28 protein-coding genes and 4 pseudogenes (1 of these 32 cut by a window edge) are annotated in these 47670 nt (G+C 48.7%); 27 read left to right on the top strand and 5 right to left on the bottom strand.

The window, feature by feature from the left end:
- Positions 1 to 851 (top strand): IS3 family transposase (locus ABEA66_RS05425; RefSeq protein ID WP_345586762.1); only part of this gene is annotated, 851 nt, incomplete at its 5' end.
- A 50-nt stretch (positions 852 to 901) separates the two neighbouring features.
- Here ABEA66_RS05425 and ABEA66_RS05420 read toward each other — a convergent pair.
- Together ABEA66_RS05420 and ABEA66_RS05415 are read right to left on the bottom strand one after the other, a co-directional pair.
- Complete coding sequence (locus tag ABEA66_RS05420; protein ID WP_345586760.1) at positions 902 to 1714, bottom strand: AraC family transcriptional regulator; 813 nt, start codon at positions 1712 to 1714, stop codon at positions 902 to 904.
- 74 nt (positions 1715 to 1788) lie between these two features.
- Positions 1789 to 2565, bottom strand: coding sequence for a helix-turn-helix domain-containing protein (locus ABEA66_RS05415; RefSeq protein ID WP_345586768.1), 777 nt, complete (start codon positions 2563 to 2565; stop codon positions 1789 to 1791).
- Between the two features lie 409 nt (positions 2566 to 2974).
- Between ABEA66_RS05415 and ABEA66_RS05410 the strand changes: the two genes are divergently transcribed.
- The 21 genes and pseudogenes from ABEA66_RS05410 to ABEA66_RS05310 all read left to right on the top strand — a co-directional run.
- Positions 2975 to 3142, top strand: coding sequence for a hypothetical protein (locus tag ABEA66_RS05410; RefSeq protein ID WP_345586758.1), 168 nt, complete (start codon positions 2975 to 2977; stop codon positions 3140 to 3142).
- A gap of 49 nt (positions 3143 to 3191) precedes the next feature.
- On the top strand, positions 3192 to 3440 hold the full coding sequence (locus ABEA66_RS05405) for a hypothetical protein (protein ID WP_345586756.1): 249 nt from the start codon (positions 3192 to 3194) through the stop codon (positions 3438 to 3440).
- Between the two features lie 138 nt (positions 3441 to 3578).
- Complete coding sequence (locus ABEA66_RS05400) at positions 3579 to 5393, top strand: sensor histidine kinase (RefSeq protein ID WP_345586754.1); 1815 nt, start codon at positions 3579 to 3581, stop codon at positions 5391 to 5393.
- Complete coding sequence (locus tag ABEA66_RS05395; RefSeq protein WP_345586752.1) at positions 5368 to 6903, top strand: response regulator; 1536 nt, start codon at positions 5368 to 5370, stop codon at positions 6901 to 6903. Before ABEA66_RS05400 ends, ABEA66_RS05395 begins: the two co-directional genes overlap by 26 nt.
- A gap of 22 nt (positions 6904 to 6925) precedes the next feature.
- Positions 6926 to 7900, top strand: coding sequence for a sugar ABC transporter substrate-binding protein (locus ABEA66_RS05390; RefSeq protein ID WP_345586750.1), 975 nt, complete (start codon positions 6926 to 6928; stop codon positions 7898 to 7900).
- A 39-nt stretch (positions 7901 to 7939) separates the two neighbouring features.
- On the top strand, positions 7940 to 8971 hold the full coding sequence (locus ABEA66_RS05385; RefSeq protein WP_345586748.1) for an ABC transporter substrate-binding protein: 1032 nt from the start codon (positions 7940 to 7942) through the stop codon (positions 8969 to 8971).
- Between the two features lie 243 nt (positions 8972 to 9214).
- Positions 9215 to 10246 (top strand): ABC transporter substrate-binding protein, encoded by a 1032-nt coding sequence (locus ABEA66_RS05380; RefSeq protein ID WP_345586746.1) that lies wholly within the window; start codon positions 9215 to 9217, stop codon positions 10244 to 10246.
- Positions 10247 to 10368: 122 nt separating this feature from the next.
- On the top strand, positions 10369 to 11889 hold the full coding sequence (locus ABEA66_RS05375; RefSeq protein ID WP_345586745.1) for a sugar ABC transporter ATP-binding protein: 1521 nt from the start codon (positions 10369 to 10371) through the stop codon (positions 11887 to 11889).
- Complete coding sequence (locus ABEA66_RS05370) at positions 11886 to 12902, top strand: ABC transporter permease (protein WP_079908800.1); 1017 nt, start codon at positions 11886 to 11888, stop codon at positions 12900 to 12902. The genes ABEA66_RS05375 and ABEA66_RS05370 overlap by 4 nt, the downstream gene beginning before the upstream one ends.
- Entirely contained in the window at positions 12899 to 13882 is a 984-nt protein-coding gene (gene yjfF, locus ABEA66_RS05365; RefSeq protein ID WP_192700828.1) for a galactofuranose ABC transporter, permease protein YjfF, read from the top strand. Before ABEA66_RS05370 ends, yjfF begins: the two co-directional genes overlap by 4 nt.
- Before the next feature lies 1 nt (position 13883).
- A complete protein-coding gene (locus tag ABEA66_RS05360) occupies positions 13884 to 14123 on the top strand; it encodes an HPr family phosphocarrier protein (RefSeq protein WP_079908802.1) in 240 nt (79 codons plus the stop codon).
- 775 nt (positions 14124 to 14898) lie between these two features.
- On the top strand, positions 14899 to 18132 hold the full coding sequence (locus ABEA66_RS05355) for a family 43 glycosylhydrolase (RefSeq protein ID WP_345586742.1): 3234 nt from the start codon (positions 14899 to 14901) through the stop codon (positions 18130 to 18132).
- A 72-nt stretch (positions 18133 to 18204) separates the two neighbouring features.
- Positions 18205 to 18591 (top strand): annotated as a pseudogene (locus ABEA66_RS36495) (hypothetical protein); the annotation flags it as partial.
- Positions 18577 to 18972: pseudogene (locus ABEA66_RS36490) on the top strand (carbohydrate-binding protein); the annotation flags it as partial. The pseudogenes ABEA66_RS36495 and ABEA66_RS36490, both read left to right, overlap by 15 nt.
- 33 nt (positions 18973 to 19005) lie before the next feature.
- A pseudogene (locus tag ABEA66_RS05340) lies at positions 19006 to 19878 on the top strand (glycoside hydrolase); the annotation flags it as partial.
- Between the two features lie 48 nt (positions 19879 to 19926).
- Positions 19927 to 20727: a cohesin domain-containing protein gene (locus ABEA66_RS05335; RefSeq protein WP_425571477.1), complete on the top strand. Its 801-nt coding sequence runs from the start codon at positions 19927 to 19929 to the stop codon at positions 20725 to 20727.
- Between the two features lie 380 nt (positions 20728 to 21107).
- Entirely contained in the window at positions 21108 to 22100 is a 993-nt protein-coding gene (locus ABEA66_RS05330; protein WP_345586740.1) for an S-layer homology domain-containing protein, read from the top strand.
- A 109-nt stretch (positions 22101 to 22209) separates the two neighbouring features.
- Positions 22210 to 25668, top strand: a complete 3459-nt coding sequence (locus ABEA66_RS05325; RefSeq protein ID WP_425571476.1) for a carbohydrate-binding protein — start codon at positions 22210 to 22212, stop codon at positions 25666 to 25668.
- Between the two features lie 65 nt (positions 25669 to 25733).
- Positions 25734 to 27467, top strand: coding sequence for an S-layer homology domain-containing protein (locus ABEA66_RS05320; RefSeq protein ID WP_345586738.1), 1734 nt, complete (start codon positions 25734 to 25736; stop codon positions 27465 to 27467).
- A gap of 30 nt (positions 27468 to 27497) precedes the next feature.
- A complete protein-coding gene (locus ABEA66_RS05315) occupies positions 27498 to 31973 on the top strand; it encodes a beta-L-arabinofuranosidase domain-containing protein (RefSeq protein WP_345586736.1) in 4476 nt (1491 codons plus the stop codon).
- Between the two features lie 99 nt (positions 31974 to 32072).
- A pseudogene (locus ABEA66_RS05310) lies at positions 32073 to 32219 on the top strand (glucuronoxylanase); the annotation flags it as partial.
- 104 nt (positions 32220 to 32323) lie between these two features.
- Here the strand turns inward: ABEA66_RS05310 and ABEA66_RS05305 are convergent.
- Together ABEA66_RS05305 and ABEA66_RS05300 are read right to left on the bottom strand one after the other, a co-directional pair.
- A complete protein-coding gene (locus tag ABEA66_RS05305) occupies positions 32324 to 33877 on the bottom strand; it encodes an S-layer homology domain-containing protein (RefSeq protein ID WP_345586734.1) in 1554 nt (517 codons plus the stop codon).
- Positions 33878 to 34077: 200 nt separating this feature from the next.
- A complete protein-coding gene (locus tag ABEA66_RS05300; protein ID WP_345586732.1) occupies positions 34078 to 41601 on the bottom strand; it encodes an endo-1,4-beta-xylanase in 7524 nt (2507 codons plus the stop codon).
- Between the two features lie 430 nt (positions 41602 to 42031).
- On the opposite strand from ABEA66_RS05300, the gene ABEA66_RS05295 reads away from it, so the two are divergent.
- The 5 genes from ABEA66_RS05295 (at position 42032) to ABEA66_RS05275 (ending at position 46992) form a co-directional block, all read left to right on the top strand.
- Entirely contained in the window at positions 42032 to 43009 is a 978-nt protein-coding gene (locus tag ABEA66_RS05295; protein ID WP_345586730.1) for a DUF4097 family beta strand repeat-containing protein, read from the top strand.
- Positions 42990 to 43688, top strand: coding sequence for a cell wall-active antibiotics response protein LiaF (gene liaF, locus ABEA66_RS05290; RefSeq protein ID WP_345586728.1), 699 nt, complete (start codon positions 42990 to 42992; stop codon positions 43686 to 43688). Before ABEA66_RS05295 ends, liaF begins: the two co-directional genes overlap by 20 nt.
- Positions 43685 to 44761, top strand: coding sequence for a HAMP domain-containing sensor histidine kinase (locus tag ABEA66_RS05285; protein WP_345586726.1), 1077 nt, complete (start codon positions 43685 to 43687; stop codon positions 44759 to 44761). Before liaF ends, ABEA66_RS05285 begins: the two co-directional genes overlap by 4 nt.
- On the top strand, positions 44758 to 45387 hold the full coding sequence (locus ABEA66_RS05280; protein WP_345586724.1) for a response regulator: 630 nt from the start codon (positions 44758 to 44760) through the stop codon (positions 45385 to 45387). The genes ABEA66_RS05285 and ABEA66_RS05280 overlap by 4 nt, the downstream gene beginning before the upstream one ends.
- 159 nt (positions 45388 to 45546) lie before the next feature.
- Positions 45547 to 46992, top strand: a complete 1446-nt coding sequence (locus ABEA66_RS05275; RefSeq protein ID WP_345586722.1) for an alpha/beta hydrolase family protein — start codon at positions 45547 to 45549, stop codon at positions 46990 to 46992.
- Between the two features lie 221 nt (positions 46993 to 47213).
- Here ABEA66_RS05275 and ABEA66_RS05270 read toward each other — a convergent pair whose 3' ends face one another.
- Positions 47214 to 47670, bottom strand: the 3' end of a protein-coding gene (locus tag ABEA66_RS05270; protein WP_345586720.1) for a hypothetical protein. Its footprint extends 1355 nt past the window's final position; only the last 457 of its 1812 coding nucleotides appear in the window; its start codon lies off the right edge, out of view; its stop codon occupies positions 47214 to 47216.

The following is a 47670-nucleotide window of genomic DNA, read 5'->3' as shown; positions in this document are numbered from 1 at the left end:
AGAACTATGAAATAATGGAGGATCTACGCGCTCTGCACGGCATTACAGACCTGTTAGCCATCGCGGGAATATCACGGTCCAGTTATTACAAATGGCGAGCCACACAGCCTCAGCGCAATGCAAGACAAAACAAGGATCATGAGATTAAGGAACATATGATGGCCATTCATTTTGCGCATCCCGACTTCGGCTACCCTCGTATGACGACCGCCTTGTGGGAGGCAGGATACAGTGTGAATCATAAGAAAGTATGGCGATTGATGAGGGAGTTATCGATCCAATCAGTCATTCGAAAGAAGCGGAAACAGTCCAGTTACACCCCTTCTGTTGTGTATCCGAATCGTTTAAGGCGTCAATTCCATGCCACAGCGCCCCAACAAAAAATGGTGACCGATATTACATATATTTCTGACGGTACCAAATTTCATTATCTGTCCGTCATTCAAGATCTATTTAATAACGAGATAGTCGCTTGGCAATTGTCAGAACGTAACGATGTCCAGCTCGTGCTTGATACCGTTACGCAGTGGACAAGAAAAAGAGACGTTTCGGAAGCCGTGCTCCATTCGGATCAGGGCTTCCAATATACGTCTCAGGCGTACAACACACGATTAGAGGCATTCGGCGTAAAAGGCAGCCACTCTCGCAAAGCAACCTGCCTGGATAACGCATGCATCGAATCCTTCTTTTCGCATCTCAAAACAGAGAAGTTGTACCTTAAACAGTGTAATTCAGGAGCGGAGATCCAGCAAGCGGTGGAAGAATACATTTACTATTACAACTACCACCGCTTTCAAGCTAAATTAAAACAACGCGCACCGATTGAATATCGATGCGCGCTGGCAGCGTAGCTTTTTTCATTTGTCTACTTGACAGGGGTATGACCAAAAGCCCATGATGATCATGGACTTTTTCTTTTTTGATACTTCCTGTACTGCAAAGGTGACAACCCTGTTGATTCTTTGAAAGCTTTTGAAAAATAATTACTGTCATTAAAACCGCAATCAAAAGCAATTTGCCTGATAGAATGATTTGTAACTTTTAACATCTGCTTGGCCTTGTTGATTCTTATGATCTGCACATACTCTTTAAAGCCTAACCCTGTAGTTTTAAGAAAAAGTCTGGAAAGATGAGATTTGCTTAAATTAAGCATATCAGACGCAGAATCTAATGTTATCGATAAATGGTAGTTTGTATTAATGTACCGTACAAGCCTTTCTATGGTGGGGTTTGCATTGCTGCTGCTATTATAGACGAATTCCGACTTATTTCTAATAAAATAGGAAAGCAGCTGGATGAAATAACTTTTAATAAGATCAGAGGATAAATCATCATTCCTATCCATCTCCTCTCCTATCATAAAGAATAGCTTTTTAATCCGTTCAGGGTCCTGTGGCTTGTAAATACACTGTTCAAAAAGAGGTCTCATTTTGCATATGAATTTTGAACCTATGTAGTCCTCTGTAAAGTTAATGACGGCCCTCTCATAGCTTCGCGAAATATAATTATTCTTGTGTAACGTTCCTTTGGGAATGAAAAGGATATCGTGATTTGAAACCGGATAAGTTTTATCCTTTACAAAGTACTCGCTGCTGCCGGAAATAAGAAAATAAATTTCATAATTGTCATGATAATGATAGCTGGATTTAATCAGAACTGAATTAGAATAACCGTATTGAATTCCTGGTAGAGGGCTATCATCCTTTTTCGGCACTATCGTTCACCTTTCCATGACAATAATAACAATATAGCAGTTCTGCTGTGCGCGGCGCGATGTAAGGAACTGACTCACTTCCTCACAGCAGAAGGCGGGTATCCCTTAATCGATTTGAAGACATTACTAAAATAGGAAATATCGTGAAAGCCACAACGTTCGGCAACCCCCGTTACAGAAAATCCCCCGGTCGACAAAAGCATCTCGGCATGATTGACACGGATCTGGTTCAAATATTCCTTAAACGAGCAGCCGGTATTGATTTTAAACAGCTTCCCCAGATATGCCGGATGAAGATTGACGATCCTGGCTATCTTGGTTAAGTTCAATTCCTCCGAATAATGCTCCATGACGTATTCCAGCACTTGATTGATCCTTTTGTCGGATCGAACCTCAGCCTCTTTGCGATAGTAGATGGTCATAACCTGATGCATGATCAGCATGAATAACGCCCTTGATTGCATGATATATCCCGGCTGCCTGCCGGCCCAAACCTGATTGAACTGTCGGATGTAATTTAACATTTCACTTGTTATGATATTTTTGGTCACAATATCGAGCGGAAGCGCATCCGGGCTGCCCATGGGTAACCAGTTGAAATTGAAGGCATAGGAATGCATGGGGGTTTCCTTAATCGTGTGAGCCTCGCGTTCGCTGCCCAAAGGGATGTAAATGACATCGCCTGCTTCCACCGTATATTTTACACCGTTGACGTAATAGTTTGATTTCCCCTCAACAACAAAGGTAAGATCATGGAATTGGATGATATCCCTCTCAATCTTCCATTCCGGAAAGCAGCGTCTATCTACAAAATGGATAATACCGGGAAGTCTTGTTTGAAGCTGTTCCATGTTCAACTTTGCCCACCACCTGTATCAAATCGAAAATAACCGGGTGCCTCAACAAAAGTCATCGTACAAGACCATAGTAACATTGATTCATGGCGCAATAAAGAGATGCCAGACAAAAATTATTTAATAATTACAAATTAAATCTATTTCCTCCATGGATTATGAAAGCGTTTTTACTATATAATGTATCCATTAGAAATACCACAACCTTAAGCCGATTAGACATGACAGAACGGGACCGAGTGGAAACGCCGCATGACGTGCCGGATGGAGGTTCACTGCCCTGAAGCTGAATTTTAAAATTACAAACTTCTCTGGTCTGTAAATTTTTCTTATTGTAAACCACTATCGTTGAAAGCTGTTCTGCTATGATACACACGATATAATGAATGATATGGGGAGGAACAGAATGAAGACGAGAACGAATTTGATTGTTACGGTTATGCTATCGTTGCTTTCGTTAACGGCTTGCGCAAATCAGAAAAGCGGCATAGTAGAGAATGGCGGGGATGCTTCTGTAAATACGGAACCTGTTAAATTGAGACTGGCCGTAGTATCAACTGCGTTCTGTCAGTGATGACTAGCGATGAGGTGCAGAATCTGCTGAATAAAAACGGCGTACCTCTTTGAAAAAAACGCCTGAGTTGATAAAGGAGTATGGCGCGGAAATTCCCACAATCAAAGGGAAAAACGTGAACGCTCTCTTTGCCCTGAAGCCGGCAGTGAAAGAATTTACTAAATTTGATGATAAAGGCAGATCCCTTGTAAATTCAGCTGCAAACGATGTGCTGCTTAAGGGTACAAACGTGAACACCGCATTGAAGAATGCGGAAGAACAATTGGACCAGTTTATTCTACAGCAAACCCAAAATTAACGAGATTCTTACTGAAAAAATCATAACAAATTCGCATCATTTTCTATTTTCTTAATCTGTAAAAAAGCTTAAAATATGTAATGGCGCAAGCGCTTAAATTAATTAAGCAACGAAACGATGAGAACCGGGGGGACCGGCATGAGATGGTACCGTTGGATCGCCTCCAGTCTAAGGGCAAAAATGTTAGTCATGTTTGTGATGCTGACGGCGGTTCCCTTAATTGTGATAGGGATTATCAGCTACACGAAATCGTATAACACCGTTTCCAAGCACAGTATTGCAACGACGGAGCTTGTAGCCGAGCATCTGAAGAACGATATCGATGTGCTGTTTTCGGACAACCGGAAATTTTTGGACATCAGCAGAAACTCCAATGTGCTGAGATTTCTGCTCATTCAGAGTGAGACATATAATGAGGCTAAGGATATATTAAAAACGTTCAGCCTTTACCGGGATACATACAGGTTCAGCAATGGCCTGACGAATATTATACTGTTTAACCGCTATGGCAAGGGGATTAGCGAGAAGCGAGGCATTTTTCAAATGGAGGAGGACCCGTTCTTCTATCCTGAGTTCAAGAGCTTGTTGGCTCATCCCGACGAGGTGCTTATCATTCCGCCTGCCGGCTCGCAAGGGATCAGCAATTTGGACCGGGCAGAGGAGGAGCGTCCGCCATTAATTTCGATTATTTCCACGGTAAAACAGGAGATTACGGACGAAGTCATCGGTTTTATGGTGATGAATTTGGATGTATCGGTTATCGAAAATTTTTGCAACAATACCAAGATGGGGGACAGCGGCTTCTTTTATGTCATGGACCCGCAGGGCAAGCCGATTATTTTACCGGAAAGGTTAAAAGCAACAGGAGCCGTAGCAGGCTTGACGAAGCTGCAATTAAGTGCTGTGTCGGGGAACGACATTCGTGAGCTGGCGGGTAAGAGGCAGTTTATCGTGTACAAGACTTCAGAGCTTACAGGCTGGAAGGTCGTCGGGGAAGTGCCTCTGGAGGAAGTGACCAAGGATGCGGATCAGATTCAGACCCTTATATTTGTCAGCGTCATCTTTACGATTGCCTTTACTATTGCTTTGTACGCCTACGTATCCAACCGGTTGATCCGACCGATCCGGTACTTAAAAAATAAAATGCGTCAAGCGGCCTCCGGTTATTTGGATGCTAAGGTGCCTGGCGGGGGCCAGGACGAAATAGCCGATTTGGGGGTCAGCTTCAACATGATGCTCGACCAGATCAAGCTGCTGATTGAAGCTAGTATTAAGGAGCAAGAGCAGATCAAGCTTGCGGAGCTCCGGACCCTGCAGGCTCAAATTAACCCGCATTTTTTGTACAATACGCTCGATTCGATTATTTGGCTGGCGGAAAACGGAAAAAGCGAGGAAGTGATCGGCATTGTGAATGCGCTCGCAAGCTTCTTCAGGATTTCGTTAAGCAAAGGCAGGGATGAGATTACGATAAAAGAAGAGCTGGATCATATCGCCAACTATCTCACGATCCAGCAGATGAGGTACAGGGACATTCTGGACTATGAGATTGATGTGCAGGACAGCGTGCTTAGCTGCAGTGTTTTGAAAATGACACTCCAACCGCTGGTTGAAAATGCTTTGTATCACGGTATTAAGAACAAGCGGGGAAGGGGCTGTATTCGAATCACAGGCGGGTTTGGAGCTAACGGCAATATCGAGCTGTGCGTATCGGATAACGGCGCAGGCATGACGGCGGAGAAGCAAGAGCAGCTTAGACAGCTTCTTGCAGAGAGCAACCACCTTCAAGCCCAGCCGGCGGGGTTCGGAATTATCAATGTGCACCAGAGAATTAATCTTTATAACGGAGACCCGTACGGTATTCGGATCGAAAGCGATTATGGCTTTGGCACGACAGTGCTCGTGAGTATACCGATAAGGAGAGAGCAAGATGAAAAAGGTGTTGTTGGTGGATGATGAAATCCTCGTTCGGGAAGGTATCTGCAACCGGATACAGTGGGAGAAAGAGGGGTTTATTTATTGCGGCGACGCATCGGACGGGGAGATGGCGCTCCCCTTAATCGAGAACCTGGCACCGGATATTTTGTTAACCGATATTAAAATGCCTTTTATGGACGGACTCCAGCTAAGCCGGATTGTGAAAGAGAAGATGCCTGCGGTCAAAATCATTATTTTAAGCGGGCACGACGAATTTCATTATGCAAGGGAAGCTTTGCGGATTGGGGTGGAGGAATACTGTCTGAAACCGATTAACGCGAAGGAACTGCTTCAAGTGCTCCATGGGGTTGCTGCCAAAATCGATATGGAGCGCGAGGAGCAGAAAAATAAAGAGCTGCTGCAGATGAGAGCGAGCATCAACCAGGAAACCGTCAGGGAACAGCTGCTGATCGACTTGTGCTCCGGCGCTATACCGACAGCGGATGCTATTCATGCGGCCGAGGCGCTCGGTATTGGTCTCATTGCAAGGCATTACCTGGTAGTGCTCGCAGAGCTGACGGATGAAGGCGAGACACACTCGTTATTTAAGCAATTATTGAGTGACATGTCGGGCCATCTGCATGTGAAACGCAGCAAAAAAGAGCACGTCTGGATAATAAAAGGGGAAGAAACGGTAGGGGTGGAGAATACTGCCCACGGCCTTATCCGCAAGCTGAAGCAGATAGAAGAAGGACTTGGCTGCATCCTTTATTATGGCAAAGGAACCGTGAAAGGGCGAGTCCAGGAAATTGCCGCGTCGTTTTCTGAAGCAGAGCAAAATAAGTGCTACCATTATTTTTTACGCAATCGTCCGATCGTCAGCGTGGATAAAGGAGGCTTGGCGGGCTATGACCGTCATCAAGTGACCAATTTTTTGAAAATGGGCGATGCTTCCAGGATCGAGAGTTTTGTTTGCGGTTACATTCATAGCATTGATAAGCAGACGGGGGCGGAAAGCAAGTTTTACTGGCATTATCTTATTCTGGATATGATTGCCTCTGTAATGGCGGTTATCCATGAATCGAACGGAGACGTGCAGGCATTTCTATCCGAGATGGCACCGGTGGAGGAAACGCTGTTAATGAGCAATACGCTGGAGGAGGTGCGGGCATGTGCCACCACCGTTCTCATGCTTGCCTTTCAGCATCGGGAGCGCATAACCGACAAATATGGCGAGCTGCTCGCCAAGGCGAAGGATTATATCGATAAAAATTTTGATAATCCGGACCTCTCCTTGCAGGCTGTTGCAGCCTATGTGAACGTAAGCCCCAGCCATTTCAGCGGGATTTTCTCTCAGGGAACAGGGCAGACATTTATCGATTATTTAATTAAGACACGCATTAAGAGGGCAATGGAGCTGCTCAAAACAACGAGTGCCAAATCATATGAAATCGCTGCTATGGTGGGCTATAACGACCCGCATTATTTTAATACGGTATTTAAAAAAATCACCGGCGTTACAACCAAAGTATTCCGTAATCAGGCATAGCGATAAGAAGGGGGGAACGGCCATGCAGGCCCGAGTTACAAACCGGGCTTTACTGATTCTATGCTGCCTTCTGATAAGCCTGACCAGCGGCTGCAAGCAAGAGCCGACGGCAGCATCTTCAACTATTCAGCAGCATGGAGCGGGAGGGAGTGTGCAGAAGAAGGGCCGTACGTTCGCTATCGTCTACTCGACTGCCGATGTGTTTCACAAGGTAGTGACGAGCAGGGCAGAAGCCGTTGCAAGCAAGCTGGGTGCACAGCTCGTGATTAAGGCACCGGATGAGGCGAATCTCGAGCAGCAAATTCGGATGATGGAAAATCTGATCAAGCAGCGTGTGGACGGCATTGCAGTTAGTCCGGTTAATGCGGATGCATTAGCGCCTTACATTAATAAAGCGGTGGATGCCGGTATTCAAGTCATCTGCTTCGATAATGACGCACCGCAAAGCAAACGTGCCGCCTTCATAGGTGTCAATAATTATGAGGCTGGCCGCATGCTTGCTTCGTATATTGATCGTGCATTGGACGGGAAGGGAATGATCATTGCCGAGACGGGTACGATCTCCTATTCCAGCATACAGCAGCGGGTTGCCGGCTTTAGAGACTACTTGGCCAGGTTGCCGGAAATGCAGCTCCTTGAACTGAGAACGGACGGGGATAGTCTTGATAAAGCGATAGCAAATGTAGAAAAGATGATAGATGCACATCCGCATTTTGAAGCCTATGCCGCCCTGGATTCGTTAGCGGGCTCTGCGGCGATTCTTGTTTGGAAAGCAAAGGGTTTAAGCCAATTATCGGTAACAACCAGCGGTTCCCCGGAGCTGTTGGACGGGGTTATGAACAAGCAGATTACCGCTCTAATGTCGCTTCAGGAGGATGCTTGGGGGGACAGGATCATCCAGCTGCTAAATGATGCTTGCGACGGAAAGGCGGTGCAGGAATGGAATCAGTTAGAGCCGACCTTTGTAACGCAGCAATCATTGAAGAGCATTAAATAATACAATGTGTCTTCATTTCGATAAGGGAAGGTGAATGGGGTGTATAATCGTTGGGGGAAGGCGGTCATCCTTTTGTTGGTATTTCTCTGCGCGTGTACATCTGTGCCTGTACCGAAGGAGACCCTTGTACAAGCTCCCGCCGTGCTCCAAACGGATTCCAGCCTGACAACGGCTCTCAAGCAAGACGAGCGGCCAGTCGTACTTGGGTTCTCGCAGGTTGGAGCGGAAAGCCGCTTTCGTAACGCGAATACCAAATCCATTCAGGATGCCGCCAGGCAAGCGGGAATCGACTTGAAATTTTCGGATGCCGAGCAGCAGCAAAGCAAGCAAATTGAAGCGATCCGTTCCTATATTGCGGCAAAGGTTGACGTGATAGCCTTCTCTCCTGTCATTGAGACAGGCTGGGACAACGTACTTATGGAAGCGAAAGAGGCTGGTATTCCCGTCATTATAACGGATCGGTCTGTGGACGTGAAGGACCACTCCTTGTATATTACGCTTATTGGCTCTAATTTTGTGGAAGAAGGCCGCAAAGCAGGGAAATATGTCATCGATAAAATGAGGAACGTTAACGGGCCCATTCGTATTGCCGAAATCCGCGGTACGGAGAACTCGGCACCCGCGCTGGATCGGAAGCGGGGCTTTGAGGAAATCATTAAGGATAACCCGAACATGGAAATCATCGCCAGCGAAACGGGCAATTTTACGAGAGAAGAAGGCAAGGAAGTCATGACCCGTTTTTTAAAGAAGCATGGCCGCGATATTCAGGTGCTGTTCGCTCACAATGATGATATGGCGTTCGGAGCCATGGAAGCCATGGAGGAAATCGGCTTAAGACCCGGCAAGGATATCGTGATCGTTTCGGTCGATGGCGGGAAGGAAGCATTTCAAGCGATGCTGGATGGCAGGCTCAACTGTACGGTGGAATGTAATCCGCTGTTCGGACCGCTCTTAATGCAGGCGGTTCGGGAGCTTATGGCGGGAAGGAATATCCCGAAGCGCATTATTGTTAAAGAGGGGGTGTTCACGCAGGGGACCGCCGCCCGTGAGATCGGCAATCGTAAATATTAGGATATAAAGCTGTAATAGCTCCGTATAAAGCCCAATTGCCGGGCTTTTTTTGTTTAGTCTTTGACGCGGCGGGACGAAAAAATTCAAATTACTTCATAAAAAAACAAAATTTCGATTCTCCAGGCTCGAAAACACCGAAAAAGACTCTAATTTATTCAGAATGGATTCTATTCAATCGCATTTGAAAGCGTTTTAAAATAAAGCTACACCCATCGATGGTGAAATAAAAGGAGGGTTTAACGGATGAAAATGAAGTGGAAATCAGGCGCGGCCGTCTTGATGATGGCATCTATGCTTCTAACCGCGGCGTGCGGCGGTAATGCGACGACAGGCGGGGCTAAGGACACAGCTGCCAAAGGCGGCGACACGCCGAAACCGGCCGACAAGAAAATTGTGCTTGGCTTCGCTCAGGTTGGAGCAGAGAGCGGCTGGCGCACGGCTAATACCAAGTCCATCCAGGATTCGGCTAAGGAAGCGGGAATTGAACTGAAATTCTCCGACGCGCAGCAAAAGCAGGAAAACCAAATCAAGGCGATCCGCAGTTATATTGCACAAAAGGTGGATGTCATCGCATTCTCCCCGGTAGTTGAGTCTGGCTGGGATACGGTGCTAAAGGAAGCGAAGGATGCGAATATTCCGGTAGTACTGACCGACCGTGCGGTAGATTCCAAGGATACATCGCTGTATAGAACTTTTCTGGGCTCTGATTTCGTAGAAGAAGGACGCAACGCAGGGAAATGGCTGCTCGAAAAAGTGAAGGATCAGAAAGGCCCGGTCAACATTGTCGAGCTGCAAGGTACGACAGGCTCCGCACCGGCGATTGACCGTAAGAAAGGCTTTGAAGAAGTGATTAAAGATAACGCGAACCTGAAAATAGTGAAGTCCCAGACAGGTGACTTTACACGCGCTAAAGGGAAGGAAGTTATGGAGGCGTTCATCAAGTCCGCGAAGGCGGAGAACACCAAAATGGATGTCTTGTACGCGCATAACGACGATATGGCGCTTGGTGCTATTCAGGCCCTTGAGGAAGCGGGCATGAAGCCGGGCAAAGATATTCTCATCATTTCCATGGACGGAACCAAGGATGCTTTCCAAGCCATGAAGGACGGCAAGATTAACGTAATTATCGAATGTAACCCGCTAATGGGGCCGCAAGTGATGCAAATTGTCAAGGATATTGTCGCAGGCAAAGAGGTGCCTAAGCGTATTTTGACCAAAGAAGGCGTGTTCCCGCAAGAAACAGCCGCGAAGGAATTGCCGAACCGTCAATATTAATCTGACCATATCGTGAAAGAGAATGTCTCCCGCCAGCTGCAACCGTGTAAAGCTGCATCAAAAAACGCGGCTTGGCGGGAGATTTTGGGATATAGAATGTATTCAGGATAGGAGGCAGCAAGGTGACAGATAAAAAACCTCGATTGCGCATGGAGCGAATTCATAAGCAGTTTCCCGGAGTGAAGGCTTTGACCAACGTATACTTTCGAATGTTTTCAGGTGAAATTCACGCTTTGATGGGTCAAAACGGTGCAGGCAAATCAACCCTCATTAAAGTATTGACAGGTGTACATGCCATCGACGAAGGCCAAGTATGGCTCGACGAGCAGCAAATTCGCGCTAAAAGCCCGTTGGAAGCTCAGGAGCTCGGGATTAGCACCGTTTATCAGGAGGTCAATTTATGTACCAATTTAACGGTTTCTGAAAATATTTTTATCGGGCGCGAGCCGATGCGAAGAGGTTTTATTGATTGGAAAGAAATGAATTCCCGTTCCCGAGAGCTGCTGAAGCGGTTAAATGTAGACATTGATCCCTCCAAGCTGCTCGGTTCCTATTCCATAGCCATTCAACAAATGGTCGCCATTGCCAGAGCCCTCAATGTTTCGGCGAAGATATTAATTTTGGATGAGCCGACATCCAGCTTAGATTCGAATGAAGTGAAGCAATTATTTAACGTCATGCGAAAATTGAAATCGGAAGGCTTGGCGATTTTATTCGTTACGCATTTCCTGGATCAAGTCTATGAAATGTCCGATCGGATCACGATATTGCGAAACGGCCAATTCGAAGGGGAGTACTTGACGGAAGAGCTGTCCCGCATGGATCTCGTATCCAAAATGATCGGTAAAGAGGTAACTGAGTTGGAACAGCTGCCGAATATGACGGCTTCACATAAAAAGAACAGTGGAAAGCAGCCTTTCCTGCAGGCAAAGCAGGTTGCGCGAAAAGGCTCCATCGAACCGTTCGATTTGAACTTGTATCCGGGTGAAGTGTTGAGCCTTGCGGGATTACTTGGTTCCGGCCGTACGGAAATCGCCCGTATTTTGTTCGGAGCCGACCGGGCGGATCATGGGGAAATGAAAATCAGCGGAAAAGTAGTACAGCTGAATTCTCCGCGCCAAGCGATAGACGCTAGAATAGCCTTCTGCCCCGAAAACCGGAAAACGGAGGCTATTATTGAGGATTTGACGGTGAGGGAAAATATTATTCTCGCAATGCAAGCGACATTGGGCACATTCCGGTATTTGACGAAGAAGAAGCAAACCGAGCTTGCGGATCAATATATCGAGCTGCTCAATATCAAAACGCCGGGTCCTGAGGCTTTAATCAAAAATTTAAGCGGCGGCAATCAGCAGAAGGTGATCTTGGCACGATGGCTGTTGACCAATCCCGAGCTGCTCATTCTGGATGAACCTACACGGGGGATCGACGTCGGGGCGAAGGCGGAAATTCAGAAACAGATGGCGCTGCTGTGCGAGAAAGGAATGTCCATCTTGTTCATTTCCTCCGAGCTGGAGGAAGTCGTTCGTTCCTCTCAAAAAATTGCCGTCCTGAGGGACAGGAAAAAAATTGCTGAGATTAGAAACGAAGGTGTGAGCCAGCAGGATATTATGAAATTAATTGCAGGAGGGGGAGGCGAATGAGCAACCGTTTGTTGTGGCCTTTAGTGACATTGGCTTTCTTATTGATCGCCAATGTCGTTCATAATCATGATTTTTTCTCCATTACGATGAAGGAAGGCCATCTGTTCGGCAGCCTGATTGATATTTTGAACCGCGCAGCGCCTCTTGTCCTAATCTCCATCGGTATGACATTCGTCATCGCTACCAAGGGGATTGATTTATCGGTTGGCTCCATCGTTTCCATCGCAGGAGCGATGGCCTGCCTGCTCATCTCTAAGCAGGGCACCAGCGACATAAGCACACTGTTTATGGCTTTAGGCATTGCGCTGCTGCTTTCCTTGGCTGCAGGTGCTTGGAACGGGCTATTAGTCAGCTTCTTGGGCATTCAACCGATCGTCGCAACCTTAATCCTAATGGTCGCAGGGCGTGGGGTGGCACAATTAATTACGAACGGACAAATCATCACCGTGTCCTCCAAACCTTACTCCTTTATAGGAGGAGGCTATTTATTTGGCCTTCCGTTCTCGATTTTTATTATTACGTTCTTCTTTCTTATAGCAGTGATCCTAACAAGAAAAACAGCGATAGGGCTGTTTATCGAATCGGTCGGCTCCAATCCGACGGCGAGCCGGCTTGCAGGAATCCGGTCGAGCTCAATCATTTTTATCGTATATGTACTCTGTGCCTTTTTAAGCGGGCTTGCCGGTATTATCTTAAGCTCGAACGTATCCAGCGCAGATGGGAATAATGCCGGGCTGTGGTATGAGCTTGATGCGATTCTGGCCGTTGTGATTGGCGGCAACTCATTGAACGGCGGGAGATTTTATTTATCAGGCACCATCATCGGCGCGCTCATCATTCAAACACTCACGACTTCCATCTATTCCATCGGTGTACCGCCGGAAATTACATTGGTCGTCAAGGCTATCGTTGTGCTGATCGTCTGCCTGATTCAATCGGATGCCTTCCGTGCATCGCTAGCAGCCAAGCGCAAAGCCAAACAAAAAAACGTGGAGCAGGGGGTTACCGTATGAGGCTGCGCAGCATAGATAAAAGATATTTACCGCTTCTGGTGACCATAGCCTTATTTGTTGTTATGTTTGCGGCGGGCTCAGTGGAGTATAGGGGATTTTTCTCACTGCAAGTTTTCTTTAATTTGCTGATCGATAATTCATTCCTGCTCATTGCAGCCATTGGGATGACCTTTGTCATCATTTCGGGCGGGATCGATTTATCCGTCGGTTCCATGATTGCATTAACTACTATGATATCCGCAAGCTTGGTCCAAAATCATCATTGGCCGCCGGGTGCCGTTATTCCGTTAGTGCTGCTTATGGGAAGCGTGTTTGGATGGTGCATGGGCAGTTTGATTTATCATTTCAATCTGCAGCCGTTTATCGTAACATTGGCGGGGATGTTTTTGGCAAGAGGACTATGCTATGTCATCAGCATTGAGAGTATTACGATCGAGAATGAATGGTATAAGGCGGTTTCACAGACCAAAGTGTACGTATTTGGCAGCTCCTATGTTTCCATTAGTGTCATTATCGCTCTATGTATGGTTGTTGGAGCTATCCTACTTGCACATTATACCCGATTTGGACGCAATATTTATGCATTAGGCGGCAATGAGCATTCGGCTATGTTAATGGGGTTGCCCGTCAAACGGACAAAAGTACTTGTCTATACCTTAAGCGGCTTCTGCTCTTCACTTGCGGGTGTGGTCTTTACCTTTTATATGCTGTCGGGTTACGGCTTACATGCGCTGGGGACGGAGTTGGATACGATAGCGGCTGTCGTCATTGGCGGCACCTTGCTGACCGGTGGCACCGGTTATATTGCGGGCACGCTGGTTGGTGTGTTGATTCAAGGCATCATCCAAACGTTGATCATGTTTGAAGGAACCCTTAGCTCCTGGTGGACCAAAATTGCAATCGGACTGCTGCTATTCTTGTTTATCGTACTGCAAAAGCTGCTTGGCACTAGAAAGAAGGCTGGCGGGGAGGTCGTCTGATATGCATAATACAACAGAAATCGGCTGGGAAATTTCAAAGACGGCGAATCAATTCCGTTCATCTTGTGTGCTGAAATTCGGGGATGTCATTGTTGACGCGAAAAGCATTCTTAGTGTGTTTGTGACCCTAGTTGATCATCACAATTATGAGCTGTATGTGATGGGCCCGGATGCGGAGGAAGCCAAGAAAGCGATGTCGGATTTATTCGCCCGCTATGATTTGTCTTATGTAATCAAATAAACGGGGGGAGAAAGAGCGGTCCGCCTATAGCGGACTGTTCTTACCACATAAATATTTAACTTTATTAAAGCGTCAGCGTGATAAAGATCATTTCTATTGGCGATAAAAACTACCGCTGAACGCGGTCCTCATCATTGAACAGACGTCGATACGTTTTTCTCATCTCCGATTGGGCTCAAAGCCTGCAACCGTATCATTTGGGAAATCACTATTTCTTTAGTAATTACAAATAGTATCTAGTTATTCTATAGAATTTGGTATAGCCCCCCTTTATAATGTGGACAGATAGCGCTTTCAAAAGGGGTTATTTTTTTAATAACGCAGGGAAATTACACGATCGTTAATAAGGGGGGATTGGCAAGATGATTGCTGTAAATTAGAAGCATAAAACCATGCTAGAAAAGACAACTTAAGCCCTTCGAACCATTGCATCTTGCAGATAACTGAGCTTGTTCCCACTACATAAAACAAACTAACGCCCTCGATTGTTCAGACTTCAACGATAACATTTCCAGTAACGGCTGGTCTTAACTACTCTACCCAATCCCCTAGTCCGTTTCAGCTCGCTAACATAGATAGTTACCTTATTTTCCTAAATGATGTAGAAATTCTTTAGCACCGAGCAACCCGACGGATTGCTGCAGGAATGCCTAAGCTTTCAAACAAAGGTTCCGAAAGCTGCTATTAACAAAAATTAAAACGCTTCCAAAAAAACTGGAAAAACCTTTGCATTTTCAAAAATGTAGATTGAGCCAATACGGGAGGTTTGAAATCCATGGGGAAATTATTGGTATTCTTACTCGTTTTTTCATTAATCATAAGCTCTTTGCCAGGTTTTACTGCACATGCGGATGGCATCACGGCCAAGAACCCCATAATATGGGCGGATGTGCCGGATGTCGATGTGATTAGGGTAAATGATACTTACTATATGACCAGCACGACAATGCACATGAACCCTGGGGTTCCAATCATGAAATCCAAGGATCTCGTCAATTGGGAGATCGTCAATTACGTATATGATATCCTCGCGTCTACTGACAAACAAACCCTCTCCAACGGAGAAAACATATATGGGAAAGGCTCATGGGCCAGCAGCATCCGTTTTCATAACGGCAAGTTTTATGTGGTTTTTGCCTCCAATGATATTGGAAAGACATATATCTTTCAAACGGCCGACATAGAAAAGGGTCCATGGGAAAAGTATGAGTTAGCCGGCGGAGTGTATCATGATATGTCCCTGCTGTTCGATGATGACGGACGCGTCTATATGGTCTACGGTAATGGAACCATAAAGATTATTGAGCTGACCTCAGATGCCACAGCCATCAAAGCAGGCGGAATGAATAAAACGATCATTCAAAATGCAAGCGCTCCCGGAGGATCGGGTGGCCTTGGAGCTGAGGGCTCACACGTTTATAAAATAAACGGTAAGTATTACATCTTCAATATCTCATGGCCATCAGGGGGCATCCGCACGGAATTAGTGCATAGGGCGGATACTATCGATGGTACCTATGAAGGAAAGATTGCTTTAAAATCGGGCAGTAATTCAAACAGCGCCGGTGTGGCACAAGGAGGGATTGTTCAATCTCCTGACGGAAAATGGTACGGAGTGTTGTTCCAGGACTACGGCTCCGTCGGGCGCATACCTTACATTGTTCCGATGACATGGAACGAGGATGGATGGCCCGTCTTCGGGGATGTCAATGATACGGGAATTGCTGCAGGACTCTCAAGAACATGGGTCTCATCGGATAGCTTTGATCAAAGAGCAGAGAAAGTTGGCGCTTATCATACAGAGGCGGCAAACGGAGAAAACGATGACAACGGATCCAATCTTGCCCTGGTGTGGCAGTGGAACCATAATCCCGACAATCGGTACTGGTCCCTAACCGACCGGCCGGGGTATTTGAGACTCACTACGGGGAGCACTAGCAGCAGTATTCTTAATGCCCGAAATACGCTTTCCCAAAGAACCTTCGGTCCGGAAAGCTCGGGAACGGTTGCTATAGATGTCAGCCATATGAAAGACGGAGACTATGCCGGCATTGCCGCATTTCAGCAGAACTACGGGTTTGTCGGTGTGAAAATGAGCGGGACTACCAAATCTGTTGTGATGGTAAATGGAAGCTCAGGGACGGCAGTGGAAGCAGCAAGTATCCCTGTCACTCAGAATGTCATCTATTTAAGGACTGAATTGGATTATAAGAATAGGACGGACAAAGCCTATTTCTATTACAGTCTTGACGGTGAGCGTTGGGCATCCATAGGTAACACACTTCAAATGTCCTATACGCTGCCGCATTTTATGGGTTACCGATTTGCCTTATTCAATTTTGCCACAAAGACGACAGGCGGTTATATTGATTTCGATTATTTCAAAATAGATGACAAGTTAGCAGGCTCCAACTTTGATACGAATTTGAAGTCCCTCCAGGTGAACGGGGCGCAAGTGAGCGGGTTCAGTCCGAGTAGATACGACTATTCCCTGGATGTTCCTGCAGGATCGGTCCCCCAAGTTACCGCGACTCCCAATGATCCTGCTGCGAGTGTTTCTATTACCCAAGCATCAGGGGTGCCGGGAAAAGCCACGGTCACGGTAAGCAGGGAAGGCCTACAAACAGCGGTCTATACCATTCAGTTTAATACGCCTGTTTCCGTAGCTATTGAGGCAGAAACAGCAGCGGAAAATTCCGCTGAGGCGTACGTACATGGCACCGCCAACGGCCATACCTGGTCGCTTGTGGACGGCCTATCTACGAAAGCCATGCAGTTTTTGCCTGACGATGGCACTTCGGTGACGCCGGGGACGGATGCAGCCAGCCTTGCTGCCGGGTCCAGATTGAATTATAAAATCAACTTCACGACTGCTGGAACCTACTATGTTTGGATTCTTGCCAAGAGTCATAGCTACCAAACGGACTCCGTCCATGTGGGGTTGGATAATCAGTATAAATTCACTTCCAACGGGATTGAAGGTGTCAGCGGTGGTCAGTTTAAATGGGTGAATCTCAGCAACGGCGGTACTGTAGTGACGGGAGGTATTCCTTTGAATATTTCCGCCGGCGTGCATGAATTGAACTTTTGGGGAAGGGAATCTGGCCTTGCCATAGACCGGATCTATTTGACCACAAGTACCGCAACGACAGATCCGGTCTGGCCGGAGGCTAAGGTACCTGCAGCCGCACTTAGCGCAGACAGCAGCGTGAAGCCTGGAAGCAGCTTTACCGTGGGCGTTAGCCTGAACAATCTGACACAAAGCGTGTTTGCCCAGGACATCACCTTGTCTTATGATTCCAACATATTTGACTATGTGAGTACGGCAGGTGCGAACAGCAATATCCAGATCGTGACAGAGGATAAGGCGACCGCCGGAAAAGTGAGACTCATTGCCGCCAATATCGGAGGGGTATCCGGGGTCAGCACACCGGTTCTGAATGTAACCTTCAAGGTTAAGGCCGGTGTTCAGAATACAACCGGAACGATTGCGGCAGCCCAAGCCAAGCTGGGTGTGGCTCCCGAGGGAACTGTGATTCAGGCGGCGCTCAGCAGCAAGAGCATAGCTATAGGCAAGATTGATGCCGTTGTAGACAAGACGGCACTGGCAACAGCGATTACGAATGCACAAAGCTTGTATGATACTGCGGTGGTTGGCACACTGCCGGGTCAATACCCGCAAGCAGCCAAGGATGCGTTCGGCGTAGCGATCAATGCAGCCAAAGCCGTCAAGGACAGCCCAAGCGCGACGCAGTCTCAGGTTGACAATGCGGTCACCGCACTGAACAGCGCGATAGATACCTTCAAAGCAGCTGTCATTAAGGAAGTGTCTGCAGACCTCAACAAGGATGGAATCATTGATGTAGGCGACCTCGCGATCGTTGCTTACCATTACGGTAAAGATTCCACCAGCGCAGACTGGGCAGCAGCTAAGACGGCGGATATGAACTACGATAATAAGATCGATATTATGGACCTGGCGTATGTTGCATCGAAAATAACGGAGTAAAACAGGACACAAGAAGCTATGGACGGGGATTCGCTTCTCCCCCTCCATAGCCCTTAACAGGAGATGAGAACCATGATATCGCGATTGAGGAAATCACTTTGCGTATTTCTGGCATGTGTCACTGCGCTGCCACTAGTTTCCGTGCCGGTATCTGCTGAAGTTTCAGCGGCTGCAGCTGCAAAGGAGGTTATCGTTAATTTATCGGCGGAGAAACAAGTGATTCGCGGCTTTGGAGGCATGAATCACTCCGTCTGGATCGGAGATTTGACCCCGGCCCAAAGGGAAAACGCTTTTGGCAATGGGGAGAACCAGCTGGGTTTTTCTATATTAAGAATTCCTATACACGAAAACAAAAGCAATTGGCAAAAAGAGGTGGAAACAGCCAAAAAAGCCATTGAGCATGGAGCTATCGTATTTGCTTCCCCATGGAATCCTCCAAGTGAAATGGTAGAGACCTACACTTTGGGTATGAGTTCAGGCAATGGTACCACTTATGAAGCGGAGTCGGGCACGACATTGAGTGATTCTTCAGTGCAAAGCTCCTATTCGGGCTATAGCGGTAGCGGGTATGTCCAATTTCAAGCTTCATCCGGGGCAGCCATTCAGTGGAACAGCATCGGCATTGGCACGACAGGAACCAAGAACGTTAAAGTCCGATATGCTCTGCAGTCAGGGACAAGTAATCTGGATGTTTATGTTAACGGGGCGAAAGTGCTCAGTCAGGTGGCCTTTGCCGCAACCGGCAGCCCCGCTGCCTGGGGCGAGCAATCGATCCAGGTACCCATGAGCAGCGGGACCAACACGTTACAGTTTGTATCTACCGGTGAAGAAGGACCAAGCATAGATAACATCTACGTTACCGCCTATGCTGTGGACGCAACAGCGAAACGGCTAAAACATGATATGTACGCTGAATATGCGCAGTATCTGAATGAATTCGACTCCTTCATGAAGAGCAACGGAGTGGAGCTGTATGCTATTTCGGTTCAAAACGAGCCGGACTATGCACATGACTGGACATGGTGGAGTAAGGAAGAAATGCTTCGTTTTATGAAAGAAAATGCCGGATCCATCCATAACAGAGTCATTGCACCAGAGTCGTTTTCTTACGTAAAACAGATGTCAGACCCCATTCTGAACGACCCGGAAGCATTGGCCAATATGGATATTCTTGGCGCTCACACGTACGGCACTAGTTATAATGATTTCCCTTACCCCTTGTTTGAACAAAAAGGCGCAGGCAAAGAACTCTGGATGACGGAAGTATACTACCCGAACAGCGACACGAATTCGGCGGATCGCTGGCCTGAGGCATTGGGTGTTGCCGAGCATATGTATAACGCCATGGTAGAAGGGAATTTTCAGACCTACGTCTGGTGGTATATCCGCAGGCATTACGGTCCTATGAAGGATGACGGTACGATAAGCAAGCGGGGTTACAGCATGGCTCATTACTCAAAATTTGTTCGACCTGGCTATGTTAGGGTAGAAGCGACCAAAAATCCCGATCCGCAAGTGTTCACATCTGCATATAAAGGTGACAATAAGGTAGTAATTGTCGCTATCAACAAAGGTACTTCTGCAGTGAGTGAAAGGTTTGTTCTGCAGAACGGGTCTGCAACGAAAGTAGCCTCCTGGGTAACGGACAGCAGCAGGAATCTTGCGGCCGGAGCGCCTATGCCAGTGTCGAACGGCTCCTTCACAGCCGAGCTTCCGGCTCAAAGCGTTACAACCTTTGTAGCTGAGAATGTTGACAGCACAGGCACTACAGCTGCACTTACCGCAGACAGCAGCGTGAAGCCCGGAAGCAGCTTTACCGTAGGCGTTAGCCTGAACCATCTGACACAAAGCGTGTTTGCCCAGGACATCACCTTGGCTTATGATTCCAACGTATTTGACTACGTGAGTACGGCAGGTGCGAACAGCAATATCCAGATCGTGACAGAGGATAAGGCGACCGCCGGAAAAGTGAGACTCATTGCCGCCAATATCGGAGGCGTATCCGGAGGCAGCACGCCGGTTCTGAATGTAACCTTAAGGGTCAAAGCCGGTGTCCAGAATACAACCGGAACGATTGCGGCGACCCAAGCCAAGCTGGGCGTGGCTCCCGAGGGAACCGTGATTCAGGCGGCGCTCAGCAGCAAGAGCATAGCTATAGGCAAGATTGATGCCGTTGTAGACAAGACGGCATTGGCAACAGCGATTACGAATGCACAAAGCTTGTATGATGCTGCGGCGGTTGGCACACTGCCGGGTCAATACCCGCAAGCAGCCAAGGATGCGTTCGGCGTGGCGATCAATGCAGCCAAAGCCGTCAAAGACAGCCCAATCGCGACGCAGTCCCAGGTTGACAACGCGGTTACCGCACTGAACAGCGCGGTAGATACCTTCAAGGCGGCTGTGATCAAGGAAGTATCTGCAGACCTCAATAAGGACGGAATCATTGACGTTGGCGACCTCGCGATCGTTGCTTACCATTACGGTAAAGATTCCACCAGTGCAGACTGGGCAGCAGCTAAGATGGCGGATATGAACAGCGATAATAAGATCGATATTATGGATCTGGCGTATGTTGCAACCAAGATAATCGATTAAGTCATCGGTACGTTCATTGCAGCTCTGCTTACCATTTTCGTTATATGAATAACAAAGTTCTGGTGCTGCCCTATCTTGGGAAGGGACTTCATTGGGGATAGGGCACACTAAATCGTTCCAAATGCTTCATTGCACAAAATGCTAATCCTTAAAAAATCAACTTTTTGAAGAAGAAATTCCATCGTGATTTTCTAGTGTCTTAGCTATAATAAAGGCAAAAAATGGGAGGGATACAAAATAAGGTAGAGGAACAGCGAGGCAACCCTGCATAGCTTTGGATTTCAAGCATGAATGCTCGTCATAGTTAAAGCGCTATCATAATTGTTCGGGTCGGGATGCTCAGTATTCCTTCCTAATTCTCACGATAAGGAGATTGCCACATGAGAAAAGGAAAATTAACTTTTGTAATGTGTCTTATTGCTGTCATGATGGTTACTTGTATGCCCGGTACCGGTTATTCAGAAGAAAATACGATCTTCACTCTGAGTCAAAGTGCGGAAAAGGCTGTACCAAACCAAGCTCTAGAAGTTACGTTGAATGGAAGCAACTTAAAGGATCTCTATGCCTACGAGGTTTTAATTACATTCGACCCTGATATGGTTGAGCTGGATAAGGCAGAATCGAAGCTGGAAGGTTTTTTTATACCACCAAAGATAGATAACGGCAAAATAACGATGGCCTTTACGAAAATTGGCAAGAAGGAAGGAGAGCAGGGAAGCACAGCCTTGAGTACCATTGCCTTCAAAGGGAAGTCTCAGGGAGATGCCAATATTAAGCTGGTATCCGTGAAAGCGCTGAATCCGAATCTGACAGCGACGGTCTACAGCTATGGGACCACTTTTGACGATCTGGCGGGCTACGAATGGGCCAAGATGGAGATTGAGGCTCTTGCGTCCTCAGGAATTATCAAGGGAACGTCGGCTACTACCTTTAGCCCGGGAGCCGACATCACCAGGGCAGACTTCCTATGCTTGCTGGTCAGAGCATTAAATCTTAATGCAGAAATAGACGAGAATTTCAAGGATGTAGAGCAGTCCGACTATTATTACGAAGAAGTAGGAATTGCCAAAAAGCTTGGCATTGCTCAGGGTACAGGCGACAACCTGTTCGAGCCGAGAGTTAGCATATCCAGACAGGACATGATGGTAGTGGCTGCACGAGCGATGAAAATGGCCGGAAGAATGCTGGATGAGTCCATTTCAGACTTAGGCGGGTTCAGCGATGCCGGTGAAGTAGCGGATTATGCAGTAAGCCCCTTGGCTCAACTGGTCAAGAAAGGAGTCATCCAAGGCTACAATGGAATGATTAAACCGGCGGATACGGCTAGAAGAGCGGAAGCAGCCGTTATCATATACCGCTTGTTGAACATGTAGAGTTGTATTTCACTACTCAAAGGAGGTGTTTATTTTCAAGAGCAGGTAACAACAGCAGCTACTATTATAAGAGAGGTGGAAGGATTCAGTGAAGCTATGGAAAAAAATGATGTCAGTGACGATGGCTTTAACGCTCATGGCCCCATTAACCCCGGTCATGGATAGGGCAGAGGCCGCAACAGCTGCGGTCGCTCCGGCACTTGCAAAAACGCCTGGAAAAGGCAATCCGCTATTTACGCAAAAGTTTGGAGCAGATCCCTATGCAATGGTTTATAACGGAAGAGTTTATGTTTATATGACAAATGATACGTTGGAGTACAATGCTGACGGGACCGTTAAGGATAACGGGTATAGTTTGATTAATAAGATAACGGTTGTTTCGTCTGACGACATGGTCAACTGGACAGACCACGGGGAAATCCCTGTAGCCGGGCCGCAGGGCGCTGCTAAATGGGCAAGAAACTCCTGGGCCCCGGCAGCAGCACATAAAACGATAGACGGCAAGGAGAAATTCTTCCTCTATTTTGCAGATAGTGCAAACGGGATCGGCGTGCTCACAGCGGACAGTCCGATCGGACCGTTTACAGATCCCATTGGAAAGGCTCTGGTCAATAGAAATACCCCGGGAGCTAGCGATGTTACATGGCTTTTTGACCCAGCGGTACTGATTGATGATGATGGAAGCGGGTATATCTATTTTGGCGGCGGTGTTCCGACAGGTAAGGACGCTGACCCGGGAACCGCACGTGTTGCAAAGCTTGGAGCGGATATGATCAGTTTGGATCTGGCTGCTAGCGGAGGAGCGGTTAAACCTATTAACCCGCCATGGTTGTTTGAGGACTCTGGAATTCACAAATACAACGGGAAATATTATTACTCTTATTGCACTAACTTCTCAGGCGGACATCCATCGGATATTCCTACAGGAGCTATTGCCTATATGGTAAGCGACAACCCGATGGGTCCATTTACCTTTGTCAAAACCATACTGCCCAACCCCGCTACCTTCTTCGGAGTGGGAGGCAACAATCACCATGCCATCTTTGAATTCAACGGTCAATGGTATATCACTTACCATGCCCAAACCCTTGCAAAGGCCATGGCGGAAAGCGGGACGGTACCACAAATGGGAGGGCAGCCCCATGGATACCGAAATGCACACATTAATAAGGTAAGCTTCGATGGAAACGGAGTCATCCAGAATATTACCGGAGATTATGCAGGTGTTCCGCAGCTGAAAAATGCGAATCCCTACACAAGGGTTGAGGCCGAAACCATTGCTTGGAACGGGGGAATAACCACGGAGAGCATTACCGAACCTGGAGGCATGGTAAGCAGCATCAACCTTGCTGTCAGCAATATTAATGACGGGGACTGGACAGCCGCATCCAAAGTGGATTTTGGCGCGACAGGCGCAGGGACATTTACAGCCAAGGTTGCCAGCGGTTCGAGCGGAGGAACGATAGAGCTGCATCTCGATAGTGCGGATGGCCCGTTGGTGGGTACGCTTCCCATTTCCAACACAGGAGGGGAAAATAGCTGGAAGACAAAAACAACCAGTATTTCCGGTGCCACGGGTGTTCATGACCTGTATATGGTATACAGGGGAGCACCAACCGGTAATCTGTTCAAGGTCGATTATTGGCAGTTCGAGCAAAAGAGCGCTGCCCATCAACTGGCTGCCATCAACGCGTCCATCGATAAACAAAAGATTGATACCGTTTCCGGGACCAACACGGCAAGCATGAAGGTTATGGCGATCTATTCCGATGGAACGAGTGAAGATGTTACGGCCCAGGCCGTTGCTGCGCCGGCGCAAAACGGCATTGTAAGTATCAGCAGCGGAATCATAACCGGCGTCGGCTATGGTTCGACAAGCATCGACATCAGCTATGGCGGAAAAACAGATTCACTGAATCTGCTGGTGAAAGACTTGAGCAGCGAGCTGAGGGTGAAGCAGATTACAGTGGACAATAGCTCCGTTGCACTCGATTCCGGTAAAACCGCTGCATTCAAAGTCACGGCAGAGTATTTCGACGGGCATACGGAGGATGTAACCAAATTAGCGACCTACAGCAATCCGAATCCGGACGTTGCTGACGTCTCCAACGGCACCATTACGGCCAAGGCCAGTGGAACAGCTAACGTGGTGGTTAGCTACAAGGGAGCATTGGGCGAAGCAGCAACCGCGCAAATTCGGATAAGCGTCAATACTCCTGCTGTTGTGGCTATTGAGGCGGAAACAGCAGCGGAAAACTCGGTCAACGCTTATGTATATGGCACCGCCAACGGCCATATCTGGTCGCTTGTGGACGGCCTATCTACGAAAGCCATGCAGTTTTTGCCTGACGATGGCACTTCGGTGACGCCGGGCACAGATGCAGCCAGCCTTGCTGCCGGGTCCAGATTGAATTATAAAATCAACTTCACGACTGCCGGAACCTACTATGTTTGGATCCTTGCCAAGAGTCATAGCTACCAAACGGACTCCGTCCATGTTGGGTTGGATAATCAATATAAATTCACCTCCAACGGGATTGAAGGTGTCAGTGGCGGTCAGTTTAAATGGGTGAATCTCAGCAACGGCGGTACGGTTGTGACGGGAGGTATTCCTTTGAATATTTCCGCCGGCGTGCATGAATTGAACTTTTGGGGAAGGGAATCCGGCCTTGCCATAGACCGGATCTATTTGACCACGAGTGCGGCAACGACAGATCCGGTTTGGCCGGAGACTAAGGTGCCTACAGCCGCACTTAGCGCAGACAGCAGCGTGAAGCCTGGAAGCAGCTTTACCGTAGGCGTTAGCCTGAACAACCTGACACAAAGTGTGTTTGCCCAGGACATCACCTTGTCTTATGATTCCAACGTATTTGACTATGTGAGTGCGGTAGGTGCAAATAATAACGTCCAGATCGTGACAGAGGATAAGGCGACCGCCGGAAAAGTGAGACTCATTGCCGCCAATATCGGAGGGGTATCCGGGGTCAGCACACCGGTTCTGAATGTAACCTTCAAGGTTAAGGCCGGTGTTCAGAATACAACCGGAACGATTGCGGCAACCCAAGCCAAGCTGGGTGTGGCTCCCGAGGGAACTGTGATTCAGGCGGCGCTCAGCAGCAAGAGCATAGCTATAGGCAAGATTGATGTCGTTGTAGACAAGACGGCATTGACAACCGCGATTACGAATGCACAAAGCTTGTATGACGCTGCTGTGGTTGGCACATTGCCGGGACAATACCCGCAAGCAGCCAAGGATGCACTCGGCATCGCGATCAACGCAGCCAAAGCCGTCAAAGACAGCTCAAGCGCGACGCAGTCTCAGGTTGACAATGCAGTCACCGCACTGAACAGCGCGGTAGATACCTTCAAAGCAGCTGTCATTAAGGAAGTGTCCGCAGACCTCAACAAGGATGGAATCATTGATGTAGGCGACCTCGCGATCGTTGCCTACCATTACGGTAAAGATTCCACCAGCGCAGACTGGGCAGCAGCTAAGATGGCGGATATGAACAACGATAATAAGATCGATATTATGGATCTGGCGTATGTTGCAACCAAGATAGACTAATAAATCAAGAAAAGGGCGATGGGAGACGTTTGTCTCCCATCCGTTCCTTATAGTGAGGGATCATAATGAAGATGCTCAAACTTCCACTTTATTGCCTGGCTCTTATGTTAGCCGCCACGCTATTATCTTCTTCGGCTGCAGCGCAAGTTCCGGATGAATTCGTGTTGCGTTCCTCGGCCACTAATGTGAAGCTGGGTGATAACGTGACTATTTCTGTTGCTGGCCATGTACTTACAGATTTATATGCTGCCGGGATGGAGCTAACCTATGATGCGCAGCTGCTAGAGTATACCGGTTATTCCAGCAGTCTAAGCAATCAGGCCTACGTGCTGGAGCCTAAAGTACAGGGAAACAAAATCCGGCTGCTATTCACTCTAACGGGCAATAAACCGGGAATAACCGGCGATAAGGATTTATTCACCCTTTCGTTTAAAGCGTCCCGGGTAGGGACGGCTTCCGTTTCCCTAAGCTCCTTGACGCCAGTCAACAGTGAGCCGAGAAAAACCATCGGCAATATAGGCAGCGGAATAACCATGTCGGTCATTCAATCACACTCGGGCTCCCGTTCCGGCTCCTATTCTGCTCCTAATGCCTGCTCCCAACAGACGTCAACGCCGTTATCGCGAAGCTCCCAAGGGACCTCTGCTTTGTTTTTCGATATATGGTCTGCTACCAATGGTATTGCGTGCATTAATGTAGGGTCCAATGATCTACTTGAAGCAGGCAGCAATTCCAAAGACAGCTCGGTAACGATTAAGGTCACCACAGGTTTGGACGTAAACAAAATCCAGCTGAATCTGCCGGCATATCAGCTTCAACAGCTCAGCTCGGAACCAGGTAAAGTCAAGATGGTTAGGATTGAGACGGATCTTGCTTCCGTTTCCATTCATAGGGATGTACTTGATGGCAGCGTGATATCAGAAATATCCAATTTGCAACTACAGATCGCAAAGGCAGACCCTGCCAGCTATTCACAGGATGTTAGAGCAAAAATCGGAAATTCCGTTATAAATGAGCTTCAATTGAGTTTAGACGGCAGCCCAATCACAAACTTTAACAAGAACCGTGTTGCAGTAGAAGTACCTTATACGTTGTTAGCGAATGAAAATCCAAATCAGGTAGTCATTTACCGTGTATCTGAAGAAGGAAAATTAGATGTGGTTAGGAACGGGTATTACAACCCGGCTGCAGGGAAGGTACAGTTCCATCCTGCCCGCTTCGGCATGTATACGGCAAACCACGTTCAGGTTTCCTTTAACGATATGGATGGGCACACTTGGGCGAATGACGCCGTTCTTGGCTTGGCGGCCCGTGAAGTAGTGAACGGTAGAAGCGAGGGTCGTTTTACACCGGATGGGGAGGTAACAAGAGCCGAATTCGTTAAAATGCTGATTCAATTGTTTGATTTGGAGGACTCCTCTGCAATGGCGTCATTTACGGATGCTGCTCCAGGTGCATGGTATTATAATTCCATTGCTTCTGCGCAAAAGGCCGGTCTTGTACAAGGCAAGGAGGACGGCAGCTTCGGCGTGAACGATCCGATCACCCGTGAAGATATGGCGGTGCTGATTTACCGGGCATCCAGGATGATTAATTCTGCAGCTGTTCAAGCAAACGGGACAACCGAGGATTTCCTTGATCAGGATCGAATCTCTGCCTATGCGAAGGATGCTGTTTTATTTGCTAAACAGACGGGCTTAATGGACGGGGTGGCAGAAGGGCATTTTGAACCAAAGGGTGTATCGACGAGGGCACAATCTGCAACCGTAATCTACAGGCTGTATCAAGCAGGGAAATGAAAGTAAAAAACTTTCAAAAGGAGCAATGTCATGAAACGGTTAAAAGGAATAAATAGGCCAATGAGGAAGAGCGTACCTAAGTTAATATCCTTAACATTAATGGCAAATCTAATGTCGGGTTTTTCTGGTTTCGCTATTCCGACATATGCAGCAGAATTAGATGGTTCAAAGCAGCCGGAGTTAAAATTTGAAAATAATATTGCAGATTCCTCTAGTAATAGAATTCAAGGGGTACTGAACGGCAACGCAAATTATGTTGACGGAAAAGTCGGGAAAGCATTGCAGCTAAACGGAACGAATAATTATATTGATTTAGGTACGTCACCCGCATTACAACCGCAAAATCTGACCGTTTCTTTTTGGGTAAAGCCAGATTCTGCGTTAAAAGGCGAGCATATGATCATGTGGAACAAGCCAAGTGGAAATTGGATGGGAGAAGGATGGTATTTAAGCATCCTGAGCGATACAGTTCCATTAAAGCTTTCCACGGGAACAAGTGTGCAGGAATCGTATGTGACAGGGGACAGAAGTACATTCTTTCCCGTTGGAGAGTGGACTCATATTGCGGTCACCTATGATAGTGCAACAAAAAATGTGGGAATTTACCGTAATGGTATTGCTCAAAAGGTTTCTTATAATAAGCAGGGCGGCAGCATTGTAGCAAATAATACCGATCATAAGTATTTAGGCTTTAACTCCCCCCTCTACGGCGGAGGCTATTCAAAACTGAACGTGGATGAATTCAAGATTTACAGTGTCGCTGCGTCAGATGAAGCTATTCGAAACGTTTATAAAGCGGAGGGCGGGTTTATAGACGAAAAGATCATTGCACAGCAAGATAAGGATGCAATCATTCTACCGGAGACAACGAGAGGCAATCTTACGTTCCCGGCAAAAGGGATCAATGGAAGCACCATCTCATGGAGTACTTCAAATGAAAATGTAATTTCAAATACAGGAGTGGTCACGGATCCAGGGGTAGATACTCCAATTACAATAACAGCCACTATAACCTATGGTTCCGTAACGTTAACCAAAGAATTTTCTGTCGTTGTGATAACCAGTAAGTATGCAGGAGATTCTGCAAAGCTCAAAAACTTTGACATGGAGCAGGTAGATGTTACAGATCCCTTTTATGTGAATGCATTCAATAAAGATGTTGAATATTTGTTAAAGCTTGATCCGGATCGTCTTTTGTCGGGATTCAGAACGGTAGCAGGTTTACCAAAGAAAGCAGAGCTTTATAACGGTTGGGAAGGCAGCTGGAGCTATCTTAGAGGGCATACATTGGGACATTACATGACAGCGTTATCACAGGCATATAAACAAACCAAAAATAATCCGGCTCTGAATGCGCAAGTGAAGAGCAAAATCGATTACATTATCAGTGAATTGAAGGCATGTCAGAATGCAAGCAGCAATGGATATGTTTTTGCAACACCGGAGGCTCATTTTGATGTGATTGAAGGCAAGATCGAGGGGCAAAGCTGGGTACCGTGGTATACCATGCATAAAATTATTGCAGGGCTTGTAGATATTTATAAGTACGAAGGAAATGGAGATGCCTTGCAGATTGCAAGCAAGTTGGGAGATTGGGCATATAACAGGACTCAAACATGGGACGATTCAACTCATACAAGAGTATTGAACGTAGAATATGGCGGTATCAACGACGCGCTATATGAACTCTATAAATACACCAGTAGCCCGAATCATTTAACGGCAGCCCATAGGTTTGATGAGGATTCCTTGTTTACCCCCATCGTTAACGGTCAAGATGTATTGTCGAACAAGCATGCAAATACACAAATTCCCAAGTTTATCGGCGCATTGAACCGATATCGTACATTAGGTGAAGCGGAATCGTTCTATTTGAAAGCAGCGGAGAATTTTTGGGAAATGGTGGTCAACGACCATACCTATGTAACAGGTGGAAATAGCGAAAACGAGCATTTCAGGGAACCCGGGCAGTTGGATAATTACAGGAATAACATAAACGATGAAACTTGTAATTCCTATAACATGTTGAAGCTTACAAGAGAGTTGTTCAGGCTTACCGGAGATATCAAATATGCAAATTATTATGAAAAGACATTGCAAAATGAGATCATGTCCTCCATTAATCCGGAGACTGGTATGAGTACGTACTTTAAACCGATGGGAACCGGATATTTCAAAGTATTTTCTACAGAGTTCGATAGCTTCTGGTGCGATACCGGAAGCGGTATGGAGAATTTCACCAAATTGGATGACAGTATCTACTATCATACCGATCAAGATCTTTATGTCAACATGTACCTGAGCTCGACGCTGAACTGGGCTGAAAAAGGCTTTCAGCTAACACAAGAAACCAATATCCCTCAAAGCGATAAGGCAACGTTTACAATTAATGCTGCACCTTCCGAGGCCATGAATATTAAATTTAGATCGCCAGAGTGGATTGCCCAAGGTCAAAAAGCAGCTGTGACGATTAACGGGGCAGCATTGAATGTGGAAGCAGCCAACGGATATATAGATATAAATCGTGTATGGAAGAAGGGGGATGTTGTTGAATTGACGTTCCCTTTGGAAGTACAGGTATCAACCCTTATAGATAATCCTGAAGCGGCAGCATTTACGTATGGTCCTCTTGTTTTAAGTGCAGGACTTGGAACGGAGCAGATGGTCGCGATTCCGCATCTTGCTTCGCAGAAAGCAAATTTGCCCCCGGGCGTAACCTTTAAGGATTATATCCTTGTTAAAGATGGCTCTGTTACGGACTGGATACATAATGTCAAAAACAATCTGGTTAAGACGGAAGGAAAGCTGGAATTCACTTTGCGGAATACGGATGAAGATAATCATTTGAAGTTTACGCCCTATTATTCACTATACAAAGAAAGATATGGGATCTACTTCTATTTATCTGCCTTAGATTCCCCGACGTTCCAAAAAAATATTTTGAATAAAAAGAATGCGGCAAAAAGGGCCATTGCCAAGATCGATGAAGTGCAAATTACGAATGACCAGCATGAATTAGCGCATAACTTGCAAGGAAATACGGGAGGAGGTTCCTACGGCGGGGAACAGTATCGTCAAGCATGGGGCGGGGCAACAGGAGCCGCATGGATAAGTTATGATATGGCAGTCGATCCTTCCGTTACTAATTATATATCCACCAAATATTATAGCGGTGATAAAGGAAGAACCTTTAATGTATATGTTGATGGCAATCTCATTAAGGAAGAAACCATAGCAGCCAAAACCCCCGACCAATTTTATGAGGTTAGATATCAAATTCCGGCGAATTTGATAGCGGGAAAAACAAAAGTAACTGTAAAGTTCGCCAACAAAGGATCGGGTTACGTGGGCAGATTATTCGGAACGGTTTCCATTCTGAAAGACTATAACAATAGCACGAAGCTTCAGAGCGTTACTGCAGGCGGAACGTCAGCGGCATTGACGGATAACCATTATTCAGTTTCTGTTCCTGCTCATTCTACAGAGGCTCTAGTTAAATTCACTCCCGAAAACGCGAATGCTTTGGTATATGTTGATAATATCTTAATTGACGATACAGCAGAAAGAAAAGTAACTTTACTATCTGACACGACAACTTTGAACGTTAGAGTGGTTGCCGAGGATGGAGTAAGAGAAACAGCTTATACCTTAAGCCTCAACAAACAAGCACAAGAAGCAACGGCTGCACTTACCGCAGACAGCAGCGTGAAGCCTGGAAGCAGCTTTACTGTGGGCGTTAGCTTGAACCATCTGACACAAAGTGTGTTTGCCCAAGACATCACCTTGTCTTATGATTCCAACGTATTTGACTATGTAAGTGCGGTAGGTGCAAACAACAACATCCAGGTCGTGACAGAGGATAAAGCGACCGCAGGAAAAGTGAGGCTCATTGCCGCCAATATCGGAGGGGTATCCGGGGGCAGCACGCCGGTTCTGAATCTAACCTTCAAGGTCAAGGCCGGCGTACAGAATACGACCGGAACGATTGCGGCTGCCCAAGCCAAGCTGGGCGTGGCTCCCGAAGGAACGGTGATTCAGGCGGCTCTTGGAAGCAAGAGCATTGCTATAGGCAAGATTGATGCCGTTGTAGACAAGACGGCACTGACAACAGCCATTACGACTGCACAGGGCTTGTATGACGCTGCCGTAGTGGGCACACTGCCAGGTCAATACCCGCAAGCAGCCAAGGATGTGTTCGGCATAGCAATCAATGCAGCCAAAGCTGTCAAAGACAGCCCAAGCGCGACGCAATCCCAGGTTGACAATGCGGTCACCGCATTGAACAGCGCGGTAGCTGCCTTCAAGGCGGCCGTGATTAAGGAAGTGTCTGCAGATCTCAACCAAGATGGAATCATTGATGTAGGTGACCTTGCAATGGTTGCTTACCATTACGGTAAGGATTCCAGCAGTGCAGACTGGACAACAGCCAAGATGGCGGATATGAATAGCGATAATAAGATCGATATTATGGATTTGGCGTATGTTGCGTCCAAAATATTTGAATAGGTGATTAGCTAGTCGTCATGATTAGAAACGAAGTGAAACAGAACATTGCAGCGAGATAGCAAGCAGCTAGTTCGGGCTTGCTCTCTCTGCTGCTCAGGCGAGCTTTGGATGACGGAGGTTTATTATCCGGATAGCGACAACAAATCGGCGGATCGCTGGCCCGAGGCATTGTAGGTGGCTTATCATATGCACAATGCTTTGGCAGAGGGAGACTTTCAAGCCTATGTATGGTGGTATATCCGCAGGATATTGCTGCGCATAATCTCCTAAACGATAAAGGATCAGCCTCCCGGCTTAAGGGAGGCTGATTGCATTTTACCGATTCCAAGGGACCGTCAGAAGCTGCAGCATTAAAAACTCAAGAAATTGTAAATCACTTGGGCTGCCTCCGCTCTAGTTCCGACTCCTTGAGGGATGAACCTGTTATCCTCCCGGCCCTCGATAAGATGCAAGCCTTTCGCATTCCTGACATAAGGCAAGGCCCATGGAGAAACCGCGTCCTCATCATCAAAGGCAGCTCCGGCAGGTATAGCATCTGCCTTATGGTGCAGTAGATAGGTGCGCATAAGCATGGCAACCATTTCTTCCCGCGAGATCGGTGTCCCGGGCTCAAAGGTTGTTTCGCTCGTTCCTTCAACCATTCCGGCCTTCACTGCAATGGAAACCTCAGGGAAGAACCAGTCAGATTCCGAAACATCCGAGAAGCGGATATCCCCTTTGTCGGTTAAATGAAGGGCCCTAACCAGCAAAGCGGTGAATTCAGCCCGGGTGATCATCCGTTCCGGCTCATAATTCATGTCGCTGGTACCAGCTACAATATGCTTGGCAGCAAGCTCCGTAATGACCTTCTTCGCCCAATGACTATGGGGAACATCCTCGAATACTTTGGTATATTCTAAGGCGGCATATTGGCTAAAATGATGAAGGTCGGCGGAAATTTCCCCATTGGTGAAGGTTCCGCCCATAAACTCAAGCGCTTCATCTTTCGTTATGTGATAAACGGAGACCAGCTTGGCGTCTAAGGAAGGATCTACTTTCAATCGCAAAGTAATCGGCTTTGTGAAGGTTGTCAAGGAAATGGTCTGATTTTCTCCTGTAATCAATTGCAGGCTGAATTCGTATACGTTGCCGGACAGCCTTAAACCGACGTGATGGGAATGCTGAAGCCGGTCTATCAGCTTCCCTGCGTCATCGGGAGGCAGCGGATTCATGACGAAATAGAGTGTACTGGTATTCAATTGTTCCTCGGATACAGCTCCTTTTAACTGCAGAAGCACCTCGGGAGGCAGCTCCACGCTCAGATTGTCGTTCCTGATCTCGAGGCGGGTCCGGGGGTCGGTGCCAATCTGGCTCATTGCTATTTTCACTTCCGTGGCGCCGGCAGGAAGCTCTACGGTTTTTTTGCCATGACCATCATCCGTCATTTTTACAGGAGCAGGAGTAGAGGACGGTCCGTTAGCACCGCCGGAAGCTCCTCCGCTGCTATGGCCTCCGCCGTTATTGCCGCTGCTTCTATTCACAATGCTAACGGTTTTCTTGACACCAATGGCTGCTTCTGAAGTATGCAATTGGGAATCAACAACATTCACCAAGGTCATTTGATCAAGCCCAATATCAGCCGTTCCGGCAGCTATCCCTGTGAAGGTAAGAGTAAAAAGGGTTTGGTCCCCGTTCAATCCCTGTACTGCCCCTACGCCTGTATGTGCGAGCAGAATCCTGTTGCCATTGATAATGGGGTCGACAGTAAACCCTCCGGATGCATTGCTTTCAGCGGAATGGAACTTGAGCCTCGTTGCATCATAGGTAAGGTTGACTTCGTATGCATATAAGTCCTCCAGCTGTAATCCTTTAACACTGACCTTCCATTCGCTGCCGACGGCAGCCGAGTCTGCGTTTGTTGTCAATATGAACCGGGGTGATCCTTCCGCATACGCATGCGATATGGAGGCCGAACTAATGGAGCTTATGAATATGGTCGCAAGAATCATTCCTATCAAACCGTATCTTCTAGGCATAATGATAAGTCCTTTCTACCCAAAATGCCGGAAGGAAGGTAAAGGATAAGGGCTAAGGCTACCTTCCTCCGGAAAAACCATGGCTTGCTTCAATATTTCAGAATCAATCTTGCGATATACGCCAGGTCGGAAATATCTATCCGGCCATTTTGATTCAAATCGTAGCGCATATAAAGGCTCCAGTCCGGTGAATCGGAGGTTTTATTGTAGTTATTGGCCATGACTCCCAAATCCCCGATGGTAGCTTGGGTCTGAAGGGAGCTTTGGAAGGCTTGCAGCGCAAGGTTAAGCTGAGAGAGAGCCTGCTCCACCTGCTCTTGGGCAGCGGAAGGATTCGAGGCTGTTGCCTGTGCAGCGTTGACCGCTGCCTGCAGGGCCACCTTGGACCCGACTGGATATTGTCCCCAGAGAGTGCCTTCCGTAGCAGCATTCAAGCTCGCAACGGCCGTTTCAATAGCGCGATTCAGTGCCGTTTTATCGACTGAGCTTATAACGACTCGATAGGCAGGCCCGCTGCTAACGTTCGAGACTGCTCCGTTACCGTCAGATACCTTTACATTCGTCAGGTATACGGCGCTAGTGACCGTACCGGACACAGGAAGCGCCTTGAACTGAAGCTGAAGCAGGTCCCCGTCGCCGTTCACGGCGTTCTTCCCGCCTTGAGAGACCGCCAGAATACGTATTTGGCCAGGTGCCGCTTCATGGGTGTCAACGACGGAAAGTCCTGTTTTCAACGATTGAACGCCTAGAAGCTCGAGTTGGGAAGCATTATAATTGACCGTTACATCTTGGGCGTAGACACTCTGTGTTACGTTACTCAATCCATAGTTCACGTTAAAGGACTGGCCGGGAACGACACGATCTACACCCGTTAATGCTGCTGAAAGTACGTTCGAGGGGAGCGTTCTAACCGATTTGGAGGGACCGTTCGTACTCCAATTGCCGGCCGTATCTCCTGCTTCAACCTTAAATGTATAGCTCGTATTCGGCATTAAGCCAGTAACAGGATAGCTATATACAGCTCCGGATACAGGAATTGGTTCAGCATCTACTCCATTGAATATCCTGTAGCCGGCCACCCCGCTTACGTCCTCAGCCGCCGTCCACGTTAATGTGAGCCCCGTGCTGGTTACATTGGATTCTTCGAGCCTACTGCCTTGTGCCCATGTCGGCGGGGTCGTGTCAGCCGCTGTCCTGCCGATGAGGGTGAGGTTCCCGAATACCTCTGTGGATTTATTCGCTCTTCCAAGAATATCATTCCATGTAGCCACGCTCTGGAGCGTAGACCCTGCTGCATCGTTTACCTGCGCATCGAAGCGGATCCTTGTACCGTTTTGCGGTGTTATCGTTTTAAACGGTATCTTCATTTCGACCACATAATTCGTTCCGTCTACAGCAGCTGCCGACTCAAAACCGGGGGATGTGGCCGGCGTCGAATTGCTGAGGAACTTGAAGGATTGCTCATTTGCGTAGTTGACTCTGTACTCTCCGTCATCTTCGCGATAAGGCCATGCGTCCACCCGGTCTTCGTCCACGTATGCTTCAACGGAGTCCTGGTTCGCCTTATTCGTGCTTGATTTACTGAGCTGCGTATCTTTTACCTGGAACAGTACATACAGATGGTTCTCATCCCAGAGAGCTCTCGCAGTTCCTGAAGCTCCTGCCGTTGCCATTAGAAAATGATTAATCTGCATCTCTGGGGCATTGTTCCAAATATCATCGACGGTTCCGTCGATTGCAGGTGTGCCATACGGAGCCGTGGAGCTGCTCGTCTCAGGCGGTGAATAGAGCGGATGCTCTGTCAGGTATTTATCCGGATCAATGATTGCGTAGTAGGCCGGCTTCGGCGCCAGAGAACCAACGAAAGGCAGCGGATTTTGGCTGGCTCTCCAGCTGAAATTATCCGCATATCCCCAGATGGTCACTCGTGCTATTTTATCGGCGTGCTTCTTATAGATTTTGAATAATTGCGCGTATAGACTTGCCTGTTTATCCGCCCATTCCGCAGATAGAGAGGAGTTCATTCCAGCCAGAACATCAAGCTCGCTGATGCTGAGCTCAACGCCCAACGAGGCGTACTTCACAATTGCAGCCTCAACATTGGCCGGGTTTGTTCTCATATCGTAATGAGACTGCAGACCGATACCGTCAACGAGGAGCTTTCCCGGGTGGGTCTGAGCATATCTATCGTTCATTTCTTTTATCATGTCGTAGATAGCATCTCTCTTCGCAGGGAATTCCTCATTGAAATCGTTATAGTACAGCTTTATGTTCCACTCGGGATGGTCATTCAGCACGGCTCTAGCCGCGAGGAATGCCTGCTCTACGAAGTCCGGGCCTACGGAATAATACCATGGCGATTTCCGCATCGCATCTTTCCAATTGGCAACAGCCGGCGGTCCATCCTGCATAGCCTCATTGACGACGTCCCAAGAGATTACTTGATCTCCGTAGTGCTCCATCACGGTTTTGATATGAGTCCTCATATTGGCAAGAGCCTCGTCACGGCTGAGGTAGATCGGATTACCAGCTGCATCCTTCAATGCATTTCCAGCTGCGTCTACCTTTTGAGTAAACCACGCAGGGGTCTGGCTGTGCCACACCAGCACATGGCCATGGATATTCATTCCCATACTCTGGGACTTCGCAACCATGCTGTCTGCGGTAGTAAATGTAAAGGTACCCTTGTTTTTCTGCAAAGCGTCCGGCTTCATCTCATTGCCAAAGGTCACGGTGTTAAAATGATAGTTATAGAAGGCATTCTGCCCGTTGCCCGGTGTCAGATCATTGGGTCCAGGCACATTTCCGAGCAGGAAGTCATTCTTATAAGCCTCTTTGAGAGGAACTATATTTGGCAAACCCGTGTCCTCGAAGCTGAAATCGTCGATATAGTAGGAGGCTGTAGTGCTGTTAGGGCTTTCCACATATAAAGTTACATCATCGTCCAAAAAACGATAGGTGCCTTCCAGCTTGACCCAGCCGGCTGTGTCACTTACTGTTTGCTGCTGAAGGCTAATATAGTAAGGTGTTGCCGCATGAACGACTGCGGTAAGCTTTAATTGCGCGCTTGTCGGGCTGGCGAGCTTGACCCATACGGCAGCTTTGTATTCGTGGCCGATCTTGACGGCGTTCTTCACATGGATGGAAGGCCCATCCGAATTGGCATTTCTTCCGGTTACTTTCAAAGCGTACGTTCCGCCTGTCGTATGATTGGCTTCGTTTGTCGGGGTCAGGGTTACGGTAGCGCTGCCCTGCGGCGTGAAGCCTTGAAGCGTCTGATCCTCAAAATCTTTGGTAATAGCTGCCGATCCGTCTCCTGCGATGGTAAGCGAGCGGATGCTTATACTGGCGGCTCCTTTAGTTATGGTCAGTACAAATTTCCCATCCTCAATGGAAATATGGCAGGTAACTCCAAGTAATTTTAGCTTTGCATCATTAGCAAGTAAATCTTGTGCTTTTGCTTGCAAGGTTACTGCGTCATTCCCGGCTGCATTTGGAACGGCAATACGGTTTCCTATTAGAGCCGCTGCTTGCTCCACCGCCTGTTGGTCGGAATTAACATTCCCAGGATCAGCCGCAGTCATCAATAAAGTCACATTGGAGAATGCCGCATCCAAATCGATGGAGCTGCTTTTGTTTACAGCAAACAGACGAAGCTTGGCATTTTGGAAGAAATCAGGAGTAAATGACACATTCGTTCCCATCGTATTCCAAGTGGAGCCGCCGGTCGTTGAATAATACCCCTGTACACCGGTTCCATTCTTCACTATCCGAATCCAATAGCTTGAACCATTCAGGTTGGTGCTCGAAGTATTATTCGTCGTGCTGGTACCCGATTTACTCGCATTATGAACTTTGGTATTCGTGTTTACCTTTTGGGCATCAATTTCATAATTATCTCCACTGGAAGTATTGTAGATACCAATACCCGCTTGTGTGCCGTTTGTATCGGATGCACTAAGTGCTATATTCGTGTTAATGGTCGCTGTAAGGGTCCAATTCCCAGCTAGTGAAACCGGTAACTGCAGTATGTTACGGTTATTGGGGTAATCCGCATCCGCCTTAAAGGCTTTTACAGCTACAGCGCTCTTGGTTGTACTGATAGAAGCTTCAACATGGTCCGGGTTCAGGATCTCCCAGCCTGCCGGAAGCCCATTGGCAAAGCTTATGACTTCATTTGAATTAAATGCTATTCTATACGTTTTCACATTCTGTCCTTTAATAAAACGTACAACAGCTGTACCTAGATTACTTTCGGCCTGGGAAATACTTACTTGTTCATCCGGATCATTTGATGACGCCGTTACTATGGGTACGGTGCTTCCAGTAACGGTATACGAATAATCGGACTTACTCACATCAAAATCGGAAGGCTGGACTCCGTCAACGAAAATATGATAAGTGGATACAACTTCGGGTGTTAGCGAAAGCTGATCGGCAAAGAGGATGTTGGAATCCTTCGCATACAGGGCCAAAACCACCTTGGCTGTGCCATCCGGCTCATTATAAGTGAATGGTTGGTTAGGGGTCTCATGCCAGTCAGCCACCTTAACGTCGACAGGCTGGAAGGAGGTGAGGCCGAGCGGTCCGCCCTCCAGGATGCGGCCCACAAGTTGTCCGTTGGCGTTCCAGTAGGCTGGATCTCCGGCTTCACGAGCTGCGTACGGCTCAGGCATATCACGGCCATTGATAGGAGTTAGGCCCAGCTGTTTTCCTTCGCTGTCGTAATATACCAGGGCAATTTCGACGTCGCCCGGGTTTTCCGCAGCAACATCATAGCTCTCCGGACGGCTCTTCATGGAGAGAAAATACCCCTTGAAGTTGTATTTTTCTCCTTTTGTCAGCTTGCCGGTAACATCCTGCCATATCCCGTCATATTGGCCAGCGGCATCAATGCGGCCGGAAATTTTTACAGAGCCGGCAACCTTCGATGTGGAGCTGTTCTTGAGATAACGCGAAAGACCCGAGTAACTCTGAATGGTATCGGCCGTTAAGGAAGGCTCTGTTACCGATTGTAGAAATGTCCCGTTATTGAATCTGCCGGTGGCCCAATTGTTTGTATTGGAGGCATTGGCGGTATCAAAGTCCCCGTTAAGAAGAATATTGCCTGGTATGGAAACGGTCGAGTTGTTAGCAGCGGTACTCCAGTCGGAATCATTGGCTCCGAATAAGAACCGGTCAACGGTTAGGGAACCATTGGTCCCGTTCGTCGCTGCTACGATATAAAGATCCTTATGTCCATATGCGCTAAGGTCCCCTGTAGCTACCATGTCTTGATATTTGCCGTACTTGTCGTTAGCCGGTACCTGAATTTTGGCTACCTGCGTACCTTGCGATACTATATCGGCCGTGTCGTTCACTGCGGTACCAGTTGGCAGGACGTAGGCAAGAAGACTGCCGCCTTGTGTTGACTTCACCTGTGCGGTTAGATACAACAAGTGTCTGCGGACCACACCGCCGTTAGCGGAGCCATCTGCAAAGTTCACGTTTTTGTATGCGAGATATTTTCCGTCACTCAGTGTAACAGCTTCATTGGCACGGCCGGCATTGCCTGCGGTGTCGCCTGTAACGCCATTGTCGTTTCCTTCCGCTTCCAGGGAGGAGAAAATATCGCGCTCACCGTCAAGACCGTTATACGAGGCATAAGTGCCCTGGGACGGTACAATGGTGACGATACTGGCTGATGGAATGTCTATACGGAACTTGCCGTTTGTTACGGGAATCGCATCGAGCTTCTTCTGATTCTCGCTGCCTGAGGTACGGAATACAGTTACGCTCTTGGTGCCTGCCGGGAAGTCCTTCAGCGTAAATTCCAAAGGCTGAATGCTGTCGTCGTTATTGGCGTTGGTGACCGTGATGGAGAAATCATTGTTGTTCGGGTTCTTGAAGCCGACCACATTCACATCGGTTGCGGGTACCCGTGTGACATCGAAGCGTACGTCGCCCGGCTTCATAAAGCGGGAGAAATGGCCGAAGCCGTAAAAGCGCTTGAACACGCGGTATTCACCGGTCAGCGTGCTGATGCGCCCGGACTTTTGCTGGGAGTTGGTAGTAACGAAGCGAATCAGGTCGGAGCCGTCTGCACCGTTGCTATCCCACATACTCCACCAGACGAAGCCGTTAAAGCCCGGATTGCTGGTGAACATATTCGTCATCAGATTGGACCAGCGTACAGCGTCATTGATGTTCTGATTTCCGTAGCGCTGGGTGTAAGCACCGGCTGATCCGTCGCTCGTGTCCTGATTCATGAACTCCGCCTGCCACAGTTTATACCGGGTAAGATACTCCGGATACTTGGATCCGTCCTTCGTATAATCCAACGGGCTCTGGGAAAAGTCTCCCGTATGGTAAAGCTTTGTCTCATCCGTGCCGATGCCGACGGTGCCATACAAATGGGTAGTAAACACGTCGAGGTATGGATTTTTGTTTAACGCATTGGCTTCGTCGGTTTCGGAAAAAACGGCGCCGCCTCTGCTTAGAGAAGCACTGAGGTTGGTTCCGTCCAATGCAGCAAGCTGAGGGATAAAATCAATGACCTTTCCGTCAGGATCCTTGATATCGTAGAGCGCGCCGCCGGGCTGCATGGATTTTTTTAGGGCAGGACCTATATAGCCGTCAATAAGCTCCTGGACATAGGCTGCGGTCCCGCCTGCGAGGTCAACCTCATTAAAGGGGTTGATATGGGTAATGGGGATCCCCCATTGCTCCCACATGCCGCGGATATAATTGACGAGATAATCGGCATAAGCCTGATAATAAATTTTTACGGTTTTTCCATCTATTGTGGCTGTGTCGCCGCGGATAATTTTGTTAGGAGCATTGGTCGAGGAATTGCTCATCCAGTAAGGTACCGTCCACGTGCAGGCGTAGAATTGCTTAACGCCATACTGCATAGCCTGGCGCATGGTCCACACCTGGTCGAAATCGAAGAGCTCTTTTCTCGTACGAGGAGAGTTTTTGATCACAACAGGATCGCTGTCAGGTGAGCTGAGGAGGTTGGTAGGGCCTCCGTCGTCATTGGCAATCGGCCGATTCCAAGACGGGTAATCCCATACGAAGCCCTCCACAGGCACCAGCGTACCCGGGTCATGCTCCGGCTCGTTAGGCCAGATACTATCGGTATTGCCGTCGTAATAACGATCGCTTCCTTCTATTTTATAACCGTATTGGCCGGCCGTTCCTCTCATGGGAATGGGATTCCCCTGGACGTCAAAGCCGGGCTTTGTTACATCGGCAAGCAAACCCGTTACCGGGTTAAAGCCAGGGCTTGCTGCTGTACCGCTGGCGGTGAGGCCGCCGTTATCGCCTATGATCACACGTACGATGTCGTGGCCGGTGCCGTCCTTCTCGCTGAATGTCAGATTAAGCAGATGCCTTACGGTATCCTGATGGCCTGCGGCAGCAAGCTGCATCATATGTACGGAATCGGTGTATGCATAGGCAGCGCCTGCTCCGTCCATAGTCTGGTAGGTATTGTACCAGTTCGCTGTCACCGGAGCAGCCATAGCCGCAGCCTGAACCGGGGCGAAAAACGGCACAGGGCTGATGATGGAAAGCAGCAGCGCGCTAACCATCTTAGCGGCAAGTGCTTTTCGCCAGCTAATGTTTCTCATTCTACATGTTCCTCCTTAGCTTTCATCTTGTTAAACAAGGCTCGGCTCAATCAATCTAAACACCTGATTGGAAGCGCTGACAACAAACAGGATCCTCGGTCTTGCTGGCGATAAGCATCTCACCTCCTTCGAAAAAAAACGTAAATGACCTATGTATGGTAAGGCTGGTCTATAGCTCATAATGTACCATCCCTATGACAATATTGAACATATACATTAATTTAAGACTTAACTTCCTCTATTACCGGAGAGAAGGAGAGAGACCTTACCATTTTTTGAGAGCTAACATCTTTTCCGTACAAACCAAAATCTGCTGACAGCTTCTACTAAGACCGGGGTCTTAGAGCATTCCTGGATGGAGGACGGGTTACAGGCGGATACGAATTTGGTATGATGGGGGGAACATGGGTATCGGGAAGGCAGGAGCGGTATGAAAGGTAAAAAGCAAGTCGGTATAGCATTGCTTGGGATCGGTTTGATCCTCTTAATCAGTGCTGTTCCGAAAGAAGGGATTGCGTGGAGGCCCAACGAAGCGGCCGTGGGCGGGGGAAGCCTGCCGCAGACGATAGGGGTTCATGCATCCGGAATGAATGTAAGAATCGTTACGGAAGAAAGGGATGATGTGCTTGCCGTTATGGAGGGCAGCGGAGCACTGCATGCCAGTACTGTCGGCCAAGCGGTCGAGATCAGCGCGGAGCGCGGCCGGTTTGCGCTGTTCCCGCTTCGCTCCACACTGGTCGTGCACCTTCCGTCGGCTTATCGAAATCGGCTGTCAGTGAATTATGACGAAGGAGACTTCGCTTTCGAAGTACCGAAGGAAGCGGAGGGAGGCGGCTTGTCGCTGGCAGAGCTGACGATTCAAGCCAGGACAGGACAGGCGAAGCTGGCAGGCGTACATGCAGGTAGGCTGCAGTATACGGCAACGTCCGGCTCGTTCCGAGCGGAATCGGTCGTTGCCGGAAGCGCGTCCATCGAGCTGCAGACCGGTGACGTCCAACTCGATACCTTTGCCGGCAAGCTGAGCGTCGTTTTAAAGCAGGCGGGGGAGCTTTCTGCTGCCCATATGACGGTAAACGGGGGCGACTTTAACGTAAAGAGCGGTGAAGTCCGCCTGGAGCAGTACAACGGCCCGCTGCACGCTGAAATGCAGTCCGGCGAGCTGGTAGCGGACTTTCGCGAGCTGACCGGTCCGGCTTATGCTCGAGTAGGGAACGGAAGGGCCGAGGTTCATTTGCCGACACCTGCGGACGCCCGGATAGAGGCGAAGGTCGAACGCGGTAACGTCGACAGCCGGTACCCATTCGAGAACATAGATAAGCGTTCTGAAAAAGAGCTCTTGGCATCCAGCGGGGAAGGCCGCATTCCAATCAACGTGGAGGTGTCCGCCGGTGAAATCACGATTAAATGAACGGCATCACCTTTCCGGGAACCGTGGCATGATCAAACGTATCGGCCGGCATCCGGTCACGCTTTTTGTCGTCGGGTTTGCTGTATTGTATTTCATTGCAGTCCGATATGGATACGGCGATTGGCTTGATCCGTTGTTCGGGCTCGGAGCAGGTTTACTTGTTTACCGCTATCTATCGAGAGCGGCCGCCGTCTTGCCATGGGCGTACGCCGTGGTCCAGGCGGCTGTGAGCCTGGGACTATCGAAGAGCGGTACGCTTATGGCCGCCGCAGTGATGGGCTGCGGATATTTGCTCCTGGCGGACTTTTCTCCAGGCCGCGTGTGGAAACGGCTTCAATGGACCGGTACTCACATTCGGTTAGACTATATGGAGCCTGTCCGCATTGATCGCGGTATGGGCGACGTTCGGCTTGATTTGTCCAGCGCTATCATCCCGGAAGGTGAGCATAGAGTGTTGGTCGAGCGATGGGTGGGAAGTATCGTTGTTTACGTTCCGCCCGATGTCGAAGTAAGCGTCGTAGGTAAGGCGGGCGCAGGCAGCATGGATGTGTTGGGCAGCAAATCAACCCGGTTCAACCGGTGCGTAGAGTATCAATCAGAGAAGTATTCCCAGTCAGGCACGAGGCTCCATATCGTCGTGACAACTATGGCCGGAGATGTGGCGGTGAAGTATCTATGAAACGAACTCCATTTATGGGAATCCGGTGGAAATGGGTCTGCGTGCACCTGCTCGCAGCCGTTCTCGTTATGTCGACATCGGCAGTCGCGATAACGGCTTTGTTCGGTCTGCCAATTCCATTCTTGCTGCTAGCCCATACTCCGACACTGCTAGGCGCCGCCGTACTGATCGCTGCGGCCGGGACCGTCCCGGGTTACGTATACGGCGGACGAATGAAGCGGAAGCTGGAGCAGCTGGCCGACGCGGTTTATCACTACGAGCGGGGGTATTTTACCCATCGTGTACCGGGGAGCCTGACCCTGGAGAACGATGAAACTGGCGTTCTGAGTGCCCATTTGAATACAATGGCGGAGCGCGTCGAGCTGCAGGTGGAGTCGCTGCAGCGTCTAGCGTCGGAAAAGTCGGAGCTAGGCGAGCGGCTCAAAGCTGCTGCTGTGCTCGAAGAGAGACAGCGCATTGCGCGCGACCTGCACGATGCGGTTAGCCAGCAGCTGTTTGCCATAACGATGATGACGTCGGCACTGGCCGAAAGCGAAGATTTGAACGCGGATAAATCACGCAAGCGCCTTGCTGCCGTACAGTCGCTGGCCGAAGAGGCGCAGAAGGAAATGCGGGCGCTGCTGCTGCAGCTGCGTCCCGCGGTTCTTCAAAGAGCAACCTTGAAGGAAGGCTTCGAGGAGCTGCTGCAGCAGTATGCGGAGAAGCATGATGTGTCGATACAATCCGAGATCGAGGATTTGCACGGAATGGCCGGCGGGGTCGCCGATCATCTCGTTCGTATACTGCAGGAAAGCTTATCTAACGCGGCGAAGCATTCGCAAGCCGCATCGATTACCGTAAAGCTATTTTTGTCCGGCGGCCAAATCCATCTTAAAATAACGGACGACGGCATAGGCTTCGACAAAGCTAGGGTGCAAGCCTCGTCGTACGGCCTGCGGATTATTAGGGAACGCGCCGTTGAAATCGGGGGCGTCGCCGATATCGTATCGGTACCGGGAGCAGGGACTCAGATTCACGTCCTGGTGCCGTGTTCGGACCGGGAGCAGGAGCAGGAAGGGGAGCGTAGTTCATGATACGTGTATTATTGGTGGACGACCATGAAATGGTCAGAATGGGGTTATCCGCTTACTTGGAGATGCAGCAGGATATCGAAGTGGTCGGCGAAGCCTCGGACGGCAAGGAAGGTGTACGGCTGGCCGGTGAGCTGAAGCCTGATGTCGTCGTTATGGATCTGGTCATGGAACAGATGGACGGGATTGAAGCAACCCGAGCGATTTGCAGCAGCGGCGATCCGGTCAAGGTCATCGTGCTGACCAGCTTTTTGGATGACGATAAAGTCTATCCCGTTTTGGAAGCGGGAGCGCTCAGCTATTTGTTAAAAACGTCCCGAGCGGAGCAAATCGCCGAGGCGATTCGAGCGGCCGGCCGAGGGGAATCCGTGCTTGAGGCCAAAGTAACGGGCAAGGTGCTGTCCAAATTACGCCGCGGAGACGAGCCGAAGCCGCATGAAGCGCTGACGGCCAGAGAACTCGAGGTGCTCCGGCTCATCGCACTCGGGAAGTCGAATCAGGAAATTTCGGAGGAGCTAATTATCGCGATGAAAACCGTGAAAACGCATATCACGAACATTTTTGCCAAGCTTGGTGTAGAGGATCGTACGAAAGCCGCGGTTTACGTTCACCGCAACGGCTTGTTGTGATCGGTTTTCCGTTCGGACGAGTTCGGTCTCAGATGTCTAAGACCGTGGTCTTAGACGAAAATACGGTTATGGAACGTTTTGGCATCCGTTGTTTTTTTATAAGCTTAAAGCGTCAACAAGCTGTTGGCCTTAAAAAACAACGGAAGAAGGCTGAACTCATTGAAACGATACGTAAGCATTGCCAAAAAACTCGCCGGGCTTGCGCTGGCTGTCGCTGTTGCGGCGCATGCTCTGCTGACCCCTTCTGCAGCACATGCAGAGTCCTCTCGCTATAAGGAAGAACCGATTCAATTTCAAAGCGGAGAAACGAAGTTAAGTGGAACGGTTCTGATGCCGAACACACCGGGCCCTCATCCGGCCGTCATACTTGTGCATGGCTCCAATTCATCCGACAGGGAAAAATATCGCAGCGAAGCGGAGATGTTCGCAACAGCCGGTATAGCGGCGCTTATTTATGACAAGCGGGCAGACGGATTCACCCAATCCCGCGCCGGCGGCCGGTCGTACTCCATTCTGGCGGAGGATGTGAACGCGGCAGCGGCGGCATTAAGCGCCCGTTCGGACATAGACCGGAAAGCGGTCGGTCTGTGGGGCATCAGCGAAGGAGCTTGGGTCGCCTCGCTCGCCGCAACCCGGGAAGCCAGTCCGGCGGCTTTCCTAATTACCGTCGGCGCCGCCGGTGTGCTGCCGATCGAGCAGCAGTCGTGGCAGCTGGCGAACCGGATGCAGGATCAAGGCGTATCGTCTCCCGGGATGGCAAGAGCGTTCTCCGAGAAAAGCTTGCAGCTGGCTTTGTCCGGGGGCATGTTTGCCGAAGCTTTATACGATCCCATGCCGACGTTTGAACAGGTGAAGCAGCCGGTGCTCGCCATCTGGGGGAGCCGGGACCGGGTAGAGCCAGCGCTGGACAGCTCGAAACGGATTCAGCAGGCACTTCAGCGGGGCGGGAACGACAAGGCGACCCTTCGTTTTTTTGCCAACGCAGGCCATTTGCTGAAAGAGACAGCGGATGGCATTAAACAGCTCGATACCTATCCGGCGGGTTATGCGGAGTCTATGACGTCATGGATTCAGCAAACGGCGGGCGGGAACGCCCCGAAATCGGCGGTTGTCGGTGAATGGCCTAAGCAGGAAAGTCACGCTCCTTCCGGCATTGGCAAATTGCACTGGCATAATAGTGCATGGCTGCAGGCCGCCATAGCGCTGGTTCTACTCTTCGGCTTTGCAGGGGTCGGCATCGGCACAGCATTTCGTACGCTGCGCAAGAATGCGGGAACTGCTTTGGAACCGGGACGGCGTTCAAAAATCGTCCTGTGCGCCGCCGCTTCCTTGACCGTCCTCGGGTTCCTGCTTTATTTCGGCTTCCTGCTCACTTCGGGAGCCAAACAGCTTGCGCCGGTATGGCTTGGCCGCTCCTTGGTTTGGCTGGTGCTGCAAGGACTTGCTTACACTGCGCTGGCTGCCGCATTAGTTCATGCAAAATCGCTTTGGGCGGCTAGATTCACCATGGCAGCGGCGGCTGTCAGAGTCCGCAGCGGGGCACTTCTTGCGGCAAGCGTGCTGTTTATCGCTTGGGCGGCGTACTGGCAGCTGTTCTTCCGGTAACGGCTTCATGCGAACGTGAGCTGCCGACCAACTCTGGCATGCAGGATTGCAGCAGCGAAATTACATCAATAGGTAAAAGTCCAAAGCCACCACTTAGAATGGAGTGGTGGCTTTGGATAGAATCAGCTGGTGCCGATGACGAGTGCGATGATTGGTGCCTCGAAGTCATCCACGATCATCATCATGGTACCGGCATAGTGTAATAAGCCGAATTCTCATAATTACGATAATTTTACTATGCATAAATAAGTATTGGGCATACCTGCTTGTATCGCTGCATCATGCTCCGTCCATACTCTTATATCGAAAGTTTCACCGTTGTTAAGCTTGACGGGGAAAGATCCCTTGGAGCTGATGAATTCAGCCAGCGCATCATCTATATAAGCCAGGGGAGTGCTGCTATTTCCTATATGAATAGACATCTTAATACGATTAGCTAGAACCGGCTGACTCCAAGTGGCACAAACCGTAACCAGGTAAATTCCAGAGGTTTTAGCTTTGAAGCTGGAAGAAATCAGATCGAATTCGCCAATATTGTCCAGTTTTATGGATGGAAATGCGATTTTTGTTAATACACCTGCTGAAACAAACTGACTGACATCTGCGTAAGCATGAACGAAGCTAGGCTTTTTGATCGTAACGCTCTCTCCAAATACGACGCCCTCATTGGTGTAAGTT

The organism is Paenibacillus vulneris, assembly GCF_039543185.1.
Taxonomy (GTDB): domain Bacteria; phylum Bacillota; class Bacilli; order Paenibacillales; family NBRC-103111; genus Paenibacillus_S; species Paenibacillus_S vulneris.
This window is presented reverse-complemented; position numbering and strand designations above follow the sequence as displayed.

Excerpts from the sequence above, each read along its gene's own strand:
- ABEA66_RS05380 (WP_345586746.1), top strand. The coding sequence starts at position 9,215 with ATGAAAATGAAGTGGAAATCAGGCGCGGCCGTCTTGATGATGGCATCT.
- ABEA66_RS05360 (WP_079908802.1), top strand. The coding sequence starts at position 13,884 with ATGCATAATACAACAGAAATCGGCTGGGAAATTTCAAAGACGGCGAAT.
- ABEA66_RS05415 (WP_345586768.1), bottom strand. The coding sequence starts at position 2,565 with ATGGAACAGCTTCAAACAAGACTTCCCGGTATTATCCATTTTGTAGAT.
- ABEA66_RS05395 (WP_345586752.1), top strand. The coding sequence starts at position 5,368 with ATGAAAAAGGTGTTGTTGGTGGATGATGAAATCCTCGTTCGGGAAGGT.
- ABEA66_RS05400 (WP_345586754.1), top strand. The coding sequence starts at position 3,579 with ATGAGATGGTACCGTTGGATCGCCTCCAGTCTAAGGGCAAAAATGTTA.
- ABEA66_RS05355 (WP_345586742.1), top strand. The coding sequence starts at position 14,899 with ATGGGGAAATTATTGGTATTCTTACTCGTTTTTTCATTAATCATAAGC.
- ABEA66_RS05320 (WP_345586738.1), top strand. The coding sequence starts at position 25,734 with ATGAAGATGCTCAAACTTCCACTTTATTGCCTGGCTCTTATGTTAGCC.
- ABEA66_RS05300 (WP_345586732.1), bottom strand. The coding sequence starts at position 41,601 with ATGAGAAACATTAGCTGGCGAAAAGCACTTGCCGCTAAGATGGTTAGC.
- ABEA66_RS05295 (WP_345586730.1), top strand. The coding sequence starts at position 42,032 with ATGAAAGGTAAAAAGCAAGTCGGTATAGCATTGCTTGGGATCGGTTTG.
- ABEA66_RS05410 (WP_345586758.1), top strand. The coding sequence starts at position 2,975 with ATGAAGACGAGAACGAATTTGATTGTTACGGTTATGCTATCGTTGCTT.
- ABEA66_RS05370 (WP_079908800.1), top strand. The coding sequence starts at position 11,886 with ATGAGCAACCGTTTGTTGTGGCCTTTAGTGACATTGGCTTTCTTATTG.
- yjfF (WP_192700828.1), top strand. The coding sequence starts at position 12,899 with ATGAGGCTGCGCAGCATAGATAAAAGATATTTACCGCTTCTGGTGACC.
- ABEA66_RS05390 (WP_345586750.1), top strand. The coding sequence starts at position 6,926 with ATGCAGGCCCGAGTTACAAACCGGGCTTTACTGATTCTATGCTGCCTT.
- ABEA66_RS05315 (WP_345586736.1), top strand. The coding sequence starts at position 27,498 with ATGAAACGGTTAAAAGGAATAAATAGGCCAATGAGGAAGAGCGTACCT.
- ABEA66_RS05280 (WP_345586724.1), top strand. The coding sequence starts at position 44,758 with ATGATACGTGTATTATTGGTGGACGACCATGAAATGGTCAGAATGGGG.
- ABEA66_RS05325 (WP_425571476.1), top strand. The coding sequence starts at position 22,210 with ATGTCAGTGACGATGGCTTTAACGCTCATGGCCCCATTAACCCCGGTC.
- ABEA66_RS05285 (WP_345586726.1), top strand. The coding sequence starts at position 43,685 with ATGAAACGAACTCCATTTATGGGAATCCGGTGGAAATGGGTCTGCGTG.
- ABEA66_RS05330 (WP_345586740.1), top strand. The coding sequence starts at position 21,108 with ATGAGAAAAGGAAAATTAACTTTTGTAATGTGTCTTATTGCTGTCATG.